The organism is Kluyvera cryocrescens NBRC 102467, from assembly GCF_001571285.1.
GTDB lineage: Bacteria > Pseudomonadota > Gammaproteobacteria > Enterobacterales > Enterobacteriaceae > Kluyvera > Kluyvera cryocrescens.
In genome coordinates this window covers 1-52,273 of the sequence record NZ_BCTM01000028.1, presented here as the reverse complement: position 1 = coordinate 52,273, position 52,273 = coordinate 1, and the positions used below count along the sequence as shown (strand labels likewise).

Sequence of the window (52,273 nt, the reverse complement as noted above, 5' to 3'; positions counted from 1 at the left end):
GGTTCCATCCTGAAAATTGTTATCCGGTAACCAGGCATAAGACAGTGGATAGCCATCGGCACGATAGCGCAAAGTAATATCGTTAACGATCCCAATGATTGTTTTTAATGGCACTTTTTTATGGGCGTAGGGAGCGAAGGGGCCTAATAACTCTTTTAATGGATAAACGGTACCGCCAATAAATTGAATATGATCGACTTTAATTAATGTCTCAGGCGTTAATTTATTTTGGGGAACGCTGACGGTTAAACTTGGTGCGGCGGCAGGAGGAGCCTGCGGACTGCTGTTATGTTCCGCTTTGGCTGGGTTATTAGGGTCAATTAACGCGGGTAATGTGTCGGCTCTGGCTATATTAAGCAGAACGACCCCCGATAGCGCATAAACCAGGGCAGTTTTCATGACGCATTCCTTGTGATTTTTATTGTGCAAGGATGATTATTGTTATTCTGCTGAAAAACGTGCCCCCATTGCGGGGGCACGGAAAGCATTAATAAATATATAGCTTATTTTTTACCGGTTAACCCGCCGAGCAAACCTGTTACGCCACCCAGAGGACTGGAGGTTGTCGTGCTGCTACCCGTTGCGCTACCGCTGGCACTGGCGCTGGTTGACGTGCTGACGTTCAGGCTGCCGGTCAGTGAACCGACGGTGCTGTTCAGCGTTGAGCCCAGAGAGTTATTTGCCAGCAGTCCACCGCTGCCGGTTTGGGTTCCAGTTGGTTTCACCAGACCACCGGCATCGGTGACAATATTCCCTACGCTGGAGACCACCTGGCCCACGCCGCCCAGCGTCGGGGATGTGGTGCCGACCTGGTTGCCTACGCCGCTTACCGTTGTGCCGACCTGAGTGAGCAGACCGTTAACCGGGGTGCCAAGACCTGTGGCCGTGCCAACGCCTTGCGTGACGCCCTGGACGCCGCCCAGCGTATTATTGACTACCGAGGTGACGCCTGTGGTTGCCGCCGTTGCCCCTGGACTTTGCAGGGTACTGGTCAAGCCGGTGCCGGTGCTGCTGACAATCTGGCCGGCGCTATTCACGACGTTACCGACCACCCCGGTAACTCCGGCGACCGGCGTCCCTGAGGTACTGGTTGAGAGATTGCTGCCCACGCCAGAGACGGTATTACCCAGCACGGTGACGGTATTGGTGGTTCCCTGAAGCGTGGTACCAACACCGTTAGCATTCGATGAGTTGCCGACACCGTTTGTCACGCCGGTTCCCAGCGTGTCGACGGCGTTACCTACACCGCTCACCGTGGTTGAAATGGTTGAGGTGACCGGATTATTTCCGGTGGTCGTAGCCAGTTGGCTACCCAGGCCGCCGAGCGTATCGCCGACACCCGATACGGCTTCACCGGCATCGCCGAGAATGTTATTTCCCGCATTGTTAGCCGTGCTGCCACCGCCGGTACCGCCGCCATCACCACCGCCAGTGCCGCCACCGCCGTCTCCACCGCCATCACCGCCGCCGGAACCTCCACCCTGCGTTGTGCCATTTTTCGCTGTTGAATGAGAACCTCCGCCGCTACCGCTACAGGCAGAGAGTGAGAATGCAATCAGTACTGCCACTGCAATAATGCTTAAGTGGCTAACGTTATTAGAAGTCATGATCCTTCTCCACCAGTTAAAACGCCGAGTGCGTATTAGTCAGTGTATGTAGAAAAATAAGCCTTGCACGGGGTGTTTTTTTTCATACGAAAGTCTGAAAAATCTGATTTAACTTAAGAAGAAACAAAGTCTGCTATGTAAAATAATATGCTGTTACGAAACATGCTGTTACTTCATTTTTAACAAAGTAAGCAGTGATAAATATTAGGGTGGGATGTTTAGCAGGAATTAAATGAAGTATTAAATTGGGAGTAATCCGAGAGGTTGAGTGGGGTAAATTTTATGACTTATATTTTTTAAATGTTGGCAGCGATCACGGAAAATATCAGCCTCCGGAATTGGAGGCCGATATATTGTATATTAATTTTTTTCGCGCCAGGCTATTTCAATTTCTTCAGCCAGAATTTTTACCCCGGCTTCTATTTTCTCTGGCTCAGGAACATAGTTCATGCGCATACATTGATGGGTATGTTCCCAGGGCTCATCCAGGCCCGGGAAGAAGAAGTCGCCAGGAACCATCAAAACTCCACGTTTTTTCAAACGTTGGTACAGCTCTTCCGTGGTAATTGGCAAATCCTTGAACCACAGCCACAGGAAAATAGCACCCTCAGGCTTATGGATGAGGCAGCGTTCTTCTGGCAGGTAGCGGCGAATGGTCGCGATGGTTTCCTGTACGCGCTGATAATAGAACGGTTTGATGACCGTTTCAGACAGGCGCAGCAGATCCTGACGCTTGATCATCTCACACATCATGGCAGGCCCGATGCCACCAGGAGCCAAGCTGATAATACCGTTCATATTGCTGATGGCCTTAATGATTTTCTCACTGGCAATAATGATCCCGCAGCGACTGCCCGGCAGACCGAGCTTAGACAGGCTCATACACAATACGGTGTTCTGATTCCACAGTGGGGTGGCTTCGCTGAAGATAATTCCCGGGAAAGGAACCCCATAGGCGTTATCGATAACCAGCGGGACGCCGTGTTGAGTGGCTAACGCATCCAACTGTCTCACTTCATCATCAGTTATGACATTACCCGTTGGGTTCGTTGGGCGGGAGACGCAAATCATCCCGGTATCCTCACCAATGGGCAGGTTGTCGAAATCGACATGATATTTAAACTGCCCTTCAGGCAGGAGCTCAATATGGGGACGGGTGGAGACAAACAGGTCGTCTTCAAGGCCAGAATCAGCATAGCCGATATACTCTGGCGTCAGCGGGAACAGCACCTTGCGGGTGGTGCCGTCTGCCCGGCGTCCTGCGAATAGATTAAACAAGTAGAAAAATGCGCTCTGACTGCCATTAGTCAGTGCAATATTCTGTGGGCCAATCTCCCAGCCTAATTCATTACGCAGCATATCGGCCAGCGCGATCAGCAGATCGTTCTTCCCCTGCGGACCGTCATAATTACAAAGCGCATCAGAGAGTTTGCCGCTTTCCAGCATCTCCGCCAGTAGATTCGTAAAGTATGTATTCATCTCTGGAATCTGCGCCGGGTTACCGCCGCCGAGCATGATGGCGCCTGGGGTGCGTAAACCGTCGTTGAGGTCTTCCATCAGGCGTGCAATGCCTGTATGGCGGGTGAATTTGTCGCCGAAAAGGGAAAATGTCATGGCTGAGTTTCTGTTACTTGTTCTGTGAGGTGGGTAACGATAACGCCACTCACGATGTGGTGCAAATGACCGACATAACGCTGCATTAGCGAATAGCGCGAAATATTTGCCATTGAGTAGTTTTTTATTCTGATAAACCTGCGCCTTAGGCGCAGGTTGCATGAAGGATAAATTAGCGGTGACCTGCCCAAACCACCATCACTTTGTCCTGCGCATTTTCACGGACAAAACCGTAGCCTTGGGGCAGGGCGAGCGTCGTTTGTTTCCCTGAACCTACCGCAGAGTGACGTGCGCGGAATTGCCCCAGTTTCTGCCAGTGTGCAACGGTGGCAGCGGACTGGCCCGCGATATCCTGCCAGTTCATCTGTGAACGGGTGCCCTGCAACGGATCCGAGCCGGTGGGGCCAAACGGACGGTTGGATTCATCGCCATAGAAAATCTGTACTGCGCCAGGTGCCAGCAGCAGCAGTTCGGCGGCGTTGTCGCCTTTTTCGCGGAACAAGCGAGTATCGTGGGATGATAAATAGCTCAGCACGTTAAAACTCTGCAATTTATCGGCCATTTGCTGCCAGGTGAGATCGATGTTGGCCAGGCAACTGGCGGCTTTTGCTGCTTGATCCTGATAATCAAAGTTGATCATGGCGTCAAAGCCGTGACGGTAATACTCGCTCTCCATGACTCCGTGACCCCAGGCTTCGCCCGTCATCCAAAACGGGGCGTCATCCAGCGCTTTTTGTGGGTTGGCTTTTTTCCATTCGGCCAGCGCGCCGATGGATTGCGTTTTCAACTGCTGCCATCCCGCCATTTCGACATGTTTGGCGGTATCAACGCGAAAACCGTCAATGCCGTAATCGCGGACCCATTGGCTGAGCCAGTGGGTGAGGTAGTCGCGCGGCGTATAGCCGTCGACAGCTTTAGCGTGAGTATCCGGTTTATGGTGATAGAAATTCGGCAGCCCGCTCGGGGTGGTGGACTCCGTTTTCAGATCGGGCAGGAATGCCAGCGACATGGTCAGGTCGTCAAAGCCGGGGTTGTCGTAATCGCCAATGTCGGTGCGGATCCACGCTTTGCCCCACCATTTTTCCCATGCGGATTTGTCGCTGAAATTGATGTAGTCGTTAAAACTGTGCCAGGTCTGCCCCGGACCGGGTTTCCAGTCGGTCCAGTGCTGACCGAGCGTTTTGGTTATCTCATCGCCTTGCAGGTACAGCGCGCCAAATTGATATTGCTGCATGTCGGCGAGAGTGGCATAGCCGGTATGGTTCATCACGACATCAAACAGAATTCGAATGCCGCGCTGATGGGCGCCATCAACCAGCGCCCGCAGGTCGTCTTCGCTGCCCATATTGGCATCGAGTTTGCTCCAGTCCTGTGTGTAGTAACCGTGGTAAGCATAATGAGGGAAATCACCGTTGGTGCCGCCTCCGACCCAGCCGTGGATTTGCTCAAGCGGAGAGCTTATCCACAGCGCGTTGACGCCGAGCTGTTGGAGATAATCCAGCTTACTGGTCAGGCCCTGCAGATCGCCGCCGTGGAAGGTGCCAATTTCCTGCATGCCGTCTTTATGCCGGCCATAGCTGTTGTCGTTGCTGGGATCGCCGTTGACGAAACGGTCAGTGAGTACGAAGTAAACCGTGGCGTTATGCCAGCTAAACGGCGCATGGTCGTGAGTCTCTGTGCTCTCGAGTAACAGCAGACCATTACTGCCATTGGCGGGCTGTAGTGCGATCTTTCCCTGTTTAACCACCGCTGTCTGACCACTGTAGAAATCGCGGACGGTGCTGCCTTCCGCAAATGTCTTCCCCACATCCAGGGTCAGTGGTTTTCCGTCCCAGCGAGGACACTGGCGGACATTCACCTGCTCAGCGCTACTATCGGCGGCGCTTTTGACCGCTATCGTCAGCGTTGGCGTGCCGGATCGCGTATCGACCTGCAGCGCGTAGTCACCATCGCGGAATAGCCGCCACTGGGGGGCCTCTCCCTGGCACGGCTCCAGGGAGAGCACTTGATTAAGCCGAATCGCGGAGGAGGGCTGCCAGCACGTGCGGTCAAAATTCAATCTGAGAGGGCGAGTACCCTTGGTGAGCGTTTTTTGGCTGCTGAATTTTCCCGTCCCATCGGCAGAAAAGGCAGGGAAGTCTTCCATCGTCCAGCTTGCAGCGCTGACGAAGGCGGGAAACAGTAACGGTAAGATAGCGGCGATTTTCATTCCAATATCCTGTGCCTGAAGGTTTTTCTTCAGTGTGCCAGCCGTCAGCTTCGCTGTGCTCATCCCCACGTCAGGAGGAGGGAAAGGGCTGAGTGATGGCGGTCAAAAATTGAACTAAAATGAGAGCTGTTCGGCATTTTGCCTGTATGAATTGTCATATGCTGAATCGCGTCCGTGAGGCCGTTTCAGAATCGGACTATTTCTTGTACGTGCTTTTATGGGCTATTTTTGATATAATTTGAGATTCAGCTCTCAATTTTATGAAATAAGAAGGCGTTGGAATGATTGCATCCGACCAGGAGATCTAATGATATCGACACCCATTCGACGATATGGGGCCGCGATACTAATGTTACTCATCTGCACATTTTCAGGTGGGGTGTTCGCAAAAACACACACGGTAACAAAGCATCAAAAAGCCTCGGTAACAAAGACAAGTTTTAGTAAGGCCAGCAGTAAGCAAGAGTATTCTCGCAATAGTGTAAAGAGCAGTTCACTTCCTGATTTGCGAAAATACCCTTCCGGGACACCAAGGAAAAGAGCGTTTCTCCGGACGGTAATGCCTTATATCACGAGTCAAAATGCTGCCATCACGGCGGATCGTAACTGGCTGGTTTCCAAGCAGTACGAAGGCCGTTGGTCGCCGTCTGAGCGCGCGCGTCTCAAAGACATTGCCGCTCGCTACAAAGTGAGCTGGAACGGTAACACCCGCAAGGTGCCGTGGAACTCCCTGCTTGAACGCGTGGATATTATCCCGGGCAGCATGGTAGCGACCATGGCCGCTGCAGAAAGCGGTTGGGGTACCTCGAAGCTGGCGCGTACTAACAACAATCTGTTCGGCATGAAATGCGGTAAAGGTTGTAAAAATGGTGCGGGTTCAGTGAACGGCTACACCAAGTTTGACTCTGTGAAAGAGTCCGTGCAGGCGTACGCAAGAAACCTGAACACGCATCCGGCCTATGCTTCGTTCCGTAAGTCGCGCGCACAGCTGCGTAAGACGGATCAGGAAGTCACCGCCACGGCGATGATTCATAAGCTGAAAGGGTATTCGACCAAAGGTTCTAGCTACAACGATTACCTGTTCGCCATGTACCAGGACAACCAGCGTCTGATTGCAGCACATATGTAATCGATTCTGACTCATAAAAAAACCTTCCATCTCTGGAAGGTTTTTTTTTATCCGCCAGACTCACCTGTATTCATCAAGCCTGAATCAGTGCCTCGCTATGCTGCTCGCGGTACTCTTTTGGCGTGGTATCGTACTCTTTCTTAAACACCGAATAGAAATACTGCAACGATGGATAGCCGCACATCTGTGATATCTCGTTGATTGAAAGTGAGGTTGACACCAGCAGGCTGCGCGCCTTTTCCAGCTTCTCGCTGTGGATCACCGCATGGATGGTCTCGCCGACTTCTTCCTTAAAGCGCTTTTCGAGGTTAGAGCGGGAGATCCCGACAGAATCCAGTACCTGCTCGACTTTGATGCCCTTACAGGCATTATTGCGGATGTAGTGCATCGCCTGAATCACCGCCGGATCGTTTAATGAGCGGTAGTCCGTAGAGCGCCGCTCCATCACTCGCATGGGCGGCACCAGCACCCGTTGCAGCGGTAGCGTTTCATTATCAAGCAGACGCTGCATCAGCTTTGCGGCCTGGTAACCCATCTGCCGGGCGCCTTGCGCCACTGATGAGAGCGCCACGCGGGAGAGATAGCGGGTCAGTTCTTCATTGTCGATGCCGATAACGCAGAGTTTTTCCGGCACCGGGATATGCAAATGTTCACATGCCTGCAAAATATGGCGTGCACGCGAGTCGGTGACCGCGATAATTCCGGTTTGTGGCGGTAGCGTTTGCAGCCAATCGGCCAGCCGGTTCTGGGCATGTTGCCAGTTCTCCGGCGCGGTTTGCTGGCCTTGATAAATCACGCCGCGATACTTTTCTTTGGCAACGATCTGGCTGAACGCATATTCGCGCTCTTCGGCCCAGCGTTTCCCGCTGGCGGTGGGCAGGCCGTAGAATGCGAAGCGATGAACCCCTTTTTCCTTTAAATGCAAAAATGCGCTTTCAACCAGCGCATAGTTATCGGTCGCAATGTAGTGAACCGGCGGATACTGCTCCTGACGATGATAAGAACCACCAACGCCGACGATAGGAACCACCAACGCCGACGATAGGAACGTTAACGTCGGTCAGCAGCGCCTCGATGGTCGGGTCGTCGTAGTCGGCGATAACACCATCGCCGAGCCATTCCTTAATGTTTTCAATTCGCGCGCGGAAGTCTTCTTCAATGAAGATATCCCACTCTGACTGCGACGCCTGTAAGTATTCGCCGACACCCTCAACGACCTGTCTGTCGAAGGCTTTATTGGCATTGAATAACAGCGTCACGCGGTGACGTTTTCCAAACATGGTTCAGGGTTCCTCGTGAATCATGAGGGGTGTTGCCACTGTTGAGACGGCAACACCACGGCCAGGTAACTACGCGCGTCGTTTGGTGGCGGAGTCCATCCAGACGGCAAGCAATAAAATCGCACCTTTAACGATATATTGCCAGAAAGTGGGGACGTCCATCATACTCATTCCATTATCGAGAGAAGCCATGATAAACGCCCCCATTACGGCACCGGCCACGCTACCGACGCCGCCCGCAAGGCTGGTTCCGCCGATAACGCAGGCGGCGATAGCGTCTAGTTCGGCAATGTTCCCCGCCGATGGCGAACCGGCACCCAGGCGTGAGCTGAGGATCAGCCCGGCGATAGCCACCATCAGACCATTAATGGCGAATACCGCCAGTTTGTTACGCTCAACGTTAATGCCCGACAGACGTGCGGCCTCAATATTGCCACCAATGGCGTAAATGCGTCGTCCGAAGGCGGTGCGCATGGCCATAAACATCCCCGCTAGCATCAGCAGAGTGAGTAGCAATACTGGCGTCGGCACGCCGCGGTAGTCGTTGAGTAGCCAGATAGCGCCGAGCACAATCACCGCTGTCAGCGCCTGACGGCCGACCATTCCGGTGGATGCTGGCGTGGCCAGCCCCAGCGACTGCCGGCGCATCCGCCCTCGCCACTGCCAGGCGACAAACGCCATCAGCCCAATTGCCCCGAAGGTGAAGCCAATCCCATTCGGCAGATAGCTCTGGCCGATTTGCGACATGGCGGCGCTGGTCGGCGAAACCGTGGTGCCGTTGGTAATACCAATCAAGATGCCGCGGAAAGCGAGCATCCCGGCTAGCGTGACGATAAACGAGGGGACTTTGCGGTAGGCAACCCACCAACCGTTCCATGCGCCAAGTACCAGGCCCATGGCCAGCGTCACAACGATGGTGAGCGGCAGTGGCCAGCCAAGCCAGACGTCAAAAATCGCCGCCGCCCCGCCCAGTAGACCCATCATGGAGCCCACGGACAGATCGATTTCGGCGGAAATAATGACAAATACCATCCCCACCGCCAGGATGCCGGTAATGGCGGTCTGGCGTAGCAGGTTAGAGACGTTACGCGCACTCAGATAGGCACCGTCGGTAGTCCAGGTGAAGAACAACATGATCGCGACGATCGCAGCGATCATCACGAAAACCTGTAAATTCAACGATTTCAGCCGCAGCGCCGGGGCAGTCGCGGGGGCGGCCAGTTTGAGTTCAGACGGATTGTTTTTCGACATGGCGTTCGCTCCTTAAGGCGGCTTCCATCACATGTTCCTGGGTCAGGTTATGGTTCACCAGGTTGGCTTTGAGCTTTCCTTCGTGCATCACCAGCACCCGGTCGCTCAGACCCAGCACTTCTGGTAACTCCGAGGAGATGACGATGACGGCGATGCCTTGCTGCACCAGTTGGTTGATGAGTTTGTAGATTTCGTATTTGGCACCGATATCGATCCCGCGCGTCGGTTCATCGAGGATCAGGATGCGCGGATTCAGCAGCAGGCAGCGAGCCAGAATCGCTTTCTGCTGATTTCCGCCGCTCAAGCGCCCAATCGCCAGCTCGGGTGAAGAGGTTTTTACCTTCAGGCGCTGGATGGATTGCAAAATGCACTGCTGCTCTTTTGCGTCGTCGAGGCTGCTCAATGCACCGCTGAAATCGTTAAGCGCGGCGAGGGTAATGTTTTTGCCTACCGCCATGACCGGCACGATGCCGTCCTTTTTACGGTCTTCCGGCACCATGGCGATACCATGAGCGATGGCCTGCTGACAGTGACGGATTTCGACCGGCTGGCCATCAATGAAAATTTTACCTTCCCAGCGGCCGCGCCAGACGCCAAACAGACACTGTACGGCTTCGGTACGACCTGCACCGACAAGCCCGGCAATGCCGAGGATCTCACCGCGCTTCAGGGTAAATGAAATATCGTTAACGCGTTTAATATGGCGGTTCACCGGGTGCCAGGCGGTCAGATGCTCCACGCGCAGGATTTCATCTCCCGTCGTGTGGGGTTCGTTGGGATACAGAGCCGTCAGCTCGCGGCCGACCATCATGGTGATGATGTCATCCTCGCTCATGCTGCTGGCATCGCGAGTGCCAATATGCTGACCATCGCGGATAACGCAGATGGTGTCTGAAATGGCTTTGACTTCATTAAGCTTGTGCGAGATATAGACGCAGGCGATGCCGTGGTGTTGCAGGTCGCGAATAATATCCAGCAATACCGCGGTCTCCTGCTCGGTGAGCGAGGCGGTGGGCTCATCGAGGATCAACAGCCGTACTTGTTTATTCAGCGCCTTAGCGATTTCAACCAACTGCTGCTGGCCGAGCCCTAAGTCACCTACCCGCGTATCCGGCGAAATAGCGAGGTTGACCTGGGCCAGCAGTTTCTCGCAGCGCAGGGTCATCGTGTCGTAATCGAGCACCCCGTGGCGGCTGATTTCTGCACCAAGGAAGATGTTTTCCAGCACGGTGAGATGCTTAACCAGTGCCAGTTCCTGGTGAATGATGGCGATCCCTTTACGTTCGGTATCGCGAATATGCGTGGGCTGGAGAGTCTCTCCGGCGAAAATAATCTCACCCTCGTAGCTACCGTGAGGATAAATCCCGCATAGCACCTTCATCAGCGTCGATTTGCCGGAACCGTTTTCACCGCATAGAGACACCACCTCGCCAGGATTTAAGCGCAGGCTGACATTATCGATAGCCTTAACCGCGCCAAAGGTTTTGGTGATGCCCTTCATTTCGAGTAAATATGGCATATGTGTTCGTGCTCCACGTTAACCTGACCAGCGGCTCTTATCGCCGGCCGAGCCGCCCCAGCGCTGGGCTGGGGCATGCCATTTAGAGTTCGCTTTTCTTATGGAAACCATCTTTTACGACGGTTTCGTCAATATTGCTTTTATTGACTTCAATCGGGGTCAGCAGGCGGGATGGCACATCTTTCAGGCCGTTATTCAGCGTGGCATCGGCTTTTGGCTGCTGGCCATTGCCCAGTTCGACGGCAATCTCCGCGGCGCTGTTTGCCAGCAGGGTGATCGGTTTATACACGGTCATGGTCTGTGTGCCGTTCATGATCCGTTTGATGCCCGCAAGGTCAGCATCCTGACCAGAAATCGCCACTTTGCCCGCCAGCCCCTGGGCGCTCAGTGCCTGGATGGCACCACCGGCAGTGGCATCGTTTGAAGCGACAACGGCATCAACTTTGTTATTGTTTGCCGTCAGTGCGTTCTCCATGATTTTCAGCGCATTTTCCGGCAGCCAGCCATCAACCCATTGATCGCCGACGACTTTAATTTTTCCTTCATCAATATACGGCTTAAGAACCTTCATCTGACCGGCGCGGAAAAGTTTGGCATTATTATCAACCGGTGAACCACCCATTAAGAAATAATTCCCCTGAGGGACTTGATTAACCAGACTTTGCGCCTGCATTTCACCGACTTTTTCGTTATCAAATGAAATATAGAAATCAATATCCGCATTATTAATCATACGGTCATAGGCTAATACTTTAATGCCTTCTTGCTTGGCTTCTTTAATTACGTTGCTAAGTACCTGGCCGTTATAAGGAATAATAACGAGAACATCAACGCCGCGATTGATCATATTTTCAATCTGCGACATTTGCGTCTCTTCGTTGCCATTTGCCGACTGCACAAAGACTTTTGCGCCGAGCTGTTCGGCTTTATTCACAAAGATATCGCGGTCTTTCTGCCAGCGTTCAAGACGCAGATCGTCAATAGCCATGCCGATTTTAACTTCTTTGGCACCACTGGCCATGCTGGTCAGGAGAAGCGATGCGCAGAGTGTGAGGCAAAGGTTCTTTATCTTCATAATCATAATGCCTTCTGTAGGGATAGGTGGTGAGATTGGCGATAAAAGAAACAGAAATGACTTAACACGCAGCAAATTCTTAACATGTAAATAGCGTCTGGCAATTACAGATTTTTATCTTGCCATTACGATATTTCGTTTAATTGCTAATTTATGACCGCGATCTGATTTTCATTTTGTTAAATGAAAAAATTAACCACGAGCAGGAAGTGTTTCCCTTTTTATTTTGGGAGCCAGCGCACATTTGTGGATTCTCTTAATAGCAGTGTGAAATAACGTAATTGAGCAACGGCAATTCCGTATTCAGTATGACTACACGAAGTATTCCTCGCCGCGTGTCAGATTATGGAGTTCATTATGCAAGCTTATTTCGACCAACTGGATCGTGTTCGTTTCGAAGGCCCAAAAACCGAAAACCCGCTGGCTTTCCGCCACTACAACCCGGATGAGCTTGTACTGGGTAAACGCATGGAAGACCATTTGCGCTTTGCTGCCTGCTATTGGCATACGTTCTGCTGGAACGGTGCAGATATGTTCGGCGTCGGTTCGTTTGACCGTCCATGGCAGCAGCCGGGCGAAGCCATTGAGCGGGCAAAACGCAAAGCTGACGTTGCTTTTGAATTCTTCCACAAGCTGAACGTACCTTACTACTGCTTCCACGATGTCGACGTTTCACCGGAAGGCGCAAACCTGAAAGAGTACCTGAATAACTTTGCTCAGATGGTTGATGTGCTGGCGGAAAAACAGCAGCAGAGCGGCGTTAAGCTGTTATGGGGGACGGCAAACTGCTTCACGAACCCACGCTATGGTGCCGGTGCGGCGACCAACCCGGACCCGGAAGTGTTCAGCATGGCGGCCACGCAGGTGTTCACCGCCATGAATGCGACCCATAAACTGGGCGGCGAAAACTATGTGCTGTGGGGGGGCCGTGAAGGCTACGAGACGCTGCTGAATACCGACCTGCGTCAGGAGCGCGAGCAGATTGGCCGCTTCATGCAGATGGTGGTTGAGCACAAACACAAAATCGGATTCCAGGGCACGCTGCTGATTGAGCCAAAACCGCAGGAACCAACCAAACACCAGTATGATTACGATGCGTCAACGGTGTATGGCTTCCTGAAACAATTCGGTCTGGAAAAAGAGATCAAGCTGAATATCGAGGCTAACCATGCAACGCTGGCGGGCCACTCTTTCCATCACGAAATCGCCACCGCCATCGCGCTGGGCCTGTTTGGTTCCGTCGATGCGAACCGCGGTGACCCACAGTTGGGCTGGGATACTGACCAGTTCCCGAACAGCGTCGAAGAAAACGCGCTGGTCATGTATGAAATCCTCAAAGCAGGCGGCTTCACCACCGGCGGGATGAATTTTGATGCCAAAGTTCGTCGCCAGAGCACCGACAAATACGACCTGTTCTATGGTCATATCGGCGCAATGGATACCATGGCGCTGTCGCTGAAAGTAGCGGCCCGCATGATTGAGGGTGGCGAGCTGGATAAACGCGTCGCTAAACGCTATGCCGGCTGGAATGGCGAGCTGGGCCAACAAATTCTGAAAGGCCAAATGTCACTGCAGGAACTGGCGAAATACGCCGAGCAGCATCAGTTGGCGCCGCAGCATCAGAGCGGCCACCAGGAGCTGCTGGAAGGGTTGGTAAATCATTACCTGTTCGACAAATAAGGCGTGAGTCTTGCAGTATAAACAATGCCCGGGAGCGTAAGCTTTCCGGGCATCGTATTCATTAAAGGAGCAGTCGCGATGTATATCGGCATAGATCTCGGAACCTCCGGCGTAAAGGTGATTCTGCTTGATGAGCAGGGCAGCGTGCTGGCTTCACAAACGGAAAAATTGACGGTCTCCCGTCCCCATCCTCTTTGGTCTGAACAGGATCCTGAACAGTGGTGGCAGGCGACAGATCGCGCCATGAAAGGGTTAGGCCAGCAGCATAGCCTACAGGGTGTGAAAGCGCTGGGGATTGCCGGGCAGATGCACGGTGCAACTCTGCTGGATAAACAGCAGCGCGTGCTGCGTCCGGCGATTTTGTGGAACGACGGTCGCTGTGCCGAGGAGTGCCAACTGCTGGAAGCGCAGGTGAAAAACTCGCGGCAAATCACCGGCAATCTGATGATGCCGGGCTTCACGGCGCCGAAGCTTTTGTGGGTGCAGCGCCATGAAGTAGAAGTCTTCCGCCAGGTTGATAACGTGCTGTTACCCAAGGATTATCTACGCCTGAGAATGACTGGTGATTTTGCCAGCGATATGTCTGACGCGGCAGGCACAATGTGGATGGACGTGGCAAAGCGCGACTGGAGCGATGCGATGCTCTCCGCGTGCGGATTAACCCGCGATCATATGCCGGCGCTATTTGAAGGTTGTGATATTACCGGCCACCTGCTGCCTTCGGTCGCCAGCGCCTGGAACCTGCCTGCGGTGCCGGTCGTGGCGGGCGGCGGTGACAATGCTGCCGGTGCGGTTGGCGTGGGAATGGCGGATGCCGGACAGGCGATGCTGTCGCTGGGGACATCGGGGGTCTATTTTGCCGTCAGCGAAGGTTTCCTGAGTAAACCAGACAGCGCAGTGCACAGTTTCTGCCATGCCCTACCGGGGCGCTGGCATCTGATGTCCGTGATGTTGAGTGCCGCATCTTGCCTGGATTGGGCGGCGAGGCTCACAGGGTTGGGGACCGTTCCGGCACTGATTGATGCGGCTCAAACGGCCGATGTGAGCGCCGGGCCGGTGTGGTTCCTGCCGTACCTTTCCGGCGAGCGCACGCCGCACAACAATCCACAAGCGAAAGGGGTGTTTTTTGGTCTGACCCATCAACACGGCCCGGCTGAACTGGCGCGTGCGGTGCTGGAAGGGGTGGGGTTTGCGCTGGCAGATGGGATGGACGTTGTTCATGCCTGCGGCGTAGAGCCAAAGAGTATTACTCTTATCGGCGGCGGCGCACGCAGCGCCTACTGGCGTCAAATGCTGGCGGATATCAGCGGTAAACAGCTTGATTATCGTACCGGTGGCGATGTGGGCCCGGCGCTCGGCGCCGCGCGTTTGGCGCAACTGGCGATTCGTCAGGACTCGTCATTTGCGGAGTTGTTGCCACAGTTAGCGCTGGAGCAGGCACACCATCCTGATGCTGAACGGGTGGCTTACTACGCCCCGCTACGCGCAACCTTCCGCCAGATCTATCAGCAACTGTTGCCGTTAATGTGCTGATATCCCTGATAACCCGTCCTCTCGGGGGCGGGCTTTCCATGCTTCACCCCAGGCTTCATATCGATATTTCACATTGATGAATTCTGAAACTGCTGTTTTTCTTTGCGGTGGTGCAGTGAAAATTATCGCTCTGCTCATAATGGTGATGTTATGGATGAGGGAGAGACATCATGAGGGATATCCTTAAATCACCACGCCTAGCGCTAATTGTCGGCGTTTTACTGTATCTTTTTTTCCTTTGGCGCGCGTGCCCCCAGCTGGAAGATAAAGGATATTTTCTGGCGATACTGACGTTGGGGATTTTTGCCATTGTCGCTTACCGGCAGCCGGTGTCGCCGCCATTTGAAAGACTGTGTGGTCTGGTGCTGTTACTCGCCGCTGGGCTGCTGCTGGTGGGCGTGATGAATATGCCGCTCGCGTTGGCCTATAAAGGGCTATCGGTCGCGGCATGGTTTATCTGCATGTATGCCACGTCCGCGTACTCGCAGCCATCGTTGCCGCAAATCAGCTAACCAGCCGGCGCTTATCCACGCGCTGTAAGGCGAGCGAGAGCAGCAGGCTGCCGGCGAGCGTGGCGGCAAATACCCAGAGAATATCCAGTGCCGCCCAGTTTTTGAGATCGAGATTCCAGCTGCGTAGCGCATAAATAATAAAGGCGTGAAAACCGTAAATGCCGAGCGAATGGCGGGAAATGAGCCCAAGCCCCGGGAGAACACGTTGATTCAGCGTGTTCTTAACCACCATGAACAGCGCGGTTGCGCTGATAAAGACCATCGGCCCGCAGTAGACATACCAGGTGTCGGCAAAATTACCGCGCCACTGCAGCTCATAAAGCGTTCCTCGTGAAATACCCCATACCGCCGCGATAAACAGGAGACCGCAGATCCACGTTAGCGATTTGCGGTGGGTTTCCATCATGCCCAGCGCGCGGCCCAGCAATCCGTACAGTACGTAGTAGAAGGTATCGCCGTTGATATACAGGTTGACTGGCAGCCATTTCGCCCCATCACTGCTGAGCGAAACCGTATTGGGGTTAGCCACAATGCCAATCACCACCATCAATGCCAGCAGCATTTTCCCACCGATAGCTTTGACCTCAATCAGCGGGGAAACCAGGTATATCACCATGATGGCGAAGAAAAACCACAGGTGATAGAAAATTGGTTTTTGCAGCACGTTTTTTAATGATGCTTCCACGCTAATGTGGGTAAAGGTGGCAATAAAAATCAGCGCAATGGCGCTGTAGAATAATAGGCACAGGGCAATGCGCAGGAAATGGCGTGGCTGCGCGCTGCGCGGACCAAAAAAGAGAAAGCCTGAGATCATAAAAAACAGCGGCACGCTGACGCGAGAGGCAGAATTCAATACGTTAGCTAAATCCCAGCTCAGCGGGCTGATTGTATGGGGATTGGTCACAAACCAGGTGGTGGTGTGAATCATCACCACCATCAGACAGGCAATTCCGCGTAGGTTATCAATCCAATTAATCTTTGCTTGCATCAGATGCCTTTTTCCTGGCTATTAATAGATATTCAGACTCGCCTTAACTGGCGCAATTTCACTGGATAATTCTGAGTTTTCCGCCCCATGCTTGTAGAGTCGCAACGAGATTCGCACAATGCGGTGGCATAAAGGGGTACAGCCTAAAATAACCGCCCGGAAATAGAAATAATGATGATGAAGTCTCTCCCGTTTTTGCTGGCTGGTATATTGCTGGTCGGTTGCTCGACGGCGGAACCGCCGGTGGTACAAAAAACGCAAAGTGCCAGAGTTAATCCCGCGCTCTCGCTGGAGATGGAACAGCTGTGCAAAAATAATGCGGCGCAGCGCTATAATACGGCGGCGCAAAAAATTGATGTGACCGGTTTTGAACGTTTCCAGGGGAGCTATGAGCTGCCGGGATATACGGCGAACAATGAAAGCTTTGTCTGCTCTTTTGATGCCGACGGGAGTTTTTTGCATCTCTCAATGCGCTAGAACGGGCGAGAATGCCGTAATAATCGGCCCGTTTTCTTCAATTTTCCCTAAACAACCCCGTTTCATACTGTATATCTCGCAGCCAGCGGGTATACTGGATCCTTCCTTTAAATCCACACGTATCCAGCACGAAATCATATGCAAAAGTTTGATACCAGGACCTTCCAGGGCCTGATCCTGACCTTACAGGATTACTGGGCTCGTCAGGGCTGCACCATTGTTCAACCACTGGACATGGAAGTTGGCGCGGGCACTTCTCACCCAATGACATGCCTGCGTGCATTGGGCCCAGAGCCAATGGCAACAGCCTACGTGCAGCCATCCCGTCGTCCAACCGATGGCCGCTATGGCGAAAACCCGAACCGTTTACAGCACTACTATCAGTTCCAGGTAGTGATTAAACCGTCTCCGGACAACATCCAGGAGCTGTACCTCGGGTCTCTGAAAGAGCTGGGTATGGATCCCACCATTCACGATATTCGTTTCGTGGAAGATAACTGGGAAAACCCAACGCTGGGTGCCTGGGGTCTGGGTTGGGAAGTGTGGCTGAACGGTATGGAAGTGACGCAGTTCACCTACTTCCAGCAGGTCGGCGGCATGGAATGTAAACCGGTGACCGGTGAAATTACCTACGGTCTGGAACGTCTGGCGATGTACATCCAGGGCGTTGATAGCGTTTACGACCTGGTCTGGAGCGATGGCCCGCTGGGTAAAACCACCTACGGCGACGTGTTCCACCAGAACGAAGTGGAGCAGTCCACCTACAACTTCGAATACGCCGATGTGGACTTCCTGTTCACCTGCTTCGAGCAGTACGAGAAAGAAGCTCAGCAGCTGCTGGCGCTGGAAAATCCGCTGCCGCTACCTGCATACGAGCGTATTCTGAAAGCCGCCCATAGCTTTAACCTGCTGGATGCGCGTAAAGCCATCTCCGTCACCGAGCGTCAGCGCTATATCCTGCGCATTCGCACCCTGACGAAAGCAGTGGCAGAAGCTTACTATGCTTCCCGTGAAGCCCTTGGCTTCCCGATGTGCAACAAGAATAAATAAGAGGCGGCCATGTCTGAGAAAACTTTCCTGGTGGAAATCGGCACTGAAGAGCTGCCACCAAAAGCACTGCGCAGCCTGGCTGAATCCTTTGCTGCGAACGTGACCGCAGAGCTGGATAATGCTGGCCTCGCGCACGGTAAAGTTGAATGGTTTGCTGCGCCGCGTCGTTTGGCGCTAAAAGTAGCAAATCTGGCGGCTGCACAGGCAGATCGCGAAGTTGAAAAGCGCGGACCGGCGATTGCCCAGGCGTTCGACGCGGAAGGTAAACCGAGCAAAGCAGCTGAAGGTTGGGCGCGCGGCTGTGGTATTACCGTTGATCAGGCCGAGCGTCTGACCACCGATAAAGGTGAGTGGCTGCTGTATCGCGCGCACGTGAAGGGCGAAAGCACCGAAGCGCTGCTGCCGAACATGATCGCGACCTCGCTGGCGAAACTGCCTATTCCAAAACTGATGCGCTGGGGCGCGTCCGACGTGCAGTTTGTGCGTCCGATTCACACCGTGACCCTGCTGCTTGGTGATAAAGTCGTTCCTGCAACCATTCTGGGCATCCAGTCCGATCGCGTGATTCGTGGCCATCGCTTTATGGGCGAGCCGGAATTCACCATCGACAATGCCGATCAGTACCCGCAGATTCTGCTGGAGCGCGGTAAAGTCATTGCTGACTACGAACAGCGTAAAGCCAAAATCAAAGCGGACGCTGAAGAAGCGGCGCGCAAGATTGGCGGTAACGCCGATCTGAGCGAAAGCCTGCTGGAAGAAGTGGCCTCCCTGGTGGAATGGCCGGTTGTTCTGACGGCGAAATTCGAAGAGAAATTCCTTGCGGTTCCAGCCGAAGCGCTGGTTTACACCATGAAGGGCGACCAGAAGTACTTCCCGGTTTACGATAACGCGGGCAAGCTGCTGCCAAACTTCATTTTCGTTGCCAACATTGAATCGAAAGATCCGATCCAGATTATCTCCGGTAACGAAAAAGTGGTTCGTCCACGTCTGGCGGATGCCGAGTTCTTCTTCAATACTGACCGTAAAAAACGTCTGGAAGATCATCTGCCGCGTCTGCAAACCGTTCTGTTCCAGCAACAGCTCGGTACGCTGCGTGATAAGACCGATCGTATTCAGGCGCTGGCTGGCTGGATCGCCGCGCAGATTGGTGCTGATGTGAATCACGCTACTCGTGCAGGCCTGCTGTCCAAATGTGACCTGATGACCAACATGGTCTTCGAGTTTACCGACACTCAGGGCGTGATGGGCATGCACTACGCGCGTCACGATGGCGAAGCGGAAGATGTGGCTGTTGCCCTGAACGAGCAGTATCAACCGCGCTTCGCGGGTGATGATCTGCCGTCGAACCCGGTAGCTTGCGCAGTCGCGATTGCCGATAAGATGGATACCCTCGCGGGTATTTTCGGTATCGGCCAGCATCCGAAAGGCGACAAAGACCCGTTTGCGCTGCGTCGTGCGGCGCTCGGCGTGCTGCGTATTATCGTTGAGAAGAACCTGAATCTCGATCTGCAGACGCTGACCGAAGAAGCGGTACGCCTGTACGGTGACAAGCTGACTAACGCGAAGGTGGTGGATGAAGTTATCGACTTCATGCTCGGCCGTTTCCGCGCCTGGTATCAGGACGAAGGCTATACCGTCGATACCATTCAGGCGGTACTGGCGCGTCGTCCAACGCGTCCGGCGGACTTCGATGCTCGTATGAAGGCGGTTTCCCACTTCCGTACGCTGGAAGAGTCTTCCGCGCTGGCTGCGGCCAACAAGCGCGTGTCGAATATCCTCGCGAAGTCTGACGAAACGCTGAATGACATCGTTCACGCGTCCGTGCTGAAAGAAGCGGCGGAAATTAAGCTGGCAGGTAATTTGGTTGTTCTGCGCGATAAGCTGCAGCCGTACTTTGCGGAAGGCCGTTACCAGGAAGCGTTGGTTGAACTGGCATCCCTGCGTGAGCCGGTGGATGAGTTCTTCGAAAACGTGATGGTTAACGCCGAAGACAAAGATGTGCGTATCAACCGTTTGACCCTGCTGTCTAAACTGCGCGATCTGTTCCTGCAAGTTGCGGATATCTCCCTGCTGCAGTAATTGTGTTTGCGTGTGAAAAACCTGCCTTCGGGCAGGTTTTTTTATGTCTGTCATCGGATGCGTGCCTAACGCGGGGAACCGAATCGCTTTTTTCAATTGAGACGTTAAGGGCGGTTTTAAATTTCACACATATGATTTACCATATGTGTCTGACTCCTGAAAGGCGAAGTGAAATGCTCCAACCAGTGCAACTTTTCAAAATTTTGTCTGATGAAACGCGGCTTGCCATCGTTATGCTGCTCAGAGAGTCTGGCGAGCTATGCGTTTGCGATATCTGCGCTGCAACGGCAGAATCTCAGCCTAAAATATCCCGCCATATGGCTATCTTGCGTGAGTCTGGGCTCGTCCTCGATCGCCGACAGGGGAAGTGGGTTTATTATCGCCTGTCGCCGCATATGCCCGCCTGGGCTGCGGACACCATCACCACATCCTGGCAGTGCCTGCGTGATGAGATAAGTGAATGGCTGAAAAAATCAGCCTGCACGTCCTGCTAAGTCTAAAACACATACACATAATCATATGTAATGGAGCGTTAAATGTTGTTGGCCGGAAGTATCTTCTTACTGACGCTGGTGCTGGTTATCTGGCAGCCCAGAGGGTTGAATATCGGCTGGAGTGCCAGCATTGGCGCGGTGTTGGCGCTGGTGACTGGCGTTATCGGTGTCGGTGACATCCCCGTGGTCTGGAATATTGTCTGGAATGCAACGGCAACATTTATCGCGGTGATCATTATCAGCCTGCTGCTCGATGAGTCCGGCTTCTTTGAATGGGCGGCGCTGCATGTTTCTCGCTGGGGGAAAGGCCGTGGGCGTCTACTGTTTAGCTGGATTATTTTGCTGGGGGCGGCCGTCGCAGCGTTATTTGCCAACGATGGTGCGGCACTGATCCTGACGCCCATTGTGATTGCCATGCTGTTGGCGCTAGGTTTCAGCAAGGGCACGACGCTGGCTTTTGTCATGGCCGCAGGGTTTATCGCCGATACTGCCAGCCTGCCGCTGATTGTTTCCAATCTGGTCAACATTGTCTCGGCGGATTTCTTTGGCCTAGGCTTTACGCAGTATGCTTCGGTCATGGTCCCTGTGGATCTTGCGGCAATCGCCGCCACGCTGGTGATGCTGCATCTGTTCTTTCGTCGGGATATCCCGGCGACCTATGACGTTGCGCTGCTGAAGGCCCCCGCCAGCGCGATAAAAGATCCGGCGACGTTCAAAACGGGCTGGGTTGTGCTGCTGTTTCTGCTGGTGGGTTTCTTTGTTCTGGAGCCGATGGGCATTCCGGTCAGCGCGATCGCCGCGACCGGGGCCGTTGTTTTGTTTGTGGTGGCGAAAAGAGGCCATGCTATCAACACGGGGAAAGTGCTGCGCGGCGCGCCCTGGCAGATCGTCATTTTCTCACTGGGTATGTATCTGGTGGTCTACGGCCTGCGCAACGCTGGGCTGACGGATTATCTGTCGGGGGTACTGAACGGGTTGGCGGATAACGGATTATGGGCGGCAACGTTGGGTACCGGCTTCCTGACCGCGTTCCTCTCATCGGTGATGAATAATATGCCAACGGTGCTGGTCGGCGCCTTGTCGATTGATGGCAGTACGGCTTCAGGCGTCATCAAAGAGGCGATGATCTATGCCAACGTCATTGGCTGCGATTTAGGCCCTAAAATCACCCCGATTGGCAGCCTGGCGACACTACTATGGCTGCATGTTCTGTCGCAGAAAAATATGAAGATCACCTGGGGTTATTATTTCCGCACCGGAATTGTCATGACCCTACCGGTACTCTTTGTCACTCTCGCCGCGCTGGCGCTGCGGCTCTCTGTCTCTTTGCCGTGAGATACTGATATGAGCAACATCACGATTTATCACAATCCAGCCTGCGGAACATCGCGGAACACGCTGGAGATGATCCGCAACAGCGGTAGTGAACCAACGATAATCCACTATCTTGAAACACCGCCTTCCCATGATGAACTGGTAAAACTTATTGCCGATATGGGGCTAACGGTGCGCGAGGTGTTGAGAAAAAATGTGGAACCTTATGAACAGCTTGAGCTGGATGACGATCGGTTTAGCGATGAGCAGTTAATCGGTTTTATGCTTCAATTTCCTATTTTGATCAACCGGCCAATCGTCGTGACGCCGATGGGTACCCGGCTATGCCGTCCGTCCGAGGTGGTGCTGGATATTCTTCCTGAATCTCAGCGAGGGGCATTCAGCAAGGAAGACGGTGAAAGGGTGGTTGATGACCACGGGAAAAAGATAAAACCATCGCGTGAGTAAAAAATAGCCTTGAATTCGTCAATGCAATGCGTTTATCCTTTGCGGCGACGAATCCCTCGTCTCACTGAGGCACACTGAAAATGGACAAACACACCTGCTGAATTCGGATCCTTGCTAAGCAGCACGCTGCGAGCAGGGGTGATATTGATTTCATTCAGGAGTGCTTATGGCCCATTGTGCGCAATCCCCTTCTTTTATTTTGCATCAGGTTTCCTGTCAGTTCGCGACGGGTGACACCCTTTTTGGCCCGCTGAATCTGTCGCTGGACAAGTCGCAGTGCGGGCTCGTCGGCCGTAACGGCGTTGGTAAAACCCGGCTTCTGCGCCTGCTAGCCGGCGTGGATATCCCGTCCGCTGGCCATATCGAAGTTATCTCTTCACATGCCTATGTGAGCCAACAGCATGAACTCTTTGCGCAAACCACACTGGCTGAGTTTTTGGGCTATGCCCCGATTTTCTCGGCCTTATACCGCCTTGAGCGGGGTGATGCATCGGCGGAAGATATCGAGGCTCTGGATGGATTTTGGGATCTGCCGGTGCGGCTAAACGCCGCGTTTCAGGAGGCAGGACTGGGGGACGTTGCTCCACAGCGGCTAGCCTCATCCCTCAGCGGCGGCGAGCGCATCAAGGCGTTGCTGTGCGCGGCATTTATCTCAGGTGCCGATTATCTCCTGCTGGATGAACCCACTAACCATCTGGACAGCCGCGGGCGAGAATGGCTCTACCGGCAGCTTGAAGGCTGGCGCGGTGGTGCACTCATAGCCAGCCACGATCGTCAGTTGCTGGCGCGTATGCCGCGTATTCTCGAACTGACGCCAACGTCATTACGCAGCTACGGGGGTAACTTCGCCGATTACCAACAGCAGCGTGACGCGGAGCAATCAGCGGCGCGTTCTGCACTTGAGCATGCCGCGACTGAGCGCCGGCGCACCCGGGCGCGGATGCATAAAGAACACGATGATTGCCAGCGACGCTCCGCAAAAACCCTTCGCACGGTGGACAGTTTGAATATTGCATCGTTTGAGAAGGTGAAATACAAAGGTGCCGCTCGCGAGCGCCCCGGAACCTTGCTGCGTCAGCATCGCGAGCAACATGCCGCGCTGGACAGTGCGGTCAGGCAGGCACGGGAACGGGTTGAAGATGATAATCCGGTACTGTTTACGCTACCGGGCAGCCACGTTGCGGCGGGGAAGCAGATTTTCGCATTGCAAGCGCTGCAACTGGCACATCAGACGCACCAACCGCTTGATTGGCAGGTATCGGGCCCGATGCGGGTGGCGATACGCGGTCCAAATGGCTGTGGGAAAACGACGTTGTTGAAAACGCTGGCTGGGCTGGAGGCCCCATTATCCGGGGAGTGCCAGCTCTCGGTCTCCGCCGCCTGGTTAGATCAGCACCTGACGCAGTTGGATTTATCACTGTCGGTAGTCGACCATCTTCGTGCGGATGACACGCCGTTGGATGAGGGAATGATGCGTACCCGATTGGCTCAGCTGCAGCTTGGCGCCAATAAGGTGCATTTACCCCTGGCGCTGCTCAGCGGGGGCGAGCGCTTAAAGGCCGCATTGGCCTGCGTGCTCTGGCGACGAGAATCGACCCAGCTTTTATTACTGGATGAACCCACTAACCATCTGGATTTGGCATCGGTGCAGGCAATTGAGTCTGCGCTGGCTGATTTCCCTGGGGCGATGCTGGTGGTGTCTCATGATGAGGCGTTTTTGCAGGGGCTTAAATTGACGCATTGCCTGGCGTGACAGGAAACTGGCTGGTGCTTTACTGAGGTATAGATAAAAAAAATCCCCGCCGTAAGGCAGGGATTTCGAATTCTTAGCGGCGTTAACTTACAGGGAAGTTACGTTGCCAGCTGCTGGGCCTTTAGCGCCGTTCTCGATGGTGAAGGAAACTTTCTGACCTTCATCCAGAGATTTGTAGCCATCGTTCATGATAGCGGAGAAGTGTACGAATACATCTTTAGAACCGTCATCAGGAGTGATGAAGCCGAAACCTTTATCAGCGTTGAACCATTTTACGATACCAGTCATTTTACCGGACATAGAAATTACCTTTAAATATTTAGTGAGCCTTACGGCATTATGGCATGCTTTACAGAATTTAAAAGCGTAAAGAAAATGTCGCTACGAGGGGTACCAATGGATAACCTTGAAGGGAACTGCTTTACTCACTGCTTTGTGGTCTGTACGTCAAACCGTGCATGCATTAACGCACACTTCTTATCTGGAAAGCAAACGTTATCCGCATAAGTTTTAGGATGCCGCTTCGTTTGTCTGACAATGTTTTTAGTTTAATTAATTGAAAAATATAGTGTTAATTTGATTTCCGCGAAGTGTAAAAAAATGTCATTTAGCCCCGGCAGCGGTCCTGCCGGGGCTAAATTCATACTTTTTGCGCGGATTCCGGCAGAGAAACTGGGGCGTCGTCAGCGTGATTTACCTGACGTTTGCTGGCCGCATACTTGATCATCAGCGCAATGGCCGACAGTACCGCAGGGATCGCCAGCAGGGCGAAAATGGTTTTAAAGGAGAGCTCGGCCTGCATCAGGAATGCGCCGCTGAAAGCCCCTAAAATGCCGCCAAAACGCCCGAGACCCAGCATCCAGGCAACGCCCGTCGCACGGCCCTGAGTGGGATAAAAGCCCGCCGCTAGCGCCGGCATGGAGGATTGTGCGCCGTTCATAATGGTACCAGCGATAAACACCATCACTCCCATGAGTACCAGGCTATCCGTTGAGAAGCCGACGAGGCAAACAAAGACGCCGGTGAGCAGATAGCCAACCGCGACCACTTTATTCGGGTTGATCTTATCCATCAGCGCACCGAGCACCAGAACGCCAATTCCACCACCCAGTGGGAAGAGGGCGGTGATAACCGACGCCTGGCTTAATGTTGCACCGGTTTCACGGATCAGCAGCGGCAGCCAGCTGGTCAGCAGATAGAAAATCAACAGCCCCATAAAGTAGGTCAGGCACAGCATGATGGTTCCGACCAGATAGCGTGGCGAGAAGATGACACCAAGTGCGGACTGGTCTTTGACCTGCCCTGCTTCCTGTAAGACAAACTGCGTGTTTTCCGGCAGCGGCGCAATACGGCGCAGAATGCCCGAAATCTGCTGTTGGGACTTGTTTTTCACCGCCAGATAACGCGCCGACTCCGGAAGCAAGAAAATCAGTGCGACGGCAAGCGCCAGCGGCATCACGCCGCCGAGGATGAGCACACTCTGCCAGCCGTAATGCGGGATCATCCAGGCAGAAATAAACCCTCCCATAGAAGAGCCAATCGGGAAACCGACGAACATTAAATTCACCAGCAGCGCGCGGCGACGTTCCGGTGCGTATTCGCTCATCAACGTGGCGGCATTTGGCATCGCCGCGCCCAGCCCAAGGCCGGTTAAGAAGCGCAGAATGGTCAATTGCGTTAACGATGTGGCAAAGGCGGTAATCAAACTGAAGCCGCCAAATACCAGAATCGACAGCACCAGCACCTTTTTACGCCCGATGCGATCGGCCATGGGGCCAGCGGTCAGGGCCCCAAACGCCAGTCCAACGAGTGCGGCGCTCATGACGGGGCCAAGGTCAGATTTCTGCACGCCCCATTCCTGAACCAGGTCAGAGGCGATAAAACCGATGATGGCTGTATCGAACCCGTCCATAGCGACGGTGACGAAGCACAGCACCAGTATCATCCACTGGTATTTTGAGAAGGGATGGCGATTGATAAAAGCCTGAATATCCGTGGTTGTTTGTGTTGTCATGCGGTAATTCCTGCTAAGCGATGTGAGAGAGCCGGATTGATATCTCTTGTCTCTCTCTCGGGTATCGAGACGGTTGGGCGATAATCGAACGTAATGTCGTTAATCGTTCATTCAATAAAATCACTTACCCGCGCTTCTCACAATGCATCGCCAAACGGAAGTGTGCGATTATCGTTCTCCTGACCGTAAAGACTGTTGGGAATGGATATAAAATTCATTTATATCATTTGTTTAAATGATTATTCATCGGCAGGATTCATTGCGATAAATGTGATGAGTGCAACACCTCATTAACAATCTTGCAGAAGCCGTGGGGAACGTGTGAAAAAGGTATCTTGCGGCGCGGCTCTGGACTATCCTTGTCACCGTTAGGCACGCGTGTGCCAGTTTGCGCTTTTTTTGGCTGAAGGAGTAAGAAAATGGCGACAGGAAAGTCCTGCTCTCGCTGGTTTGCGCCTATTGCGGCGTTATTGATGGTTGTTAGCCTGAGTGGGTGTTTTGATAAGGAAGGCGATCAACGTAAAGCATTCGTCGATTTCCTACAGAATACGGTAATGCGTGGCGGCGAACGCCTGCCGACGCTGACAGCCGATCAGAAAAAACAGTTCGGCCCGTTTGTTTCCGACTATGCCGTCATTTATGGCTACTCACAGCAGGTGAGCCAGGCGATGGACGCAGGTTTACGCCCGGTAGTGGATAGCGTGAACGCGATTCGCGTGCCGCAGGATTATATGACCCAGCGTGAGCCGCTGCGTCAGGCCAATGGTTCACTGAACGTCCTGAGCCAGCAGCTGCAGAATGCGAAAATGCAGGCGGATGCGGCGCACGCTGCGCTGAAACAGGCTGACGATCTGAAGCCGGTGTTTGACCAGGTGTACAGCAAAGTGGTGACCGCGCCGTCCGACGCGCTGCAGCCGCTGATTCCTGCTGCCCAGATCTTCACTCAGCAGCTGGTGCAGGTGGGTGATTTTGTCGCTCAGCAAGGCACTCAGGTGAGCTTTGTAGCGAACGGCATTCAGTTCCCGACCTCACAGCAGGCAAGTCAGTACAATACGCTGATTGGGCCGCTGGCATCGCAGCATCAGGCATTTAGTCAGGCCTGGACTGCGGCAGTGAACGCGACCAAATAAGTATTCATGCAGCCCGGCGTCCGCCGGGCTGTTTCGTTTTACCCCGCGACCTGCGGGTTCACGCAGTTTTTCTCTACTTTTCCCTGCAGCGCATCAATCAGGTTATCCACCGCACAAGCCGCCATGTTGTAGCGCGTCTCGTGAGTCGCGGAACCAATATGCGGCAGCGCCACCACGTTCGGCAACTTCAGCAGCGGTGAGTCAACCGGCAGCGGTTCCTTCTCGAATACGTCGAGGCCGGCGGCATGGATCTCACCATTTTGCAGCGCGGCAATCAGCGCATTTTCATCCACCACCGGGCCGCGGCCGGCATTAATAAAGATGGCGGAGGACTTCATGCGGGCAAACTGCTCGGCACCAAACAGGTGATGCGTCTCTTCGGTTAGCGGCAGGATCAGGCAGACAAAATCCGCCTCTTCCAGCAGGGTATTTAAATCGCAGTAGCGGGCGTTAAAACGCTCCTCTGCCTGCGGATGCTGGCGTCGTGCGTTGTACAGGATTGGCATGTTGAAGCCGAAATGGGCACGCTGCGCCAGCGCCATCCCAATACGGCCCATCCCGACGATGCCCAGCGTTTTATGGTGCACATCCACTCCGAACCAGTCCGCACCAATCCCCTTGGTCCATTCGCCCGCTTTCACCCGCTCGGCCACTTCCACTACGCGGCGGGCGGAGCTTAACACCAGCGTCATGAGCGTGTCGGCGACGGTCTCGGTCAGGACGGTTGGCGTGTGCATCAGCAGTATGCGGCGCGCATTCAGCGCGTCCACGTCAAAGTTATCGTAACCTACGGAGATAGTTGAGGTTGCACGCAGCTTAGGCATCTTCTCCAGCAGGGCGGTATTGACGGCTTCACTGGAGCCGAGCAGGCCTTCAGCCTCGGCAAAAGCCTGGTGATGTTGCGCGACGGTTTCCGGACGCAGGTTAGCCACCTGAGTCACGGTAAAATGTTCTTCCAGGCGATGCAGTAAATCGTCAGGTAACGCTTTATAGAGAATAATGGACGGCTTCATGCGAATCTCCGTAAGTTAAAATTTAAGCGTGGCGTGCGCCAACCGGTAGCTGTTGATTATTAGCAGGCTTAACAATCAGAGTTAGCCATACTGAGGCAAAAAGCGCTACCCCCATAAAAATGTATGATGCGGACGGGCTACCGGTCGTGCCGTTGAGGTAGCCGACAAACCATGACCCCAGGAACGAGCCCAGTGCGCCCATACTATTAATTAATGCCATTGCGCCCCCGGCAACGTTGCGTGGCAGCATTTCAGGAATGATGGCGAAGAATGGGCCATACGGGGCATACATGGCGGCGCCGGCGATGACCAGCAGGGTATAAGAGAGCCAGAAGTTATTGGCACCCACCGCCCATGAACCAATGAAGGCAAAGGCGGCAATCAGCAGCAGTGGCCAGACGAACAGCTTACGATTTTGCAGTTTATCGGAGGCCCAAGACACCACAATCATCGCCACCGTGGCCGCCAGATAAGGAACGGAAGAGAGCCAGCCGACTTCAACCATACCTAAGTTGGCGCCGCCGCTGCGGATGATCGATGGCAGCCACAGGACAAAACCGTAAACCCCAATGCTCCAGGTGAAATATTGCATGCACAGCAGTATCACGTTGCGTGAGCGGAAGGCCTCGCCATAGTTACGCACCGCTTTGATCCCCTGCTGCTCGCGCTCAAGCTGCGCCTGCAAAGCTGCTTTCTCAGACTCGCTCAGCCAGCCTACCTGCGACGGTTTGTCTTTGACCAGTACCCACCAACAGAATGCCCAGATGACCGCCGGGAAACCTTCGATGATGAACATTTCGCGCCAGCCGAGCGCCTGGATAAGGTAGCCGGAAACCACCGACATCCACAGCACCGTCACCGGGTTGCCGAGGATCAAGAAGGTATTGGCCCGCGAGCGTTCCGATTTCGTAAACCAGTTGCTGATATAGATGAGCATCGCCGGCATCACCGCCGCTTCGACGACCCCAAGGATAAAGCGGATGGCGGCTAAGGCCGGAATGTTGCTGACGATCCCGGTTAGCGAGGCGCAGGCGCCCCATAAAATCAGGCAGACAAAAATCAGCTTGCGCACGCTGCGGCGCTCAGCATAAATCGCCCCAGGGATTTGGAAGAAGAAATAGCCGAGGAAAAAGAGGGCACCTAGCAGGGAGGAGATCCCTTTGGTAATGCCCAGATCTTCGTTAATACCGGCTGCGGAGGCGAAACTGAAGTTCGCGCGGTCAAGATACGCCAGGCTATACGTGATAAACACGATGGGCATGATGTACCACCAACGTTTTGCTGCATTTGTTGAGCTGTTCATAGGCCTGCCTCTATTATCGCTTTGCCGCCGCTGCATGTAGGGTACAGGGAGGCGGTTATCGTTACGTGACGCTATTCACCTAACGCTTCACGTGTGGGTAATCCTTCGCTGTCGCCCTGAACCTGAATGGCCAGTGCGCCAATTTTGTTCCCGCGGCTGACTGCCTCCTGCAGCGTGCGACCTTCCAGCAGCGCGCTGATAACGCCCACCGCAAAGCCATCGCCAGCCCCAACGGTATCGACCACGTGCTCGACTTTTACCGGCGGCACGCTGCCCTGTTCGCCGTCGGCGGTTTTATACCAGGCTCCATCGGCGCCGGTTTTCAGCACCACCGCGTTGACGCCGCGTTGCAGATAGAAATCGGCAATACCGTCCAGAGTTTGCTGGCCGGTTAAGATCATCCCTTCTTTTAAACCCGGCAGAACCCAGTCGGCCTGGAATGCCAGCGCATTGAGTTTTTCGACCATCTCCGCTTCGCTCTTCCACAGCACGGGCCGTAGATTCGGATCGAAGGAGATCGTTTTGCCCTGGACTTTCATGGCATGGGCGGTGTGCTCCAGCAGTGCATAGGAGCTGGCGGAGAGCGCCGCCGCCACGCCGCTTAAGTGGAGATGGCGGGCGCTCGTAAAGAACGACGCGTCGTAATCATCAACGCTCAGGTGGCTGGCTGCTGAGCCTTTACGGAAATACTCCACAATGGGATCGGTTCCATTTTCGACTTTAGATTTGAGCTGAAAGCCCGTTGCGTGATGTGGATCGACGGTAACGCCATGGCTATCAATGCCCTCTTTTTTCAGGGAATTCAGGACAAAACGGCCGAAACTATCGTTGCCGACGCGGCTGACCCAGCCCACTTTCAGGCCCAAACGCGCGAGGCCGGTGGCGACGTTAAGTTCTGCCCCCGCGACGCGCTTAATGAATCGTTCAACCTCTTCCAGATCGCCGGTCTGTGAAGCGACAAACATCGCCATTGCTTCGCCTATGGTGATGACATCCAAAGAATTTTTCATTATTACTCCTTGCGTAACAGTTCGACGTAGCGACGAGTGACCTTGGTCAGATCGTCCCCTTCCAGCGGGAACTCGATACCGCGCGGTACGTCGATAGGCAATTGATTCAGCAGCTGTAGCCAGCGAGCGTCCGCCTGGTCGGGCGGGATTACGCGATAACTGTCGCGATGCGCTACAGCGGCTTTGACGTGGATATAGCCCACGGATGGGGCCAGCTGTTCGGCGGCGGCTTCCGGCGTATCGCCGACCCACAGCCAGTTGCCCATATCAAAGGTGAGCTGCACGGGCAGTTTTTGCGTATGGCAAGCGGCGTTAAAGCGCTGCATGGGCGGCAGTCGCCCGCAGACGGTTTGATCGTTCTCCACCACCAGTTTCATCCCGCTGCTTTCCAGCCAGTCCCGCAGAGTTGTGAACTGAAGCGCGTTGGCGAAGTGACCGAGGGACACTTTCAGCCACAGCGCGTTGAGCGTTTTGGTTTCCTGAAGCAGCGCTGGAAGTTGGGGATTGAGGGTGCCATCGGGCATAAACAGCGGCTCAGGGGCGGAATAGCAGGCCAGCAGGCCTGCAGAAGCCATCGCCGCTGCCAGTTGGGGAAGCGCCTGTTGTTCGGCAGGGGTGAACATTTCGCGGCGAATTTCTACGCCGTCAGCCCCCGCATTGGCGATAATCGGCAGCATGGCGACTTGCCCGCCTGCCGCACGTACCGAGTCGTAGCCATAAGCGGCAGTGACCACCATGATTTTTCTTTGCATAGGGACTCCAAATCCAGCGCTCTTTCTAATACGCTAAATGGAATCGGTTCCAAAGAAAATCTCAGGGTGTTGAATTTATGATCACCATCACGAAGGAATGTTAACGCGCCGTTGATCCGCGAACGATCAGCTCACCGGAAAAGACCTGCTCATGGATAGATTCGGAAACCCCTTCAATGCGACGAACGACTTGCTCAACGGCGGCGTAGCCAATCTGCCAGGTCGGCTGCTTCAGGGTGGTGATGCCCACGCCAGCCAGCTCCGCCCACTCCAGTTCATCAAAACCGAGCAGGCCAATATCGCTACCCCAGTTGAGGCCAATACGTTTGAGCGAACGGGCGACCTGCAGCGTTAATGCACCGTTGGCAGAAATGACTGCCTTGCGCATGCCGCGGTGCTGCTGGTGGAATTGGCGCAGGGTGTTATCAAGCTGGGTGTTTTCTGCCAGCGGCACTTCGGCATTATCGGCCACGACGCCGGGATAGCGGGCGAGGGTGGCACGAAAGGCGCTCAGACGCTCGCGACGGGTGTTGACGGTGCCCAGCGGTTCGCTGATAAACAGCAGCGCTTCAAAGCCCTGTTCGATGAGGTGCTCGGTGGCGGTTGTCGCGGCCTGGGCGTTATCCAGACCCACAACATCGCAGGAGAAATCCGGGATTTTTCGGTCAATCAGCACCATTGGCAGCGCGGATTGTTGCAGGCGCTGTAGGCCTTCTTCTCGCATCCCCACGGCATTGACCACAATTCCTTCCACCTGATAGCTGCGCAGCAGATCGAGATAGTGCAGCTCCTGGTTCACCTCGTTGTTGGTGTTACACACCAGCGGGGTAAAGCCTTTCTCACGGCAGGCCGCTTCGATCCCGCTCAAGACGTTGACGGAGTAGGGGTTAGTGATATCAGCGATGATCAGACCAATCAGGCGGGTGCGGCCGCGTTTCAGGTTGCGAGCCATCAGGCTTGGGCGATAGTCGAGTTCCGCAATGGCGGCTTCAATGCGGGCGAGTAGCGCATCGGAGAGCAGATGTTTTTCGCCATTGAGATAGCGGGAAATACTGGTTTTGCCGGTTTGCGCGGCTTTTGCCACATCGCTGATGGTAGGGCGTGCTGATTTTGCCATGGAAGTTCTCTCGCCTGAAAGTGAGAACACCTTAACGCGAAAATCTGGTTAAGCAAGCGTTTTGCCGGGAGACGTGGCGCCACCCGGCAATAAAAAGATTACATCGGGCTGAGCGTAATCTCGACGCGGCGGTTCTGCGCTTTGCCTTCTTCGGTGCTGTTGCTGGCAATCGGATTTGCCGGGCCCATACCGGAGGTGCGCACGCGCGCGGCGGCGACGCCCTGGGTGATGAGTGAGCTGGCCACCGAGTCGGCGCGCTGCTGCGACAACTTCATGTTGAGCTGCTGGCTGCCGGTGCTGTCGGTGTAGCCGACGACGTTAACCGCGGTTTTTTCATACTCTTTCAGGACCATTGCGACGCCAACCAGCGTGTTCGCACCCGCCGGTTTCAACGTGGAGGAGGAGCTGTCGAAGGTGACGTTGTTTGGCATATTGAGCACGATGTTGTCGCCGTTACGGGTGACGCTTACGCCGGTGCCCTGCATTTTCTGCCGCAGTTTTGCTTCCTGCGCGTCCATGTAATAACCCACGCCGCCGCCGACGGCAGCCCCCGCAGCGGCGCCAATCAGCGCGCCTTTGCCTCGGTCATGTTTTGACGATGACAGTGCGCCAATGCCGGCGCCCACCAGAGAACCAAGTCCTGCACCGATCCCTGCTTTACCTGCTTCTCGCTCACCGGTATACGGGTTAGTGGTACAGCCGGAAACCGCCATTGCGCCGCTCACCAGAGCCGCAATCATGAAAATGCGTTTTTTCATCTTATGTCCTTAATCCTTTTTATTCTTTGCCACGGCAGGTGTGGCGGTTGATTATGACGTGCAAAAGCTGGGAAAATTCCCCTCGGTTTTTAACTTTTTGTAAATAATTTCGAGCGATGATGAAAAGATCGCCGTAACACCTGCATCAGCTATCCAGGAGTATGCCTTGGCAAATTCAGCGACAACCAAAACCATCCTTACCGCCGCCCATTGGGGACCCATGTGGGTTGAAACCGACGGCGAGCAGGTTCTTTCCTCGCGCGGGGCGCTTAAAACCACGTTTACCAACTCGCTGCAAAGCGTGGTGCGCGACCAGGTACACAGTAAAACGCGCGTGCGCTATCCGATGGTGCGTAAAGGATTTTTGGCATCACCGGAAAACCCACAGGGTGTGCGCGGGCAGGATGAGTTTGTGCGGGTAAGCTGGGACGATGCGCTGGCGCTCATTGACCGCCAGCACCGACGTATTCGCGATAGCTATGGCCCGGCGTCAATTTTCGCCGGCTCCTACGGTTGGCGTTCCAACGGCGTGTTACACAAAGCGGCGACGTTGCTTCAACGCTATATGAGTCTTGCCGGCGGCTATACCGGCCATCTGGGGGATTACTCGACTGGCGCAGCGCAGGCGATCATGCCCCACGTGGTGGGCGGTAACGAGGTTTATCAGCAGCAAACCAGCTGGCCGATGGTACTGGAACATTCCGAAGTGGTGGTGCTGTGGAGCGCCAATCCACTGAATACGCTGAAAATTTCGTGGAATGCTTCCGATGAGCAGGGGCTCCCCTATTTTGAACAGCTGCGGCAAAGCGGCAAGCGGCTGATCTGCATCGATCCGATGCGATCGGAAACTGTCGCCTTTTTCGGTGAATCTATGGAATGGATCGCCCCGCATATGGGCACCGACGTGGCGATGATGCTGGGTATCGCCCACACGCTGTTGGTTAATGAATGGCACGATGCGGAATTTCTCACGCGCTATACCACCGGATTCCCGACGTTCGCCGATTATCTGCTGGGCAGCAACGATGGTGAAGCTAAATCTGCAGAATGGGCGGCGGCTATTTGTGGGGTAAGTGCAGATAAAATCCGCGAACTGGCGGATATGTTCCGGAAAAATACCACCATGTTGATGGCCGGATGGGGAATGCAGCGCCAGCAGTTTGGCGAGCAAAAGCACTGGATGCTGGTGACGCTGGCCGCCATGCTGGGCCAAATAGGCACCCCGGGCGGCGGTTTTGGTCTTTCTTATCATTTCGCGAATGGCGGCAACCCGACGCGTCGTGCGGCGGTGTTGGCCTCAATGCAGGGAACAGTGAAAGGCGGCGTTGATGCCGTGGATAAAATCCCGGTGGCGCGGATAGTCGAGGCGCTGGAGAACCCCGGCGCGCCGTACCAGCACAACGGTCTCGATCGCCACTTCCCGGATATTCGCTTTGTCTGGTGGGCTGGTGGCGCCAACTTTACCCATCATCAGGACACCAACCGTTTGATTCGCGCCTGGCAAAAACCGGAACTGGTGGTGATCTCCGAATGTAACTGGACGGCGGCGGCGCGTCATGCGGATATCGTCCTGCCCGCCACCACCTCGTTTGAACGCAACGACCTGACCATGACCGGCGATTACAGCAATCAGCATCTGGTGCCGATGAAGCGGGTGGTGATGCCTCGTGATGAAGCCCGCGACGATTGGCAGGTGTTTGCCGACCTCAGCGAGCTTTGGCAATCGGGTGGGCGGGAGCGTTTTACCGAAGGCAAAAGTGAATTGCAGTGGCTGGAGACGTTTTACAATATCGCCGCTGAACGCGGCGCTAGCCAGCAGGTCGCTCTGCCACCGTTTGAACGCTTCTGGCAGGCCAACGAACTGATTGAGATGCCTGAAAGCGAACAAAACGCGGCGTTTGTGCGCTTTGGCGCGTTTCGCGCTGACCCGCAGGCCAACCCGCTCAAAACGCCGAGCGGTAAAATTGAGATCTATTCTGAGCGTATCGCCAGCTTCCAATACCCGGACTGCCCGCCGCATCCGATGTGGCTGGAGCCTGATGAATGGCACGGCAATGCGCAGCCAGGACAGCTTCAACTGCTGTCAGCACATCCTGCGCACCGTTTGCACAGCCAGCTAAATCATACGTCGTTGCGGGAGCAGTATGCGGTCGCCGGGCGCGAACCGCTGACGCTGCATCCTCAGGATGCGCAGGCGCGACAAATCAACGATGGGGACGTCGTGCGGCTGTGGAACCATCGTGGCCAGGTATTGGCGGGCGTGGTGGTCAGCGAAGACATTAAACCTGGCGTCATGTGCCTGCATGAAGGCGCATGGCCAGATTTAGATCTTCAGGCCGGTGGGATCTGTAAAAATGGGGCAGTTAACGTGCTCACCAAAGATATCCCCAGCTCGCGGCTGGGGAATGGCTGTGCGGGGAATACGGCGCTGGCCTGGGTCGAGAAGTATAACGGCCCTGAACTGGCGTTAACGGCGTTTAATCCGCCTGCCAACGCATAATCCATGTGGGGTGCCGGGTCTCGTCCTGCCACGCGCTGTCTTCGATACGAAAACCCTGCGCGTGGTAGAAATTCACCGCCCGGCAGTTCTTCTGATACACCTCCAGACTGAGGTCGGTATAGTGCTGCTTTACGGCATCCAGCAGTGCCGTGCCGATACCGAGGTGGAGGCATTCCGGTGCTACAAACAGCGCGCCGACAAAGCGTCCTTGAATAACGCTGACAAACCCTTGCAGTTGGCCTGCATCTTCCCACACCCAGGTGTCGGCGGCAGGGAGATAGGTATCACGCACAATTGGCAGGCTCTCCTGCCAGTACTGTTCGGCAATAAACGGATGGGCGTAGGTCGTGCTCTCTAGCCACAACTCGAGTAAAGAATCGAACTGGTTAGTGTTCCATTTTCTGATCATGCTGAACTCCAGGATGGCAGAAGCAGCCCGTCACGTGGTCGCTGACCAGACCGCAGGCCTGCATGAAGGAATAACAAATCGTGGTGCCAACGAACTTGAAGCCGCGTTTCTTCAGGGCTTTAGATAATGCATCTGACGCGGGCGTTGAGGTCGCGATTTCGGCGAGCGTCGCGGCTTGGGTGACAATGGGGGTGTTATCGACAAATGACCAGACAAACGCATTGAACGGTTCTCCGTTGGCTTCCATCGCCAGGAACGCCCGCGCGTTGCCGATAATGGCCTGAATTTTGCCCCGATGGCGAATGATGCCGGCATCCAGCACCAGGCGCTCAACGTCTGCTTCGGTCATCGCCGCCACTTTGACCGGATCGAAATGATGGAAGGCCTGACGATAGTTTTCGCGCTTTTTTAGCACCGTTATCCATGACAGCCCGGCCTGCTGGCCCTCGAGGCAGATCATTTCAAACAGTTTCTGGTTATCTTTTTGGGCGACGCCCCACTCGGTATCGTGATATTCGATATAAAGCGGGTCCTGACTAACCCAACCGCAACGCTGCATGTGATTCTCCCTTTTTGCCAATGGCTCACGCACGATAATAAAACCCTGCACTTCTCTTGACGCCGATAATAAAGAGACAATAGTTAATACAGGGATCTCTCCCTTAAAACATAACAATAACTGCCGAACCTGGCTCTTCTCTGGAGTCACTTGATGAATAATAAGAAATGCAATGGCCCCTGGCGATATGTTACGCCGGCATCGATTTTTGTGTGGATGTTATTTTCCCCACATGCCAATGCCTGGCAACAGGAATATATCGTGTCTGACTCACAAAGTAATACTGCCGAGCGCTATACATGGGATAGCGATCACCAACCGCGCTACGATGACATTCTGGCGGAGCGGATTGAAGCGGTGCAGGCAGGCACAGGCGTTAACCTGAATTCGCCGGATAATATGCCGCTGGACGCCACCAAAACAATGAGCTTTGGGTGGAATTTTCCTTTAACCAACAGCATCACGACGGGGCCCGTCGCCCAGTGGCACTATGACGGTTCGCCGGGGTTTATGTGGAATGAGTTTGGCGATTCGGTGACCACGGCGTCGCTGACCGATCCGCTGTGGCATGCCAGCGTCAGTACGCTGGGCTGGCGGGTTGATTCGCATAGTTGGCTTGGCATTCGGCCATGGGCGCAGGTGAGCTATAACCAGCAGTTTGGTGAGAATCAGTGGAAGGCGCAATCCGGCTTAAATCGGATCCCAACCGCAACGCAGGACGGCAACTGGGTCGATGTTACCGTCGGCGCCGACATGTTACTGAATTCACATCTGGCGGCCTATGCCGCGCTGTCGCAGGCGGACAACATGCCCACCGGCGTTAACTATTTCTATACGATGGGCGTCAGCGCTCGCTTCTAAAATGAGCGATTTGCCTTACCCACATCAGCGGCGGGTTATTTTTTCAATGTCATTCATTCCGCCGCTGATGCATTTCATTCCGTCCTGAATGCACTTCATGCCTTTTTCAACCTGCAAAAATGCTAACTTCGTTATCGTTGGCAGCAGTTAATCTACGAAGGCATCTTCATCATGAACGCTGCAACTAAAAATCATACCCGCTGGCTGACATTGTTCGGCACCATCATCACCCAATTCGCTCTCGGTTCCGTCTATACCTGGAGCTTGTTCAACAGTGCGCTGTCCAGCAAGCTGGATGCATCGGTGAGCCAGGTGGCGTTCTCCTTTGGTTTATTAAGCCTGGGGCTGGCGATCTCCTCTTCCGTTGCCGGTAAACTGCAGGAACGTTTTGGCGTTAAACACGTCACGATGGCGTCCGGTATTCTGCTGGGTCTCGGTTTCTTCCTGACCGCACATGCCAACAGCCTGCCGATGCTGTGGCTGAGCGCCGGGGTCATTGTGGGTCTTGCCGATGGCGCAGGCTATCTGCTGACGCTGTCCAACTGCGTAAAATGGTTCCCGGAACGTAAGGGGCTGATTTCAGCCTTTGCTATCGGTTCCTACGGTTTAGGCAGTCTGGGTTTCAAATTCATCGATAGCCATCTGCTGGCGACCGTGGGCCTGGAAAAAACCTTCATGATCTGGGGCGCAATTGTGCTGGTGATGATTGTCTTCGGCGCGATGCTGATGAAAGACGCACCTAATCAGGCTGTTGCGAGTCATAACGGGGTGATGGAAAACGACTTCACGCTGGCGGAATCCATGCGTAAACCGCAGTACTGGATGCTGGCAGTGATGTTCCTGACGGCTTGTATGAGCGGCCTGTATGTTATCGGTGTGGCGAAAGATATTGCGCAGGGGATGGTTCATCTGGATCTGGCAACGGCCGCCAATGCCGTGACGATTATCTCGATTGCTAACCTGAGCGGTCGTCTGGTGCTGGGTATCCTGTCCGATAAAATCTCACGTATCCGCGTTATCACTATCGGTCAGATTATCTCGCTGGTCGGCATGGCGGCGCTGCTGTTCGCGCCACTGAATGAAGTCACTTTCTTCGCGGCGATTGCCTGTGTGGCCTTTAACTTTGGCGGCACCATCACCGTCTTCCCATCGCTGGTGAGTGAGTTCTTTGGTCTGAATAACCTGGCGAAAAACTACGGGGTGATTTACTTAGGTTTCGGGATTGGCAGCATCTGCGGCTCGCTGATTGCTTCACTGTTCGGCGGGTTCTACGTAACCTTCTGCGTTATCTTCGCACTGCTGATTATTTCCCTGGCGCTGTCGACCACTATTCGCCAGCCAAAAACGGAAATTCTGCACGAAGCGCACGCTTAACAATAATTACCTCACTTATTAAGTCGATTCTGGCCAGGTATTTTTGTAAATATCTGGCCAGATCACAATCCCGCCGAATACTTTTCCCCTTTCTTGTTGTCTACTTACCGCGCTTGCATATGAGCCCTTAATGGCTCATGACAATTATTCTCGGGCCTGTCGTTTTTTTTCGCCTGCCGCCCGTTTTTGGTTTTCCCTTTTTCCAGGGTTTTTGCATGAAATATATAAAATCGATGTCCCAGCAGACGCTGTGTATGCTGCTGGCGGTTTACATCGGCTGGCTGATGAACTATTCCGTGTTCGTCCGCCGGTTTGAAGGATACCTACAGAATTTTAGCGTCGAAAAAGGGATTTTCATTGCTATCGAGCTTGTAGGCACTTTACTGCTCACCTTCTTCTTACTGCGTATACTGTCGCTTGGCGGACGCACGCTGTGGAAAGTGCTGGTCTCCCTCGTGGTGCTGATTTCTGCAGGCGCCAGCTATTATATGACCAACCTGAATGTCGTCATTGGCTACGGCATTATTGCTTCGGTGATGACCACCGATGTGGACCTCTCCAAAGAGGTGGTGGGTTGGCATTTTATCTCCTGGTTGGTGTTGACCAGCATCGTGCCGTTGATCTTTATCTGGCTTAACGGCGCGCGTGACACGCTGTTGCAGCAGTTACGTACGCGAGGCCAGCGGATACGCAGCGTGGCGATTATTCTCGTCTGTGCGCTGCTGGTCTGGGGGCCGATTCGCTTAATGGAAGCGCATCTCAAAGAGAGTGAACGCCTGTCGCAGGTCGATCTGCCAAGCTATGGCGGTGTGCTGGCTAACTCGTATTTGCCCAGCAACTGGCTGTCTGCGCTGAGTCTGTATGGCTGGACGCAAATCGATGAATCTTTTGATACCAAAGAGCTTATCGACCCCGCTAAAAAATTCACCTACGTCGCGCCTGAGGGAATCGATGACACCTATGTGGTGTTTATTATCGGTGAAACCACCCGCTGGGATCATATGGGGCTGTTCGGCTACGGGCGAGATACCACACCTGAGCTGGCAAAAGAGAAAAACCTGGTCGCGTTCCGTGGCTACTCGTGCGATACCGCGACCAAGCTGTCGCTGCGCTGCATGTTTGTGCGGCAGGGCGGGGCTAGCGATAACCCGCAGCGGACGGTTAAAGAACAGAACGTGTTTGCCGTGCTGCACCAGCTTGGCTTTACCGGTGATTTGTTGGCGATGCAAAGCGAACTGTGGTTCTACAGCAATACGATGGCCAATAACATTGCCTATCGTGAGCAGATTGGCGCCGAGCCGAGGAACCGCGGTAAAAGCGTGGACGACATGCTGCTCGCTGACGAACTAAAGAATGTGTTGGCCCGTAGCGGTGTCGACGGAAAGCATCTCATTATTATCCATACCAAAGGTTCACACTTTAACTATACCCAGCGCTATCCGCGCAACTTCGCCAAGTGGAAGCCGGAATGTGTGAACGTGGATGACAAATGCACGAAAGCGGAGCTGATTAACTCCTACGATAACTCGATAACCTACGTGGATCACTTTCTGGTGAACGTCTTTGACCAGATGCGCGATAAGAAGGCGATTGTCTTCTTTGCCTCTGACCACGGTGAATCGATCAATGAGCACGAACGTCTGCACGGTACGCCACGTAAGATGGCGCCGCCGGAGCAGTTCCGCGTGCCGATGATGGTGTGGATGTCGGATAAGTATCTGGAGAATCCGGATCATGCTCGTTCGTTTGCTTACCTGCAGCAGCAGGCGGCGATGAAGCAGCCTAAGCGTCACGTTGAGCTTTACGACACCATCATGGGCTGTTTGGGCTACACCTCACCGGACGGTGGCATCAACGAGTACAACAACTGGTGCCATGTACCAGCCAAGCCTGTAAACGCTCAGTGACAGTTCCCGCGCGAGGTATTATCCCTTTTTATTTTAGGGGATTGACGAGCGCCGAATGCAGCAGTACCCTACGCCGCATTCCGGTGATTGGCGCAGCCTGGTAGCGCACTTCGTTCGGGACGAAGGGGTCGGAGGTTCGAATCCTCTATCACCGACCAGACATAAAAACCGCTCTTAGAGCGGTTTTTGCGTTTAAGGCACAGGAGGATGAGAACCTCCGGGGGTAGAGGTTCGACTCGAGCGAAGCGAGAGAACGTTGCGTGAGCAACGGCCCGTAGGGCGAGCCACGCAGTGGTGAGTCATCCTCTATCACCGACCAGACATAAAAACCGCTCTTAGAGCGGTTTTTGCGTTTAAGGCCCAGGAGGATGAGAACCTCCGGGGGTAGAGGTTCGACTCGAGCGAAGCGAGAGAACGTTGCGTGAGCAACGGCCCGTAGGGCGAGCCACGCAGTGGTGAGTTATCCTCTATCACCGACCAGACATAAAAACCGCTCTTAGAGCGGTTTTTGCGTTTAAGGCCACTATCAGAATACGGCGCTGCGCCGCCGTCTGCCGACACAACGTCTTCCCCTGTTTGTTCACAATTTTGTGACATATTCCATTGCTTTTTTTTATGCATAGCGGAATCTTTTTTCACGCTGCTTATGGCTAGACCCAGCATTTTCACCTGTGCGTTTTAACGTTCACGGCATTAATCGCTCAGATAATCAGCATATCGAAATAAATTTTTCACATATCGGCTAATTGTTAATCACTACATGTTGCAAAGTATTAAGTGAATAACTCTGCTTTATTGCCCATAGCATAAATTTCTCTGCTGAAAATAGTCCTTCGGGGTTTTTTTAATCTTTGCCCATCCATTCTCACCTTCAATACAAATCCCGGATAACTGTATTGACGTTTTCACATTCTGTTGACAGATTGTAGGGCATGAGGGGCATTTCATGGAGAATCCGCGCTGCAACTCAGTTGTTCCAGTGAAAGGAATCCCGCCTCTACAACACATCGACCAAGCCGGGTAAAACACAAATAAAGGCCAGGCGGTGTAACCCAATGCAAAGGGTAAAAACAACACAAATCACTTTGGAGCAGAATAATGAGTATTTCCTTGAAGAAGTCAGGGATGCTGAAGCTGGGTCTGAGCCTGGTCGCCATGACCGTCGCTGCCAGCGTACAGGCGAAAACCCTGGTTTATTGTTCAGAAGGTTCGCCGGAAGGCTTTAACCCACAGCTCTTCACGTCTGGTACCACCTATGATGCCAGCTCCGTGCCAATCTATAACCGTCTGGTTGAATTCAAAACCGGTACCACGGAAATCGTTCCGGGCCTGGCTGAGAAGTGGGACATCAGCGCAGACGGTAAAACCTACACCTTCCACCTTCGCCCTGGCGTGAAGTGGCAGGACAGCAAAGACTTCAAACCGACGCGTGACATGAACGCCGACGATATCGTCTTCTCCTTCGACCGTCAGAAGAATGCCCAAAACCCGTATCACAAAGTCTCTGGCGGCAGCTATGAATACTTTGAAGGTATGGGCCTGCCAGACCTGATTAGCGAAGTGAAAAAAGTCGACGATAATACCGTTCAATTCGTGCTGACTCGCCCAGAGGCCCCATTCCTGGCCGACCTGGCGATGGACTTCGCGTCTATTCTGTCAAAAGAATATGCTGACAACATGCTGAAAGCCGGTACACCGGAGAAAGTTGACCTGAACCCAATCGGTACCGGTCCATTCCAGCTGCAGCAGTACCAGAAAGACTCCCGTATTCTGTACAAAGCCTTCCCAGGCTACTGGGGCACCAAGCCGCAGATCGATCGTCTGGTCTTCTCCATCACGCCTGACGCTTCCGTGCGTTACGCTAAGCTGCAGAAGAACGAATGCCAGGTGATGCCGTATCCAAACCCGGCTGACATTGCGCGCATGAAAGAAGATAAGAGCATTAACCTGATGGAACAGGCTGGCCTGAACGTCGGTTACCTCTCCTTCAACACCGAGAAAAAACCGTTTGATGACGTGAAAGTGCGCCAGGCGCTGACCTATGCGGTCAACAAAGAAGCGATCATTAAAGCCGTTTATCAGGGCGCTGGCGTGGCGGCTAAGAACCTGATCCCACCAACCATGTGGGGCTATAACGACGACGTCAAAGACTATACCTACGATCCGGAAAAAGCCAAGGCGCTGCTGAAAGAAGCGGGCCAGGATAAAGGCTTCACCGTTGAGCTGTGGGCGATGCCGGTACAGCGTCCATACAACCCGAACGCTCGCCGCATGGCTGAGATGATTCAGGCTGACTGGGCGAAAATTGGCGTACAGGCCAAAATCGTGACCTACGAGTGGGGCGAATACCTCAAGCGTGCGAAAGCCGGTGAACACCAGGCCGTGATGATGGGCTGGACCGGTGACAATGGGGATCCGGACAACTTCTTCGCGACGCTGTTCAGCTGCGCAGCCGCCAAAGATGGTTCTAACTACTCTCGCTGGTGCTACAAGCCGTTTGAAGATCTGATTCAGCCGGCACGTGCGACCGACAACCACGAGAAACGCGTTGAGCTCTACAAACAGGCTCAGGTAGTGATGCACGATCAGGCTCCTGCGCTGATTGTTGCTCACTCCACCGTATACGAGCCGGTGCGTAAAGAAGTCAAAGGCTATGTGGTTGATCCATTAGGTAAGCACCACTTCGAAAACGTATCCATCGAATAATAAAGACGACGCCTTAACCGGCAGCGCACGCTTCCTACCCCCCTTGGGGTGGGAAGCCGCGCCGTATCTGCGTCTGCCTCATTTGAGGCCGGCGGCAGATTTGTGAGCAATACAGACGTCCTGTGACCAGGCGGGCCGTCATTATAGAGAATCAGGGCTATGTTGCAGTTTATCCTCAAACGGTTGGGTCTGGTGATCCCAACGTTTATCGGTATCACCCTTCTGACGTTTGCCTTTGTGCACATGATCCCCGGCGATCCGGTGATGATTATGGCCGGCGAACGCGGTATTTCCCCTGAGCGTCACGCCCAGCTATTGGCTGAACTCGGCCTCGATAAGCCGATGTGGCAGCAGTATCTCCACTATATCTGGGGCGTACTGCACGGTGACTTAGGGATGTCATTAAAAAGCCGACTCCCGGTGTGGGACGAGTTCGTGCCGCGTTTTAAAGCGACGCTGGAACTCGGTATCTGCGCCATGATTTTTGCCGTCGCCGTGGGGATCCCTGTCGGCGTACTGGCCGCAGTTAAACGCGGTTCCATCTTCGATCATACCGCGGTTGGTCTGGCGCTGACCGGCTACTCCATGCCGATTTTCTGGTGGGGCATGATGCTGATTATGCTGGTGTCGGTGCAGTGGAACCTGACGCCGGTTTCCGGACGCGTCAGCGATATGGTGTTCCTGGATGACAGCAATCCGCTGACCGGCTTTATGCTGATTGATACCGCCATCTGGGGCGAAGAGGGCAACTTTATCGATGCGCTGGCGCATATGATTTTGCCTGCAATGGTGCTCGGCACGATCCCATTAGCGGTTATCGTGCGTATGACCCGTTCATCGATGCTGGAAGTGCTGGGTGAAGACTATATCCGTACCGCCCGCGCGAAGGGGCTGACCCGGATGCGCGTCATCGTGGTTCACGCGCTGCGTAACGCGATGCTGCCGGTGGTGACCGTTATCGGTCTTCAGGTTGGTACGCTGCTGGCTGGGGCGATTTTGACGGAAACCATTTTCTCCTGGCCTGGCCTGGGACGCTGGTTGATTGATGCTCTGCAACGCCGTGACTATCCGGTAGTTCAGGGCGGGGTGCTGCTGGTGGCGACGATGATTATTCTCGTCAACCTGCTGGTAGACCTGCTGTACGGCGTGGTTAACCCGCGCATCCGTCATAAGAAGTAAGGGGCCGTCATGACACAAGTTACTGAGAACAAAGCGGTGTCCGCACCGGTGCCGATGACCCCTTTCCAGGAATTCTGGCACTACTTTAAACGCAATAAAGGTGCGGTGATTGGTCTGGTTTATGTGGCCATCGTGCTGTTTATTGCTATCTTCGCCAACTGGATTGCGCCGTATAACCCTGCGGATCAGTTCCGCGATACCCTGCTGGCACCTCCTGCGTGGCAGGAAGGGGGCTCATGGGCGCACCTGCTGGGTACCGATGACGTTGGCCGCGATGTGATGTCTCGTCTGATGTACGGTGCGCGTCTGTCGCTGCTGGTGGGCTGTCTGGTGGTGGTCCTTTCGCTGGTGATGGGGATTGTGCTGGGGCTGGTTGCCGGCTACTTCGGCGGTATCGTCGACAACATCATTATGCGCGTGGTCGATATCATGCTGGCGCTGCCAAGCCTGCTGCTGGCGCTGGTGCTGGTGGCGATCTTCGGTCCTTCCATTGGTAATGCCGCGCTGGCGCTTACGTTCGTTGCCTTACCGCACTACGTCCGCTTAACGCGTGCGGCGGTGCTGGTTGAAGTTAACCGCGACTACGTCACCGCTTCCCGCGTGGCCGGTGCCGGGGCGATGCGCCAGATGTTCGTCAATATTTTCCCCAACTGCCTTGCGCCGCTGATCGTTCAGGCGTCGCTCGGTTTTTCAAACGCCATTCTCGATATGGCTGCCCTTGGCTTCCTGGGGATGGGCGCGCAGCCGCCTACGCCGGAATGGGGCACCATGCTCTCTGACGTTCTGCAGTTCGCGCAAAGCGCCTGGTGGGTTGTGACCTTCCCGGGCCTGGCGATTCTGCTGACGGTGCTGGCATTTAACCTGATGGGTGACGGTCTGCGTGACGCGCTCGATCCCAAACTGAAGCAGTAAGAGGTTCGAGATGGCGTTATTAAATGTAGATAAATTATCGGTGCACTTCGGTGACGAAGGTACACCGTTTAAAGCCGTAGACCGCGTGAGCTACAGCGTAGATCAGGGTGAAGTGGTTGGTATCGTTGGTGAGTCTGGCTCCGGGAAATCGGTAAGCTCACTGGCAATCATGGGGCTGATTGACTATCCCGGCCGCGTGATGGCCGAGAGCCTGCAGTTCAACGGTCAGGACCTGAAACGGATATCTGAAAAAGAACGTCGTAACCTGGTGGGCGCCGAAGTGGCGATGATTTTCCAGGATCCGATGACCAGCCTTAACCCATGTTACACCGTCGGTTTCCAGATTATGGAAGCCATTAAGGTGCATCAGGGTGGCAACAAGAAAACCCGCCGTCAGCGGGCGATTGACCTGTTGAATCAGGTTGGCATCCCCGATCCGGCATCGCGTCTTGATGTTTACCCGCACCAGCTCTCTGGTGGGATGAGCCAGCGCGTGATGATTGCGATGGCCATTGCCTGCCGTCCGAAGCTGCTGATTGCCGATGAGCCGACGACGGCGCTGGACGTGACCATTCAGGCGCAGATCATCGAACTGCTGCTTGAATTGCAGCAAAAAGAGAACATGGCGCTGATTCTGATCACTCACGATCTGGCGTTGGTGGCGGAAGCGGCACACAAAATCATCGTGATGTATGCCGGTCAGGTGGTGGAAACCGGGGCGGCGAGCGATATTTTCCGCGCGCCTCGCCACCCGTATACCCAGGCCTTGCTGCGCGCGCTGCCGGAGTTTGCGCAGGATAAAGCGCGTCTGGCGTCGCTGCCGGGCGTGGTCCCGGGGAAATATGACCGTCCGAACGGTTGCCTGCTGAACCCGCGCTGCCCGTATGCGACGGACAAATGCCGGAGCGTTGAACCAGAACTGAATCTGCTTAACGGCGGTCGCCAGTCGAAATGTCACTACCCACTCGATGATGCCGGGAGGCCCACACTATGAGTACGCACGAGGCCACCTCGCAGCAGCCGCTGCTGAAGGCAATTGACCTGAAAAAACATTACCCGGTGAAGAAGGGCATTTTTGCCCCAGAGCGCCTGGTGAAAGCGCTGGACGGCGTCTCCTTTACCCTCGAACGCGGTAAAACGCTGGCGGTCGTTGGGGAGTCCGGCTGTGGGAAATCCACCCTGGGCCGTCTGCTGACGATGATTGAAATCCCCACCGGCGGTGAGCTGTACTACCAGGGGCAGGATTTGCTCAAGCACGATCCGCATGCGCAGAAACTGCGCCGGCAGAAAATCCAGATCGTCTTTCAGAACCCGTATGGCTCATTGAATCCGCGTAAGAAAGTGGGGCAAATTCTGGAAGAGCCGTTGCAGATTAATACTTCGCTCAACAAAGAGCAGCGCCGTGAAAAAGCGCTGGCGATGATGGCGAAGGTGGGGCTGAAAACCGAGCACTATGATCGCTACCCGCATATGTTCTCCGGCGGCCAGCGTCAGCGTATCGCGATTGCCCGTGGTTTGATGCTGGATCCTGATGTGGTGATTGCCGACGAACCGGTCTCTGCGCTCGACGTTTCCGTGCGTGCGCAGGTGCTGAACCTGATGATGGATTTGCAGCAGGATTTAGGGCTGTCCTATGTCTTTATCTCCCACGACCTGTCGGTAGTGGAGCATATCGCGGATGAAGTCATGGTGATGTATCTGGGGCGCTGCGTGGAGAAAGGGACGAAGGATCAGATCTTCAATAATCCGCAGCATCCGTATACCCAGGCGCTGCTCTCGGCCACGCCGCGTTTGAACCCGGATGAGCGTCGTGAGCGTATTAAGCTGACCGGTGAGCTGCCAAGCCCGCTGAATCCGCCTCCGGGCTGCGCGTTCAATGCCCGCTGTCGCCGTCGCTTCGGGCCGTGCACTCAGCTTCAGCCGCAGTTGAAAGACTATGGTGGACAGCTGGTGGCGTGTTTCGCGGTCGATCAGGATGAGAATCCAGAGAAAGCGGTATAGCAGAAAGGCGTTTTGCTAAGAAGGGAAATGCGTTGGGCCGCCGGGGTAAAACCCGGCGGCCTTTTCATTGTTACTGCGGGTACGGCACCCAGGCACCGCCGTTCAGACGAACGTACGGTTTGCCCTGGTACTGCATCACGACCGTGTTGGAGTTTTCTGACACCGCGGCCGTCTGCGGCAGGTTGCCGGTGAAGGCCGACCAGTCGACGGTCTCTTCCGTGAAGATTTTACCGTCTACCGCGCGTGCCACCAGTTCAGAAATCGCCAGATAGCTGCTTGGCTGGTTGATATCAATCGCCGTGCCCTGATGAGGGGCCTTCATGCCGAAGAATTTAACGGCTGCCGGAACGTGGGTGATGGACGGGCTTGGGATGTCACGCAGCCCAGAGACCTGCATTTTATCGCCCTGCAGCGCCGCGCCGTGCTCCGGCACCACGATAACCATCACTTTACGACCTGATTTCTCCAGCTCGTTAAAGAAGGTATCCAGCTCATCAAACAGCTTCTGCGCGCGGGTTTTATAGTCCGCCGTTTTGCTCTGTCCCTGGTAGTGGTTACCATCGTGCAGCGGCAAAATGTTATAGAAGGTGGCTGAACGTCCCCCTGCTGGCATATCCGGCGACTGCATCCAGCGGTTGAGAACCGCCAGATCGTCGTATACCGGAGAACCGTCGAAGGAGAGCAGGTTAACCGGGAGCTTGCTCTGATCCATCAGCGGGCTTTGCATCCCGCCGTTTTCACGCACTTCTTTCAGGAAGTCCCCGAATACGCCGTTGTGGTCGAGCATCAGGTGCTGCGTAAAGCCCAGTTTTGACAGATTATCGAACAGATAGCACTGATTCCCTGCCGGCTGGTACAGGTTGGTATGCGATGGCTGGCCGCAGCTCGCGCGCAGCAAACGAATGGCCGCCGGGCCGCTGTAAGAGGTCGCCGAGTTAAAGTCGCTAAAGCGAATATCAAAGTGTGACCACAGCGGGTGCTGCATTAGGCCTGCGGCCTCCACATCTGAAGCGGCCAGAGAACAAATATTAATAACCAGCAGATCAAACGGCTGGGCGTCGGCCGGAAGCTGCGTTGGGAACGTGGTTGCGCGTTTGCCCTCAGACTCATAGAAGCTGCTTAACCACGCATTGAGGTTATCCGAGGTTGGCGCGGCGGTTTGCGCCGGAATATCGCCGCTTGCTGTCGGGCCGCCTGATGCGGAAGCCGCAGGTGATGCGGTCGTCGTCGCGGCGGTGGTATTGGTTGCCTGACCGGTAGGCCACAGGCTGAAAGATGGGCCAACCAGCGCCGTCAGGTTCACCCATACCATGGCAATCACGACAAACACGGTAATGCGGATCCACTGATTCAAGAACATCCACGCCACAACCAGCACAAAGAAGGCGCCCACCATCTGCCAGTTAATAAAGCGTGTCACCAGGTCCCACAGATAATCGGCGCTGAATCCGGCAATCTGAGAACCCTGGCTCATGATGCTTTCCGGACCCGGCAGCCAGGTATCGTGCCAGAACAGCGCAAAGCCCAGCGGAATGGCTAGCCATTGACGCCAGCGGTGCAGACGGTCATTGGGCAATGGGAACAGCAGGAACGCCATAAAGACGAGGTTGAGCATGGGGTGGAAATTCAGATACCCAGCCCACAGCAGCCCAAATTTAACCAGGAAATAGAGGTTCCAGCCTGATAACCCCCGCCAATAATGCCAAAGCGGAGAAGGTGTAGCGGCGGCATTTTGCGTCGATTTAGTCATTTTTTGATTTTGCCCTGACGGCCTGATCGCGGCGTAACACGCCTACGGGTTTAACATAACGGGGTTTGAGAAACATCAAACGAAACGCATTGTGGATGCGTCGTTGATGATGGCGTGCCATATAGCCTAGCGGGAAGAAAATCAGTGCGCAAAGCACAACCAATTGAATAATATCGCTTATCGACATCATGACGGCGTCCCTTCGGTATCGGTAAACAGGCGATGAGGTTCGGGATAGCGGCGCCAGCCGTTGTCCTCGAAGGTTGCGTTAATCACGTTTGTTGGCTTCGGCGCGATTTGCAGCGGTTTTGTCCACTGTTCCGGTTTCACATCGCGCATCATGACCAGTTCAGAAGCGATCTGTTTATCTTCAAACCAAATCATGCGATTGGAGAAAATATCGCCGGTGGGCAGCGGGAAGATGTGGTTGAGCGCTTTGTCGAGATCGTTCACGCGACAGAAGGGCAGGAACAGCACCAGACGATGATCGGCAATCGTTGAGATATCGCCCATTCGGTGCGGGCGACATAAGGTGAGCGCTTGCTCAACGCGCAGTCCCGGAGCAGGGCGCAGCGCGACCATGACCCCTTTACTGTCCGCAGGCAGTAAGGTGTTGTTGATAACCTTTTGTACCGCATCGCAGAAGACATCCCATTTCTGGTAGCCTTTTAATTTCAGCGGTTCAGTGTTGGCCAGCAGGGTCGTTAAATCTTCCGGAACATGGCGGTTGAACTGCTGCGTCTGCACGCTTTCAATCAGCGTCAGGCTGCGCGACAGCGGCGCGGTCGATGAGATGACCAGATTGGCACCGCAGCTCAAAAGCAACCGCTCATCGGTCGCACGCAGGCTTGGCGTTGTTTCACGCACGATTATTTTTAATGCGGTACCGCGTTGACGCCGCAGCGTATGGGTAAAGCGTGCAAGCTGTTCTACCTGGCTATTTTGATTGAGCGAGAATATGACCGTTGCGGCCTGGGCGGTGCGTGCGGCATTAAAGACGCCGTCGTTGGTGTCAAACAAAGACCAGTGTTCTGAGAGTGCCGGTGCCCCCTCAAGAATATTGATATTACTGAGCACCTGTTTTTCATCGCTACGGGGTTGGACGTTAGCCACTTCATCCTGGGCTAAATGCCAGCCAGACGCATTTTGTTTAATTAAAAGCTGCTGACGCGCGCTGACGCCTTTTTCATTGGCCCAGTAAGATATATCCAGCAGTTGACTATCACCCTGGTAACGTAAACTTGCCAGACCGGAAAGTGAACGATATTCACCGAGTAAAAGTGATGTTTGCGCGTCGGCGTTGTTTCCAGGACTAAGAACTAAGGAAGGTGCGAACAAGTCCCTGATATGAGATCATCATATTCATCCGGAGCCATGGAACAGGGTTCATCATGAGTCATCAACTTACCTTCGCCGACAGTGAATTCAGCAGTAAGCGCCGTCAGACCAGAAAAGAGATTTTCTTGTCCCGCATGGAGCAGATTCTGCCATGGCAAAACATGGTGGAAGTCATCGAGCCGTTTTACCCCAAGGCTGGTAATGGCCGGCGACCTTATCCGCTGGAAACCATGCTACGCATTCACTGCATGCAGCATTGGTACAACCTGAGCGATGGCGCGATGGAAGATGCTCTGTACGAAATCGCCTCCATGCGTCTGTTTGCCCGGTTATCCCTGGATAGCGCCTTGCCGGACCGCACCACCATCATGAATTTCCGCCACCTGCTGGAGCAGCATCAACTGGCCCGCCAATTGTTCAAGACCATCAATCGCTGGCTGGCCGAAGCAGGCGTCATGATGACTCAAGGCACCTTGGTCGATGCCACCATCATTGAGGCACCCAGCTCGACCAAGAACAAAGAGCAGCAACGCGATCCGGAGATGCATCAGACCAAGAAAGGCAATCAGTGGCACTTTGGCATGAAGGCCCACATTGGTGTCGATGCCAAGAGTGGCCTGACCCACAGCCTGGTCACCACCGCGGCCAACGAGCATGACCTCAATCAGCTGGGTAATCTGCTGCATGGAGAGGAGCAATTTGTCTCAGCCGATGCCGGCTACCAAGGGGCGCCACAGCGCGAGGAGCTGGCCGAGGTGGATGTGGACTGGCTGATCGCCGAGCGCCCCGGCAAGGTAAGAACCTTGAAACAGCATCCACGCAAGAACAAAACGGCCATCAACATCGAATACATGAAAGCCAGCATCCGGGCCAAGGTGGAGCACCCATTTCGCATCATCAAGCGACAGTTCGGCTTCGTGAAAGCCAGATACAAGGGGTTGCTGAAAAACGATAACCAACTGGCGATGTTATTCACGCTGGCCAACCTGTTTCGGGCGGACCAAATGATACGTCAGTGGGAGAGATCTCACTAAAAACTGGGGATAACGCCTTAAATGGCGAAGAAACGGTCTAAATAGGCTGATTCAAGGCATTTACGGGAGAAAAAATCGGCTCAAACATGAAGAAATGAAATGACTGAGTAAGCCGAGAAGAATTTCCCCGCTTATTCGCACCTTCCCTAAAAGGGTGCAATGGTAGTATTTCGCCCATTTCTGGGATTTTCTAATCCAATTGAGTAACTTTTCAGCGGGAATATTTTTCCAGGCATTGTGGGAACATAAAAGGACAACAAAATAATTATTCGGCTCAAGCGTACAGAGCAAATCGCGGCGCAAGGAGTATAGACTATCAGGGCTATCCTGCATGGCGAAAAGCGATATTTTTTTTGGCCCCTTTTTTTCCTCTAATTCTATGAGGTCATTCGGGTTTTCGCCCATGCTAACAACGGCAACTTTCGCCTCATCCGCTTGGGCGGAAAGCGTCTGATTTAGCAGGCTAACGGCATCTTCATGGCGATCGGTATTCATCCACCATACGCCGCCTGTAGGCATATGACTTACTTCATCCCACAGCGACTCAATGCCAATAGAAAATATGGGGTTCATCGTGTCCCTCTTATCGACGATAATCCTGCACCTAAGTTTAC

At 54.3% G+C, this 52,273-nt stretch carries 43 protein-coding genes, 1 tRNA gene, 2 other RNA genes and 2 pseudogenes; 25 read left to right on the top strand and 23 right to left on the bottom strand.

The window, feature by feature from the left end; all coding sequences use genetic code 11:
• From KCR01S_RS18460 to KCR01S_RS18445, 4 genes are all read right to left on the bottom strand, one after another.
• Window positions 1-399, bottom strand: a 399-nt coding sequence (locus KCR01S_RS18460; protein ID WP_280513244.1) for a POTRA domain-containing protein, incomplete at its 3' end; no start/stop codon positions are given.
• 104 nt (window positions 400-503) lie between these two features.
• On the bottom strand, window positions 504-1,607 hold the full coding sequence (locus KCR01S_RS18455; RefSeq protein WP_072277182.1) for a collagen-like triple helix repeat-containing protein: 1,104 nt from the start codon (window positions 1,605-1,607) through the stop codon (window positions 504-506).
• A gap of 360 nt (window positions 1,608-1,967) precedes the next feature.
• Complete coding sequence (gene avtA, locus KCR01S_RS18450) at window positions 1,968-3,221, bottom strand: valine--pyruvate transaminase (RefSeq protein ID WP_061284535.1); 1,254 nt, start codon at window positions 3,219-3,221, stop codon at window positions 1,968-1,970.
• Between the two features lie 172 nt (window positions 3,222-3,393).
• Window positions 3,394-5,430 (bottom strand): alpha-amylase, encoded by a 2,037-nt coding sequence (locus KCR01S_RS18445; protein ID WP_061284534.1) that lies wholly within the window; start codon window positions 5,428-5,430, stop codon window positions 3,394-3,396.
• Between the two features lie 307 nt (window positions 5,431-5,737).
• On the opposite strand from KCR01S_RS18445, the gene KCR01S_RS18440 reads away from it, so the two are divergent.
• Window positions 5,738-6,559: a protein bax gene (locus KCR01S_RS18440; RefSeq protein WP_061284533.1), complete on the top strand. Its 822-nt coding sequence runs from the start codon at window positions 5,738-5,740 to the stop codon at window positions 6,557-6,559.
• Between the two features lie 73 nt (window positions 6,560-6,632).
• Here KCR01S_RS18440 and xylR read toward each other — a convergent pair.
• From xylR to xylF, 4 genes and pseudogenes are all read right to left on the bottom strand, one after another.
• A pseudogene (xylR, locus tag KCR01S_RS18435) lies at window positions 6,633-7,839 on the bottom strand (D-xylose utilization transcriptional activator XylR).
• Between the two features lie 69 nt (window positions 7,840-7,908).
• Entirely contained in the window at window positions 7,909-9,090 is a 1,182-nt protein-coding gene (xylH, locus tag KCR01S_RS18430; protein ID WP_061284532.1) for a xylose ABC transporter permease XylH, read from the bottom strand.
• Window positions 9,068-10,609, bottom strand: coding sequence for a xylose ABC transporter ATP-binding protein (locus tag KCR01S_RS18425; RefSeq protein WP_061284531.1), 1,542 nt, complete (start codon window positions 10,607-10,609; stop codon window positions 9,068-9,070). The genes xylH and KCR01S_RS18425 overlap by 23 nt, the downstream gene beginning before the upstream one ends.
• 82 nt (window positions 10,610-10,691) lie before the next feature.
• Window positions 10,692-11,684 (bottom strand): D-xylose ABC transporter substrate-binding protein, encoded by a 993-nt coding sequence (gene xylF / locus KCR01S_RS18420; RefSeq protein WP_061284536.1) that lies wholly within the window; start codon window positions 11,682-11,684, stop codon window positions 10,692-10,694.
• 357 nt (window positions 11,685-12,041) lie between these two features.
• Between xylF and xylA the strand changes: the two genes are divergently transcribed.
• The 3 genes from xylA to KCR01S_RS18405 all read left to right on the top strand — a co-directional run bounded on the left by xylA (window position 12,042) and on the right by KCR01S_RS18405 (window position 15,409).
• The gene (gene xylA / locus KCR01S_RS18415; protein WP_061284530.1) at window positions 12,042-13,364 is read left to right on the top strand and encodes a xylose isomerase; all 1,323 of its coding nucleotides are present in this window, start codon (window positions 12,042-12,044) and stop codon (window positions 13,362-13,364) included.
• 78 nt (window positions 13,365-13,442) lie between these two features.
• A complete protein-coding gene (gene xylB / locus KCR01S_RS18410; RefSeq protein WP_061284529.1) occupies window positions 13,443-14,897 on the top strand; it encodes a xylulokinase in 1,455 nt (484 codons plus the stop codon).
• Window positions 14,898-15,067: 170 nt separating this feature from the next.
• Window positions 15,068-15,409 carry a YiaA/YiaB family inner membrane protein gene (locus KCR01S_RS18405; protein WP_061284528.1) on the top strand — a complete coding sequence of 114 codons (342 nt, stop codon included), beginning with the start codon at window positions 15,068-15,070 and terminating at the stop codon, window positions 15,407-15,409.
• Here KCR01S_RS18405 and KCR01S_RS18400 read toward each other — a convergent pair.
• Entirely contained in the window at window positions 15,402-16,397 is a 996-nt protein-coding gene (locus tag KCR01S_RS18400; RefSeq protein WP_061284527.1) for an acyltransferase, read from the bottom strand. The genes KCR01S_RS18405 and KCR01S_RS18400 overlap by 8 nt on opposite strands.
• Before the next feature lie 171 nt (window positions 16,398-16,568).
• On the opposite strand from KCR01S_RS18400, the gene KCR01S_RS18395 reads away from it, so the two are divergent.
• The 7 genes from KCR01S_RS18395 to KCR01S_RS18365 all read left to right on the top strand — a co-directional run bounded on the left by KCR01S_RS18395 (window position 16,569) and on the right by KCR01S_RS18365 (window position 24,032).
• Window positions 16,569-16,874: a YsaB family lipoprotein gene (locus tag KCR01S_RS18395; protein ID WP_061284526.1), complete on the top strand. Its 306-nt coding sequence runs from the start codon at window positions 16,569-16,571 to the stop codon at window positions 16,872-16,874.
• A gap of 138 nt (window positions 16,875-17,012) precedes the next feature.
• Window positions 17,013-17,924, top strand: coding sequence for a glycine--tRNA ligase subunit alpha (gene glyQ, locus KCR01S_RS18390; protein WP_061284525.1), 912 nt, complete (start codon window positions 17,013-17,015; stop codon window positions 17,922-17,924).
• Between the two features lie 9 nt (window positions 17,925-17,933).
• A complete protein-coding gene (gene glyS, locus KCR01S_RS18385) occupies window positions 17,934-20,003 on the top strand; it encodes a glycine--tRNA ligase subunit beta (RefSeq protein WP_061284524.1) in 2,070 nt (689 codons plus the stop codon).
• Between the two features lie 173 nt (window positions 20,004-20,176).
• The gene (locus KCR01S_RS18380; protein WP_061284523.1) at window positions 20,177-20,497 is read left to right on the top strand and encodes a transcriptional regulator; all 321 of its coding nucleotides are present in this window, start codon (window positions 20,177-20,179) and stop codon (window positions 20,495-20,497) included.
• Between the two features lie 42 nt (window positions 20,498-20,539).
• On the top strand, window positions 20,540-21,832 hold the full coding sequence (locus KCR01S_RS18375) for an arsenic transporter (RefSeq protein WP_061284522.1): 1,293 nt from the start codon (window positions 20,540-20,542) through the stop codon (window positions 21,830-21,832).
• 9 nt (window positions 21,833-21,841) lie between these two features.
• Window positions 21,842-22,279 (top strand): glutaredoxin-dependent arsenate reductase, encoded by a 438-nt coding sequence (gene arsC / locus KCR01S_RS18370; RefSeq protein ID WP_061284521.1) that lies wholly within the window; start codon window positions 21,842-21,844, stop codon window positions 22,277-22,279.
• Window positions 22,280-22,445: 166 nt separating this feature from the next.
• The gene (locus KCR01S_RS18365) at window positions 22,446-24,032 is read left to right on the top strand and encodes an ABC-F family ATP-binding cassette domain-containing protein (RefSeq protein WP_061284520.1); all 1,587 of its coding nucleotides are present in this window, start codon (window positions 22,446-22,448) and stop codon (window positions 24,030-24,032) included.
• Between the two features lie 87 nt (window positions 24,033-24,119).
• On the opposite strand, the gene cspE is transcribed toward KCR01S_RS18365, so the two are convergent.
• Window positions 24,120-24,332 (bottom strand): transcription antiterminator/RNA stability regulator CspE, encoded by a 213-nt coding sequence (gene cspE, locus KCR01S_RS18360; RefSeq protein ID WP_061284519.1) that lies wholly within the window; start codon window positions 24,330-24,332, stop codon window positions 24,120-24,122.
• A 340-nt stretch (window positions 24,333-24,672) separates the two neighbouring features.
• On the bottom strand, window positions 24,673-26,046 hold the full coding sequence (locus KCR01S_RS18355) for an MFS transporter (protein WP_061284518.1): 1,374 nt from the start codon (window positions 26,044-26,046) through the stop codon (window positions 24,673-24,675).
• A gap of 419 nt (window positions 26,047-26,465) precedes the next feature.
• On the opposite strand from KCR01S_RS18355, the gene KCR01S_RS18350 reads away from it, so the two are divergent.
• Entirely contained in the window at window positions 26,466-27,176 is a 711-nt protein-coding gene (locus KCR01S_RS18350; RefSeq protein ID WP_052282959.1) for a DUF3053 domain-containing protein, read from the top strand.
• Between the two features lie 38 nt (window positions 27,177-27,214).
• Here the strand turns inward: KCR01S_RS18350 and ghrB are convergent, their stop codons facing one another.
• From ghrB to KCR01S_RS18320, 6 genes are all read right to left on the bottom strand, one after another.
• Complete coding sequence (ghrB, locus tag KCR01S_RS18345) at window positions 27,215-28,189, bottom strand: glyoxylate/hydroxypyruvate reductase GhrB (protein WP_061284517.1); 975 nt, start codon at window positions 28,187-28,189, stop codon at window positions 27,215-27,217.
• A gap of 22 nt (window positions 28,190-28,211) precedes the next feature.
• Window positions 28,212-29,492, bottom strand: coding sequence for an MFS transporter (locus KCR01S_RS18340; RefSeq protein WP_061284516.1), 1,281 nt, complete (start codon window positions 29,490-29,492; stop codon window positions 28,212-28,214).
• A gap of 71 nt (window positions 29,493-29,563) precedes the next feature.
• Window positions 29,564-30,502 carry a sugar kinase gene (locus KCR01S_RS18335; protein WP_061284515.1) on the bottom strand — a complete coding sequence of 313 codons (939 nt, stop codon included), beginning with the start codon at window positions 30,500-30,502 and terminating at the stop codon, window positions 29,564-29,566.
• A gap of 2 nt (window positions 30,503-30,504) precedes the next feature.
• On the bottom strand, window positions 30,505-31,254 hold the full coding sequence (locus KCR01S_RS18330) for a sugar phosphate isomerase/epimerase family protein (RefSeq protein WP_061284514.1): 750 nt from the start codon (window positions 31,252-31,254) through the stop codon (window positions 30,505-30,507).
• Between the two features lie 100 nt (window positions 31,255-31,354).
• The gene (locus KCR01S_RS18325; RefSeq protein WP_061284513.1) at window positions 31,355-32,371 is read right to left on the bottom strand and encodes a LacI family DNA-binding transcriptional regulator; all 1,017 of its coding nucleotides are present in this window, start codon (window positions 32,369-32,371) and stop codon (window positions 31,355-31,357) included.
• A gap of 98 nt (window positions 32,372-32,469) precedes the next feature.
• The gene (locus KCR01S_RS18320) at window positions 32,470-33,129 is read right to left on the bottom strand and encodes an OmpA family lipoprotein (RefSeq protein WP_061284512.1); all 660 of its coding nucleotides are present in this window, start codon (window positions 33,127-33,129) and stop codon (window positions 32,470-32,472) included.
• A gap of 166 nt (window positions 33,130-33,295) precedes the next feature.
• On the opposite strand from KCR01S_RS18320, the gene KCR01S_RS18315 reads away from it, so the two are divergent.
• A complete protein-coding gene (locus tag KCR01S_RS18315; RefSeq protein ID WP_072277181.1) occupies window positions 33,296-35,629 on the top strand; it encodes a molybdopterin guanine dinucleotide-containing S/N-oxide reductase in 2,334 nt (777 codons plus the stop codon).
• Here the strand turns inward: KCR01S_RS18315 and KCR01S_RS18310 are convergent.
• Window positions 35,607-36,038, bottom strand: coding sequence for an N-acetyltransferase (locus tag KCR01S_RS18310; protein ID WP_061284510.1), 432 nt, complete (start codon window positions 36,036-36,038; stop codon window positions 35,607-35,609). The two genes, KCR01S_RS18315 and KCR01S_RS18310, sit on opposite strands and share 23 nt — an antisense overlap.
• Window positions 36,016-36,597, bottom strand: a complete 582-nt coding sequence (gene tag, locus KCR01S_RS18305; protein ID WP_061284509.1) for a DNA-3-methyladenine glycosylase I — start codon at window positions 36,595-36,597, stop codon at window positions 36,016-36,018. The genes KCR01S_RS18310 and tag overlap by 23 nt, the downstream gene beginning before the upstream one ends.
• 153 nt (window positions 36,598-36,750) lie before the next feature.
• Here tag and KCR01S_RS18300 point away from each other — a divergent pair, with 153 nt between their 5' ends.
• The 11 genes from KCR01S_RS18300 (at window position 36,751) to dppF (ending at window position 47,537) form a co-directional block, all read left to right on the top strand.
• A complete protein-coding gene (locus tag KCR01S_RS18300) occupies window positions 36,751-37,458 on the top strand; it encodes an autotransporter domain-containing protein (protein WP_061284508.1) in 708 nt (235 codons plus the stop codon).
• A gap of 171 nt (window positions 37,459-37,629) precedes the next feature.
• Entirely contained in the window at window positions 37,630-38,832 is a 1,203-nt protein-coding gene (locus KCR01S_RS18295) for an L-lactate MFS transporter (RefSeq protein ID WP_061284507.1), read from the top strand.
• A gap of 215 nt (window positions 38,833-39,047) precedes the next feature.
• Window positions 39,048-40,739: a kdo(2)-lipid A phosphoethanolamine 7''-transferase gene (gene eptB, locus KCR01S_RS18290; protein ID WP_061284506.1), complete on the top strand. Its 1,692-nt coding sequence runs from the start codon at window positions 39,048-39,050 to the stop codon at window positions 40,737-40,739.
• Between the two features lie 81 nt (window positions 40,740-40,820).
• Window positions 40,821-40,897 (top strand) — tRNA-Pro (locus KCR01S_RS18285).
• Between the two features lie 28 nt (window positions 40,898-40,925).
• Window positions 40,926-41,058: non-coding RNA, RtT sRNA (locus tag KCR01S_RS18280), on the top strand.
• Window positions 41,059-41,086: 28 nt separating this feature from the next.
• Window positions 41,087-41,219: non-coding RNA, RtT sRNA (locus tag KCR01S_RS18275), on the top strand.
• Window positions 41,220-41,837: 618 nt separating this feature from the next.
• Entirely contained in the window at window positions 41,838-43,445 is a 1,608-nt protein-coding gene (dppA, locus tag KCR01S_RS18270) for a dipeptide ABC transporter periplasmic-binding protein DppA (RefSeq protein WP_061284505.1), read from the top strand.
• A gap of 159 nt (window positions 43,446-43,604) precedes the next feature.
• Window positions 43,605-44,624, top strand: coding sequence for a dipeptide ABC transporter permease DppB (dppB, locus tag KCR01S_RS18265; protein ID WP_061284504.1), 1,020 nt, complete (start codon window positions 43,605-43,607; stop codon window positions 44,622-44,624).
• A gap of 9 nt (window positions 44,625-44,633) precedes the next feature.
• The gene (dppC, locus tag KCR01S_RS18260; RefSeq protein ID WP_061284503.1) at window positions 44,634-45,536 is read left to right on the top strand and encodes a dipeptide ABC transporter permease DppC; all 903 of its coding nucleotides are present in this window, start codon (window positions 44,634-44,636) and stop codon (window positions 45,534-45,536) included.
• 10 nt (window positions 45,537-45,546) lie between these two features.
• Window positions 45,547-46,530 carry a dipeptide ABC transporter ATP-binding protein gene (gene dppD / locus KCR01S_RS18255; protein WP_061284502.1) on the top strand — a complete coding sequence of 328 codons (984 nt, stop codon included), beginning with the start codon at window positions 45,547-45,549 and terminating at the stop codon, window positions 46,528-46,530.
• Entirely contained in the window at window positions 46,527-47,537 is a 1,011-nt protein-coding gene (gene dppF, locus KCR01S_RS18250; RefSeq protein WP_061284501.1) for a dipeptide ABC transporter ATP-binding subunit DppF, read from the top strand. The genes dppD and dppF overlap by 4 nt, the downstream gene beginning before the upstream one ends.
• 70 nt (window positions 47,538-47,607) lie before the next feature.
• Here the strand turns inward: dppF and bcsG are convergent, their stop codons facing one another.
• The 3 genes and pseudogenes from bcsG to bcsE form a co-directional block, all read right to left on the bottom strand.
• Window positions 47,608-49,287, bottom strand: a complete 1,680-nt coding sequence (gene bcsG / locus KCR01S_RS18245) for a cellulose biosynthesis protein BcsG (protein WP_061284500.1) — start codon at window positions 49,285-49,287, stop codon at window positions 47,608-47,610.
• Window positions 49,280-49,477, bottom strand: coding sequence for a cellulose biosynthesis protein BcsF (gene bcsF / locus KCR01S_RS18240; RefSeq protein WP_061284499.1), 198 nt, complete (start codon window positions 49,475-49,477; stop codon window positions 49,280-49,282). Before bcsF ends, bcsG begins: the two co-directional genes overlap by 8 nt.
• A pseudogene (gene bcsE, locus KCR01S_RS18235) lies at window positions 49,474-50,610 on the bottom strand (cellulose biosynthesis protein BcsE); the annotation flags it as partial. The gene bcsF and the pseudogene bcsE, both read right to left, overlap by 4 nt.
• A 68-nt stretch (window positions 50,611-50,678) precedes the next feature.
• On the opposite strand from bcsE, the gene KCR01S_RS18230 reads away from it, so the two are divergent.
• Entirely contained in the window at window positions 50,679-51,659 is a 981-nt protein-coding gene (locus KCR01S_RS18230; RefSeq protein WP_000019402.1) for an IS5-like element IS5 family transposase, read from the top strand.
• Window positions 51,660-51,719: 60 nt separating this feature from the next.
• Here the strand turns inward: KCR01S_RS18230 and KCR01S_RS18225 are convergent.
• Window positions 51,720-52,273, bottom strand: a 554-nt coding sequence (locus KCR01S_RS18225; RefSeq protein WP_280513243.1) for a BcsE family c-di-GMP-binding protein, incomplete at its 5' end; no start/stop codon positions are given.

Excerpts from the sequence above, each read along its gene's own strand:
- KCR01S_RS18455 (WP_072277182.1), bottom strand. The coding sequence starts at position 1,607 with ATGACTTCTAATAACGTTAGCCACTTAAGCATTATTGCAGTGGCAGTA.
- avtA (WP_061284535.1), bottom strand. The coding sequence starts at position 3,221 with ATGACATTTTCCCTTTTCGGCGACAAATTCACCCGCCATACAGGCATT.
- KCR01S_RS18445 (WP_061284534.1), bottom strand. The coding sequence starts at position 5,430 with ATGAAAATCGCCGCTATCTTACCGTTACTGTTTCCCGCCTTCGTCAGC.
- KCR01S_RS18440 (WP_061284533.1), top strand. The coding sequence starts at position 5,738 with ATGATATCGACACCCATTCGACGATATGGGGCCGCGATACTAATGTTA.
- xylH (WP_061284532.1), bottom strand. The coding sequence starts at position 9,090 with ATGTCGAAAAACAATCCGTCTGAACTCAAACTGGCCGCCCCCGCGACT.
- KCR01S_RS18425 (WP_061284531.1), bottom strand. The coding sequence starts at position 10,609 with ATGCCATATTTACTCGAAATGAAGGGCATCACCAAAACCTTTGGCGCG.
- xylF (WP_061284536.1), bottom strand. The coding sequence starts at position 11,684 with ATGAAGATAAAGAACCTTTGCCTCACACTCTGCGCATCGCTTCTCCTG.
- xylA (WP_061284530.1), top strand. The coding sequence starts at position 12,042 with ATGCAAGCTTATTTCGACCAACTGGATCGTGTTCGTTTCGAAGGCCCA.
- xylB (WP_061284529.1), top strand. The coding sequence starts at position 13,443 with ATGTATATCGGCATAGATCTCGGAACCTCCGGCGTAAAGGTGATTCTG.
- KCR01S_RS18405 (WP_061284528.1), top strand. The coding sequence starts at position 15,068 with ATGAGGGATATCCTTAAATCACCACGCCTAGCGCTAATTGTCGGCGTT.
- KCR01S_RS18400 (WP_061284527.1), bottom strand. The coding sequence starts at position 16,397 with ATGCAAGCAAAGATTAATTGGATTGATAACCTACGCGGAATTGCCTGT.
- KCR01S_RS18395 (WP_061284526.1), top strand. The coding sequence starts at position 16,569 with ATGATGATGAAGTCTCTCCCGTTTTTGCTGGCTGGTATATTGCTGGTC.
- glyQ (WP_061284525.1), top strand. The coding sequence starts at position 17,013 with ATGCAAAAGTTTGATACCAGGACCTTCCAGGGCCTGATCCTGACCTTA.
- glyS (WP_061284524.1), top strand. The coding sequence starts at position 17,934 with ATGTCTGAGAAAACTTTCCTGGTGGAAATCGGCACTGAAGAGCTGCCA.
- KCR01S_RS18380 (WP_061284523.1), top strand. The coding sequence starts at position 20,177 with ATGCTCCAACCAGTGCAACTTTTCAAAATTTTGTCTGATGAAACGCGG.
- KCR01S_RS18375 (WP_061284522.1), top strand. The coding sequence starts at position 20,540 with ATGTTGTTGGCCGGAAGTATCTTCTTACTGACGCTGGTGCTGGTTATC.
- arsC (WP_061284521.1), top strand. The coding sequence starts at position 21,842 with ATGAGCAACATCACGATTTATCACAATCCAGCCTGCGGAACATCGCGG.
- KCR01S_RS18365 (WP_061284520.1), top strand. The coding sequence starts at position 22,446 with ATGGCCCATTGTGCGCAATCCCCTTCTTTTATTTTGCATCAGGTTTCC.
- cspE (WP_061284519.1), bottom strand. The coding sequence starts at position 24,332 with ATGTCCGGTAAAATGACTGGTATCGTAAAATGGTTCAACGCTGATAAA.
- KCR01S_RS18355 (WP_061284518.1), bottom strand. The coding sequence starts at position 26,046 with ATGACAACACAAACAACCACGGATATTCAGGCTTTTATCAATCGCCAT.
- KCR01S_RS18350 (WP_052282959.1), top strand. The coding sequence starts at position 26,466 with ATGGCGACAGGAAAGTCCTGCTCTCGCTGGTTTGCGCCTATTGCGGCG.
- ghrB (WP_061284517.1), bottom strand. The coding sequence starts at position 28,189 with ATGAAGCCGTCCATTATTCTCTATAAAGCGTTACCTGACGATTTACTG.
- KCR01S_RS18340 (WP_061284516.1), bottom strand. The coding sequence starts at position 29,492 with ATGAACAGCTCAACAAATGCAGCAAAACGTTGGTGGTACATCATGCCC.
- KCR01S_RS18335 (WP_061284515.1), bottom strand. The coding sequence starts at position 30,502 with ATGAAAAATTCTTTGGATGTCATCACCATAGGCGAAGCAATGGCGATG.
- KCR01S_RS18330 (WP_061284514.1), bottom strand. The coding sequence starts at position 31,254 with ATGCAAAGAAAAATCATGGTGGTCACTGCCGCTTATGGCTACGACTCG.
- KCR01S_RS18325 (WP_061284513.1), bottom strand. The coding sequence starts at position 32,371 with ATGGCAAAATCAGCACGCCCTACCATCAGCGATGTGGCAAAAGCCGCG.
- KCR01S_RS18320 (WP_061284512.1), bottom strand. The coding sequence starts at position 33,129 with ATGAAAAAACGCATTTTCATGATTGCGGCTCTGGTGAGCGGCGCAATG.
- KCR01S_RS18310 (WP_061284510.1), bottom strand. The coding sequence starts at position 36,038 with ATGATCAGAAAATGGAACACTAACCAGTTCGATTCTTTACTCGAGTTG.
- tag (WP_061284509.1), bottom strand. The coding sequence starts at position 36,597 with ATGCAGCGTTGCGGTTGGGTTAGTCAGGACCCGCTTTATATCGAATAT.
- KCR01S_RS18300 (WP_061284508.1), top strand. The coding sequence starts at position 36,751 with ATGAATAATAAGAAATGCAATGGCCCCTGGCGATATGTTACGCCGGCA.
- KCR01S_RS18295 (WP_061284507.1), top strand. The coding sequence starts at position 37,630 with ATGAACGCTGCAACTAAAAATCATACCCGCTGGCTGACATTGTTCGGC.
- eptB (WP_061284506.1), top strand. The coding sequence starts at position 39,048 with ATGAAATATATAAAATCGATGTCCCAGCAGACGCTGTGTATGCTGCTG.
- dppA (WP_061284505.1), top strand. The coding sequence starts at position 41,838 with ATGAGTATTTCCTTGAAGAAGTCAGGGATGCTGAAGCTGGGTCTGAGC.
- dppB (WP_061284504.1), top strand. The coding sequence starts at position 43,605 with ATGTTGCAGTTTATCCTCAAACGGTTGGGTCTGGTGATCCCAACGTTT.
- dppC (WP_061284503.1), top strand. The coding sequence starts at position 44,634 with ATGACACAAGTTACTGAGAACAAAGCGGTGTCCGCACCGGTGCCGATG.
- dppD (WP_061284502.1), top strand. The coding sequence starts at position 45,547 with ATGGCGTTATTAAATGTAGATAAATTATCGGTGCACTTCGGTGACGAA.
- dppF (WP_061284501.1), top strand. The coding sequence starts at position 46,527 with ATGAGTACGCACGAGGCCACCTCGCAGCAGCCGCTGCTGAAGGCAATT.
- bcsG (WP_061284500.1), bottom strand. The coding sequence starts at position 49,287 with ATGACTAAATCGACGCAAAATGCCGCCGCTACACCTTCTCCGCTTTGG.
- bcsF (WP_061284499.1), bottom strand. The coding sequence starts at position 49,477 with ATGATGTCGATAAGCGATATTATTCAATTGGTTGTGCTTTGCGCACTG.
- KCR01S_RS18230 (WP_000019402.1), top strand. The coding sequence starts at position 50,679 with ATGAGTCATCAACTTACCTTCGCCGACAGTGAATTCAGCAGTAAGCGC.